Annotated in this window: 35 protein-coding genes and 3 pseudogenes; 28 read left to right on the top strand and 10 right to left on the bottom strand. The window is 68.6% G+C overall.

The genetic code is table 11. The annotated features are described in order from the left end of the window. Positions 1-106 precede the first annotated feature (106 nt). Together G6048_RS22515 and ppgK are read left to right on the top strand one after the other, a co-directional pair. Entirely contained in the window at positions 107-1,111 is a 1,005-nt protein-coding gene (locus tag G6048_RS22515; RefSeq protein ID WP_165341392.1) for a 4-hydroxy-3-methylbut-2-enyl diphosphate reductase, read from the top strand. Between the two features lie 54 nt (positions 1,112-1,165). Then, a complete protein-coding gene (gene ppgK, locus G6048_RS22510) occupies positions 1,166-1,912 on the top strand; it encodes a polyphosphate--glucose phosphotransferase (RefSeq protein ID WP_165341391.1) in 747 nt (248 codons plus the stop codon). A gap of 150 nt (positions 1,913-2,062) precedes the next feature. Here ppgK and G6048_RS22505 read toward each other — a convergent pair whose 3' ends face one another. After that, positions 2,063-2,521, bottom strand: a complete 459-nt coding sequence (locus tag G6048_RS22505) for a DUF6542 domain-containing protein (RefSeq protein WP_206341984.1) — start codon at positions 2,519-2,521, stop codon at positions 2,063-2,065. Between the two features lie 352 nt (positions 2,522-2,873). Here G6048_RS22505 and ychF point away from each other — a divergent pair, with 352 nt between their 5' ends. The 6 genes from ychF to G6048_RS22475 all read left to right on the top strand — a co-directional run bounded on the left by ychF (position 2,874) and on the right by G6048_RS22475 (position 13,169). Then, positions 2,874-3,962, top strand: coding sequence for a redox-regulated ATPase YchF (ychF, locus tag G6048_RS22500; RefSeq protein ID WP_165341389.1), 1,089 nt, complete (start codon positions 2,874-2,876; stop codon positions 3,960-3,962). Positions 3,963-4,250: 288 nt separating this feature from the next. Beyond that, positions 4,251-5,996, top strand: a complete 1,746-nt coding sequence (locus tag G6048_RS22495; RefSeq protein ID WP_165341388.1) for a type I restriction-modification system subunit M — start codon at positions 4,251-4,253, stop codon at positions 5,994-5,996. Then, positions 5,993-7,288 carry a restriction endonuclease subunit S gene (locus G6048_RS22490; RefSeq protein WP_165341387.1) on the top strand — a complete coding sequence of 432 codons (1,296 nt, stop codon included), beginning with the start codon at positions 5,993-5,995 and terminating at the stop codon, positions 7,286-7,288. The genes G6048_RS22495 and G6048_RS22490 overlap by 4 nt, the downstream gene beginning before the upstream one ends. Continuing rightward, positions 7,288-10,860, top strand: coding sequence for a type I restriction endonuclease subunit R (locus tag G6048_RS22485; protein ID WP_235990187.1), 3,573 nt, complete (start codon positions 7,288-7,290; stop codon positions 10,858-10,860). Before G6048_RS22490 ends, G6048_RS22485 begins: the two co-directional genes overlap by 1 nt. 3 nt (positions 10,861-10,863) lie before the next feature. After that, a complete protein-coding gene (locus tag G6048_RS22480) occupies positions 10,864-12,144 on the top strand; it encodes a CHAT domain-containing protein (RefSeq protein WP_165341386.1) in 1,281 nt (426 codons plus the stop codon). Then, positions 12,141-13,169, top strand: coding sequence for a hypothetical protein (locus G6048_RS22475; protein WP_328826671.1), 1,029 nt, complete (start codon positions 12,141-12,143; stop codon positions 13,167-13,169). The genes G6048_RS22480 and G6048_RS22475 overlap by 4 nt, the downstream gene beginning before the upstream one ends. Before the next feature lie 212 nt (positions 13,170-13,381). Here G6048_RS22475 and G6048_RS22470 read toward each other — a convergent pair whose 3' ends face one another. From G6048_RS22470 to G6048_RS22460, 3 genes are all read right to left on the bottom strand, one after another. After that, positions 13,382-13,789, bottom strand: coding sequence for a PIN domain-containing protein (locus G6048_RS22470; protein WP_165341385.1), 408 nt, complete (start codon positions 13,787-13,789; stop codon positions 13,382-13,384). Continuing rightward, complete coding sequence (locus G6048_RS22465) at positions 13,786-14,061, bottom strand: hypothetical protein (protein ID WP_057610003.1); 276 nt, start codon at positions 14,059-14,061, stop codon at positions 13,786-13,788. Before G6048_RS22465 ends, G6048_RS22470 begins: the two co-directional genes overlap by 4 nt. 348 nt (positions 14,062-14,409) lie before the next feature. Then, positions 14,410-15,345, bottom strand: a complete 936-nt coding sequence (locus G6048_RS22460) for a class I SAM-dependent methyltransferase (RefSeq protein ID WP_165341384.1) — start codon at positions 15,343-15,345, stop codon at positions 14,410-14,412. A 362-nt stretch (positions 15,346-15,707) separates the two neighbouring features. On the opposite strand from G6048_RS22460, the gene G6048_RS22455 reads away from it, so the two are divergent. Both G6048_RS22455 and G6048_RS22450 read left to right on the top strand, forming a co-directional pair. After that, a complete protein-coding gene (locus G6048_RS22455; RefSeq protein WP_328826667.1) occupies positions 15,708-18,272 on the top strand; it encodes a protein kinase domain-containing protein in 2,565 nt (854 codons plus the stop codon). A gap of 48 nt (positions 18,273-18,320) precedes the next feature. After that, on the top strand, positions 18,321-19,010 hold the full coding sequence (locus G6048_RS22450) for an endonuclease/exonuclease/phosphatase family protein (protein WP_165341382.1): 690 nt from the start codon (positions 18,321-18,323) through the stop codon (positions 19,008-19,010). Positions 19,011-19,075: 65 nt separating this feature from the next. On the opposite strand, the gene G6048_RS22445 is transcribed toward G6048_RS22450, so the two are convergent. Then, complete coding sequence (locus G6048_RS22445; RefSeq protein WP_165341381.1) at positions 19,076-20,428, bottom strand: MFS transporter; 1,353 nt, start codon at positions 20,426-20,428, stop codon at positions 19,076-19,078. 609 nt (positions 20,429-21,037) lie between these two features. Here G6048_RS22445 and G6048_RS22440 point away from each other — a divergent pair. The 10 genes from G6048_RS22440 (at position 21,038) to G6048_RS22395 (ending at position 30,593) form a co-directional block, all read left to right on the top strand. Next, positions 21,038-21,910, top strand: a complete 873-nt coding sequence (locus G6048_RS22440) for a 2-amino-3,7-dideoxy-D-threo-hept-6-ulosonate synthase (RefSeq protein WP_165341396.1) — start codon at positions 21,038-21,040, stop codon at positions 21,908-21,910. Beyond that, positions 21,907-23,139 (top strand): 3-dehydroquinate synthase II family protein, encoded by a 1,233-nt coding sequence (locus tag G6048_RS22435; RefSeq protein WP_165341380.1) that lies wholly within the window; start codon positions 21,907-21,909, stop codon positions 23,137-23,139. Before G6048_RS22440 ends, G6048_RS22435 begins: the two co-directional genes overlap by 4 nt. Continuing rightward, on the top strand, positions 23,139-24,548 hold the full coding sequence (locus G6048_RS22430) for a class I adenylate-forming enzyme family protein (protein WP_165341379.1): 1,410 nt from the start codon (positions 23,139-23,141) through the stop codon (positions 24,546-24,548). The genes G6048_RS22435 and G6048_RS22430 overlap by 1 nt, the downstream gene beginning before the upstream one ends. A gap of 146 nt (positions 24,549-24,694) precedes the next feature. Beyond that, entirely contained in the window at positions 24,695-24,970 is a 276-nt protein-coding gene (locus tag G6048_RS22425) for an acyl carrier protein (protein WP_235990185.1), read from the top strand. After that, the gene (locus G6048_RS22420) at positions 24,967-25,278 is read left to right on the top strand and encodes an acyl carrier protein (RefSeq protein ID WP_165341377.1); all 312 of its coding nucleotides are present in this window, start codon (positions 24,967-24,969) and stop codon (positions 25,276-25,278) included. The genes G6048_RS22425 and G6048_RS22420 overlap by 4 nt, the downstream gene beginning before the upstream one ends. Further along, positions 25,268-26,515, top strand: coding sequence for a beta-ketoacyl-[acyl-carrier-protein] synthase family protein (locus G6048_RS22415; RefSeq protein ID WP_165341376.1), 1,248 nt, complete (start codon positions 25,268-25,270; stop codon positions 26,513-26,515). The genes G6048_RS22420 and G6048_RS22415 overlap by 11 nt, the downstream gene beginning before the upstream one ends. Beyond that, positions 26,512-27,381: a hypothetical protein gene (locus tag G6048_RS22410; RefSeq protein ID WP_235990183.1), complete on the top strand. Its 870-nt coding sequence runs from the start codon at positions 26,512-26,514 to the stop codon at positions 27,379-27,381. Before G6048_RS22415 ends, G6048_RS22410 begins: the two co-directional genes overlap by 4 nt. A gap of 18 nt (positions 27,382-27,399) precedes the next feature. Further along, entirely contained in the window at positions 27,400-29,106 is a 1,707-nt protein-coding gene (locus G6048_RS22405) for a class I adenylate-forming enzyme family protein (RefSeq protein WP_165341375.1), read from the top strand. Next, positions 29,103-29,663: a hypothetical protein gene (locus tag G6048_RS22400; RefSeq protein WP_165341374.1), complete on the top strand. Its 561-nt coding sequence runs from the start codon at positions 29,103-29,105 to the stop codon at positions 29,661-29,663. The genes G6048_RS22405 and G6048_RS22400 overlap by 4 nt, the downstream gene beginning before the upstream one ends. Before the next feature lie 3 nt (positions 29,664-29,666). After that, positions 29,667-30,593 (top strand): NAD-dependent epimerase/dehydratase family protein, encoded by a 927-nt coding sequence (locus tag G6048_RS22395; RefSeq protein WP_165341373.1) that lies wholly within the window; start codon positions 29,667-29,669, stop codon positions 30,591-30,593. 14 nt (positions 30,594-30,607) lie between these two features. Here G6048_RS22395 and G6048_RS22390 read toward each other — a convergent pair whose 3' ends face one another. After that, positions 30,608-31,585 (bottom strand): helix-turn-helix transcriptional regulator, encoded by a 978-nt coding sequence (locus G6048_RS22390; protein ID WP_165341372.1) that lies wholly within the window; start codon positions 31,583-31,585, stop codon positions 30,608-30,610. A 157-nt stretch (positions 31,586-31,742) separates the two neighbouring features. Here G6048_RS22390 and G6048_RS22385 point away from each other — a divergent pair, with 157 nt between their 5' ends. The 5 genes from G6048_RS22385 to G6048_RS22365 all read left to right on the top strand — a co-directional run bounded on the left by G6048_RS22385 (position 31,743) and on the right by G6048_RS22365 (position 36,635). Then, complete coding sequence (locus G6048_RS22385; protein ID WP_165341394.1) at positions 31,743-32,138, top strand: RidA family protein; 396 nt, start codon at positions 31,743-31,745, stop codon at positions 32,136-32,138. 224 nt (positions 32,139-32,362) lie between these two features. Continuing rightward, positions 32,363-33,358, top strand: a complete 996-nt coding sequence (locus tag G6048_RS22380; protein WP_165341371.1) for an ABC transporter ATP-binding protein — start codon at positions 32,363-32,365, stop codon at positions 33,356-33,358. Between the two features lie 170 nt (positions 33,359-33,528). Next, positions 33,529-34,257 (top strand): ABC transporter permease, encoded by a 729-nt coding sequence (locus tag G6048_RS22375; protein WP_235990182.1) that lies wholly within the window; start codon positions 33,529-33,531, stop codon positions 34,255-34,257. A gap of 159 nt (positions 34,258-34,416) precedes the next feature. Then, the gene (locus G6048_RS22370; protein ID WP_165341370.1) at positions 34,417-35,121 is read left to right on the top strand and encodes a response regulator transcription factor; all 705 of its coding nucleotides are present in this window, start codon (positions 34,417-34,419) and stop codon (positions 35,119-35,121) included. Continuing rightward, entirely contained in the window at positions 35,118-36,635 is a 1,518-nt protein-coding gene (locus G6048_RS22365; protein WP_165341369.1) for a sensor histidine kinase, read from the top strand. Before G6048_RS22370 ends, G6048_RS22365 begins: the two co-directional genes overlap by 4 nt. A 40-nt stretch (positions 36,636-36,675) precedes the next feature. On the opposite strand, the gene G6048_RS22360 is transcribed toward G6048_RS22365, so the two are convergent. The 4 genes and pseudogenes from G6048_RS22360 to G6048_RS22345 all read right to left on the bottom strand — a co-directional run. Further along, positions 36,676-37,335 (bottom strand): response regulator, encoded by a 660-nt coding sequence (locus G6048_RS22360; RefSeq protein WP_165341368.1) that lies wholly within the window; start codon positions 37,333-37,335, stop codon positions 36,676-36,678. Beyond that, complete coding sequence (locus G6048_RS22355; protein WP_165341367.1) at positions 37,332-38,498, bottom strand: sensor histidine kinase; 1,167 nt, start codon at positions 38,496-38,498, stop codon at positions 37,332-37,334. Before G6048_RS22355 ends, G6048_RS22360 begins: the two co-directional genes overlap by 4 nt. Further along, on the bottom strand, positions 38,495-39,331 hold the full coding sequence (locus G6048_RS22350) for a CPBP family intramembrane glutamic endopeptidase (protein ID WP_165341366.1): 837 nt from the start codon (positions 39,329-39,331) through the stop codon (positions 38,495-38,497). Before G6048_RS22350 ends, G6048_RS22355 begins: the two co-directional genes overlap by 4 nt. A 231-nt stretch (positions 39,332-39,562) precedes the next feature. Then, positions 39,563-39,691: pseudogene (locus G6048_RS22345) on the bottom strand (type II toxin-antitoxin system RelE/ParE family toxin); the annotation flags it as partial. Positions 39,692-39,881: 190 nt separating this feature from the next. Between G6048_RS22345 and G6048_RS22340 the strand changes: the two are divergent. The 3 genes and pseudogenes from G6048_RS22340 to G6048_RS49725 form a co-directional block, all read left to right on the top strand. Beyond that, positions 39,882-42,068 (top strand): DEAD/DEAH box helicase, encoded by a 2,187-nt coding sequence (locus tag G6048_RS22340; RefSeq protein ID WP_165341365.1) that lies wholly within the window; start codon positions 39,882-39,884, stop codon positions 42,066-42,068. 268 nt (positions 42,069-42,336) lie between these two features. After that, positions 42,337-42,669 (top strand): annotated as a pseudogene (locus G6048_RS22335) (protease inhibitor I9 family protein); the annotation flags it as partial. 5 nt (positions 42,670-42,674) lie between these two features. Next, positions 42,675-42,761: pseudogene (locus G6048_RS49725) on the top strand (SAM-dependent methyltransferase); the annotation flags it as partial.

Genomic DNA, 42,761 nt, shown 5'->3' with positions numbered 1-42,761 from the left:
GGCCATGGGGGTGCGCGTTCACGCCCCGGGGGTGGGGACTCTGGCCTTCTGTGCGCTCCCGGCTGTCCACAGTGCGATCTTCGGGGTGCCGGGCGCGGCCCTTACGATGGTTGGCATGACTGCTTCTACTGGCCGCCGTGTCCTGCTTGCCGCCCCCAGGGGCTACTGCGCGGGTGTGGACCGCGCCGTGATCGCCGTCGAGAAGGCCCTGGAGCAGTACGGGGCCCCTATCTATGTCCGCCACGAAATCGTCCACAACAAGTACGTCGTGCAGACCCTGGAGAAGAAGGGTGCGATTTTCGTCGAGCAGACGGCGGAGGTCCCCGAAGGGTCGATCGTCATGTTCTCGGCGCATGGCGTCGCGCCCGTCGTTCATGACGAGGCTGCCGAGGGCAAGCTCGCCACCATTGACGCGACCTGCCCGCTGGTCACGAAGGTCCACAAGGAAGCCGTCCGGTTCGCCCAGGACGATTTCGACATCCTGCTGATCGGTCACGAGGGGCACGAGGAGGTCATCGGTACGTCCGGGGAGGCGCCCGACCACATCACGCTCGTCGACGGTCCGGAGGACGTCGCGAACGTCGAGGTCCGTGACCCCTCCAAGGTTGTCTGGCTCTCCCAGACCACGCTCTCCGTGGACGAGACCATGGAGACGGTCGATGCCCTCAAGGAGAAGTTCCCGCAGCTCATCGCCCCGCCGAGCGATGACATCTGCTACGCCACGCAGAACCGTCAGCTCGCCGTGAAGCAGATGGGCGCCGATTCCGACCTGGTCATCGTGGTCGGCTCGCGCAACTCCTCCAACTCCAAGCGCCTCGTGGAGGTCGCCAAGCTCGCGGGCGCGCGTGAGGCGTACCTCGTGGACTTCGCGGACGAGATCGACGAGGCCTGGCTGGAGGGCGTCACGACGGTCGGCGTCACCTCGGGAGCGTCCGTGCCGGAGGTGCTGGTCGAGCAGGTCCTGGAGTTCCTCGCCGGCCGCGGCTTCGAGGACGTCGAGATCGTCAAGGCCGCCGAGGAATCCATCACCTTCTCGCTGCCCAAGGAACTGCGCCGCGATCTGCGCGCGGAGGCTGCGGACCTGGTGGCGGAGCGCACGGCCGAGAAGTAGCCGGAAGGTACGGCCGGGAAGTGACTGTCAGTCGTACGTCGTAACGTGGTGCCCATGCAGATCTTCGGCGTGGACATCGGTGGATCAGGGATCAAGGGCGCTCCCGTGGACCTGGACCTGGGAGACCTCGCGGCCGAGCGCCACAAGGTGCTCACTCCGCACCCCTCGACCCCCGACGCGGTGGCCGACGGGGTGAAGGAGGTCGTCGGCCACTTCGGCTGGACGGGGCCGGTCGGGGTCACGTTCCCGGGCGTGGTCACCGGCGGTGCCACCATCCGTACGGCCGCCAATGTGGACAAGGGCTGGGTGGACGTCGACGGGCGTGAGTTGTTGAGCGAGCGGCTCGGCGGGCTCCCGGTGACGATCCTGAACGACGCGGATGCGGCGGGCGTGGCCGAGATGCGGTTCGGCGCGGGGCGTGACCGTCAGGGCACGGTCATCGTCCTCACCTTCGGTACGGGCATAGGCAGCGCGCTCTTCGTAGAGGGCGCCCTCGTGCCGAACACGGAGCTGGGCCACCTCGAACTGCACGGCCACGACGCCGAGAAGCACGCCTCCACCAAGGCCAAGGACGACCACGAGCTGAGCTGGGGTGACTGGGCCGGGCGCGTCCAGAAGTATCTCGCGCATGTGGAGATGCTCTTCTCGCCCGAGCTCTTCATCATCGGGGGCGGGGTCAGCCGCAAGTCGCACAAGTTCCTGCCGCTGATCGAGGGCATCAAGGCGGAAATCGTCCCGGCGCAGTTGCAGAACAACGCGGGGATCGTGGGGGCGGCCATGCGGGCGGCCAAGGCGGGGTAGCGGTCGGGGCCCCTCCGGCTCGTACGACGGTGGCGGTCCGGCTTGTACGACGGTGGCGGGTCCGTCTCGTACGACTCTGGAGTGGTTCGTAGGAGATGGCGGGCGGGTCGGGCTGTTGCAGGAGACGGGGTGTCGGACCTCGGACTCGCCTCAGGTCGTGCGGCGTCGCGGCTGAGTCTGGGCCGGGCGTCTCTTCTGGGCCGGAGGCCGCGGGGGCTGGGCTGGCGCTCGGCGCTGTGCAGGCCGCCGGCTCATCATGCGTACCTTGCGGACCGTCACGATGAGGCCGGCGATCAGCGTGCCGCCGTACAACCAGCCCGCGTGCATCGCGAGGGCGGTGAACAGGCCCATCAGCCCGTCCCAGAACCCTCCGTCGCTGTCGGCGATGGGCAGCAGCCCGAAGGCGAACGCGATGGGCACGGCGATCGGCGCGGTGACGAGGTCGGCCCGGCGCACCCAGATCGCGGTCAGCGCGCAGACCGGCAGGAACAGCACCCCGTAGACGAGGAGGGACGACCCGAACAGCAGCCGGTCGAGAAGGGCGAGCGCGAACATCGACGCGAGGCAGAACAGACCGCTGCCGAGTCCGGTGAGCCTCGGGTTCGGCATTCTGCGCACCGCCCGCACCAGCGGGGACACGGGCAGCGGCTCCCGGTAAACGCCGGGCCGGACCTGCTGGGGCGTACGGGCTCCGCCGCGCGCGGCCTGCGGTGGAACGGGCGGGCCGCTTCGCGGTCGTGCGGGAGGCCGGGGCTGGGGCCAGGGCTGGAGGGGACGCGTCCTGTGTTGCTCCACTGGTCCAACTTAGGTCGGTTTATCTGTCGAATGGCTGCCGGGACACGCGTTTTGATCGACCTTGGCCAAGCGTTCGATACGTCGCCGGTCCGGGGCGCCGCACGCCGTAGACTGGTGGATCGGTCCGCCCGGGTCCCCTCCAATCTCAGTTACGGGAAGTCGCAACGTGTCGCTCACGATCGGAATCGTCGGTCTGCCGAATGTCGGCAAGTCGACCCTGTTCAACGCCCTGACCAAGAACGACGTGCTGGCGGCCAACTACCCGTTCGCCACGATCGAGCCGAACGTCGGCGTGGTCGGCGTCCCCGACACCCGGCTGGCGAAGCTGGCCGAGATCTTCGGTTCGCAGAAGGTCCTCCCCGCCACCGTCGACTTCGTCGACATCGCGGGCATCGTGCGCGGCGCGAGCGAGGGCGAGGGGCTGGGGAACAAGTTCCTGGCGAACATCCGTGAGTCCGACGCGATCTGCCAGGTCATCCGTGCCTTCAGGGACGAGGACGTCGTACACGTCGACGGCAAGATCTCGCCGAAGGACGACATCGAGACGATCAACACCGAGCTGATCCTCGCGGACCTGCAGACCATCGAGAAGGTCCTGCCGCGCCTCCAGAAGGAGTCACGGATCAAGAAGGACGTAGCGCCGAAGGTGGCCGCGGTCGAGGCGGCCAAGGAGATCCTGGACGCCGGTCAGACCCTGTTCGCCGCGGGTATCAAGCAGGACTCGGACCAAGAGTCCCTCCTCCACGACCTGCACCTGCTCACCGTCAAGCCGTTCCTGTACGTCTTCAATGTCGACGAGGACGAACTGACCGACGAGACCTTCAAGGCCGAGCAGCGCGCCCTGGTCGCCCCCGGCGAGGCGATCTTCCTGAACGCCAAGCTGGAGGCGGACCTCGCCGAACTCGACGACGAGGACGCCCTGGAGCTCCTCCAGTCCGTCGGCGCCGAGGAACCCGGCCTCGCCACACTCGCCCGAGTCGGCTTCAACACCCTCGGCCTCCAGACCTACCTCACGGCCGGCCCCAAGGAATCCCGCGCCTGGACCATCAAGAAGGGCGCCACGGCCCCCGAGGCCGCCGGAGTCATCCACACCGACTTCCAGAAGGGCTTCATCAAGGCGGAGATCATCTCCTTCGAGGACCTGGTGGAGACGGGTTCGGTCGCCGAGGCGCGCGCCAAGGGGAAGGCGCGGATGGAGGGCAAGGAGTATGTGATGCGGGATGGGGATGTGGTGGAGTTCCGCTTCAACGTGTAGCGGCTGACGTATCACCACGTTACTGATCTGGCAAACATGCAGGTCAGAGAGGGGCCGACTCTTCAGGGTCGGGCCCTTGGTTTTTCCCGTGCTGGGATGGTGCTGGGATAGCTGACCCCTCGTCACCTGTCGTCATCCCTGGTCATCCGTACCGTGCTGGGATTGTGCTGGGACGTGGATGCGGCGCCGGTGCTGGGTTCTGCTCTGGTGAGTGGCCGAACCGTGGGACGGCGACTGCTGGCTCTGGCAAAGTGATCGCCACTGCTAGACGATTCTCGTGAGGAACTTGTGAGCGCGCTCGGTAGCTTCATCTGGTCTATCGCTGACCAACTTCGGGGCCCCTATCGCCCCAACCAGTACGGGACAGTGGTCCTCCCGTTCACGATCCTGCGGCGACTCGACTGCATCCTTGAGCCCGATCAGGCGACGGTGCGAGAGCTGGCAGCGAAGTTCGAGAACCCGAACCGGCTCAAGGTCGAGGTTAAGAAGGCCACGGGCCGGACCTTCTACAACACCTCCAACTACTCGTTCGCGAACTTGCTGGCCGACGCGGACGGGCTGGCGGACAACCTGGCCGACTACATCGACCGGTTCTCCGGCGACGTGGACGTGTTCGAGTACTTCGACTTCAAGAAGGAGATCCTGGCTCTGGAGAAAGCCGGGCTCCTACGCGAGATCGTCAAGTCCTTCGGCAAGGTCGACCTCCACCCTGATGTGGTGTCGAACTCCGACATGGGCGACGCCTTCGAATACATCATCCGCAAATTCAACGAGGCAGCGAACGAGACCTCCGGCGACCACTACACGCCGCGCGACGCGATCCGGCTGCTGGTCGACCTGCTCTTCGCGGAGAAGGACGTCGACCTCACCGAGGGCGGCATCATCCGATCGCTGTACGACCCCACCGCCGGCACAGGCGGCATGCTCTCCCTGGCCGAGGAGCACCTGCTCGCCGAGAATCCCGGCGCGAAGCTCGGCCTGTACGGCCAGGAGTACAACCCGCAGTCGTACGCCATCTGCAAGTCCGACCTGCTCGCCAAGGGCCACTACGCGACCAACATCGCCTTCGGTAACACGCTCACTGACGACGCCTTCAAGGGCCGCCAGTTCGACTACTGCATGTCCAACCCGCCCTACGGCGTGGACTGGAAGCAGTACGCCAAGGCGGTCAAGGAGGAGCGAGACTCCGCCGGCCCCTACGGCCGCTTCGCGCCGGGCCTCCCCGCGACTTCCGACGGGCAGATGCTCTTCCTGCTTCACCTAGCCCACAAGATGCGCGCACCCGAGGACGGCGGCGGCCGCGTCGGCATCGTCATGAACGGCTCTCCGCTCTTCAACGGCGGAGCTGAATCCGGCCCTTCCAACATCCGCCGGTGGCTGCTGGAGAACGACCTGGTCGAGGCGATCGTGGCCCTGCCGACCAACATGTTCTTCAACACCGGCATCGCCACCTACATCTGGATTCTGGACAACACCAAGCACGCCGACCGCCAGGGCAAGGTGCAGCTGATCGACGGCACGTCGTTCTGGACCAAGATGCGCAAGAACCTCGGTGCCAAGGGACGCGAGATCAGTGACGCTGACCGCGCCGAGGTCCTGCGGCTGTACGACGACTTCGAGGACGCCGATCCCGAGCTCTCCAAGGTGCTGCGCAACGACGAGTTCGGCTACTGGACGGTCACCGTCGAGCGCCCCCTGCTGGACGAGGGCGGGAACCCTGTCGTCAACCGCAAGGGCGAACCGAAGTCCGATTCGAAGAAGCGCGACACGGAGAACGTGCCCTTCACTTACGGCGGCTCGACCGCCGGTGCGGCGGCGGAGCGCGAAGTCATCCAGGCGTACTTCGATGCGGAGGTGAAGCCGCACGTTCCCGACGCTTGGATCGACTGGGCCAAGACCAAGACGGGTTACGAGATCCCCTTCACGCGGCACTTTTACAAGTACGTTCCGCCTCGTCCGCTCGCGGAGATCGACGCCGATCTGGAGAAGCAGGTTGCCAAGATCCTCGATCTGCTGCGGGAGGTTGAGGGATGACACAAGCCCAGTTTGATCTTGAGCAGGCTTGGGCTGGCAGCGTCCCATCCCGCTGGCGCTGGAGCAGAAACAAAGAACTCCTGGCAGAGTCGTTGTCTGTTTCGCCCGAAGGCACAGAAGAACTTCTCAGCGTGTCGCATCTGACCGGGATCACCCCGAGGTCAGAGAAGAACGTGACGATGACTACAGCGGAGAGCCTCGATGGCTACCGCCTCGTGGACGCGGGCGATCTCGTCATCAACACGATGTGGGCGTGGATGGGGGCGCTCGGCGTCTCGAAGCAGGCTGGCATCGTGAGCCCCGCGTACGGTGTGTACAGGCCGCGTCCGCACGCACCCTTCTATCCTGGGTTTTACGACTACCTCTACCGATCGACCCCGTACGTGATGGAGATGACTCGCCTCTCCCGCGGCATCTGGTCGTCGCGCCTTCGGATCTACCCCGACGTCTTCCTCAGCATGGCGATCCCAGTGCCGCCGCTGGAAGAACAGAGGGCCATCGCCGACTACCTCGATCGTGAGACGGCCCGCATCGACACGTTCATTGAGGAGCAACAGCGGCTGATCGAGATGCTCCGCGAGCGGCGGTTTGCGCTCCGTGTCAGCGTCGCCTTGCATGGAACGGCTCAGACCGAAGAAGTCGAGAGCCCTCTTCCCTGGGCAACGAAACTGCCAGCACACTGGCGCGTTGTCCCGCTCACCTCAGTCGCTGAACTTGAAAGCGGACATACACCGAGCCGCTCGCGCGAGGACTGGTGGCAGGACTGTTATATCCCGTGGGTAAGCCTCCACGATGTTGGGATGATGCGGGGCGTCAAGTACCTGCACGACACGGCTCAGCGCATCAGTGATGCCGGGATCGCCAACAGCTCCGCCCGCCTTCTCCCGGCACGGACTGTCGTCCTCTCCCGAGACGCGACTGTCGGGCGTACGGCGATCATGGGTGTTCCGATGGCGACGTCGCAACACTTCGCGGCATGGGTATGCGGACCAGATCTGGACCCGGAGTACCTCTGGGTCTTGTTTGAAGATGCGATGCAACCCTTCTTCGACTCGTTCCAGAACGGATCAACCATCCGAACCATCGGTATGGGAGATCTCAAAGCCTTCCGCATCCCGCTTCCACCGCTCGACGAGCAGCGCCGTATCGTCGAATACCTGGACGAGGAGACCTCGAAAATCGACATGCTCATCGAAGAGGCCGCACGGTTCATCGAACTCTCAAAGGAACGCCGATCGGCACTGATCACGGCGGCCGTGACAGGACAGATCGACGTACGAGAGACGGCGTGATGGCCGACCACAATGAGGCCGTCTTCGAGAAGGAGATCTGCGAGTACCTCGAGGCGCGCGGCTGGCTGTACTCGGTGAACGACCACGACGGCGGCGAGTACGACCGTGAGCGGGCGTTGTTCCCGTCGGATCTGTTCGAGTGGCTGAAGGACACGCAGAAACCGGCGTACGAGAAGGCGCTGAAGGCAGCGGGGTCACAGGCGAAGTTCCTCGACGTGCTGACCGCGGCGCTGGACAAGCCGCTGGAGCACGGCGGTGGGACGCTGAATATTCTCCGCAACGGGGTGCAGTACATCGGTGGCGGCCGGTTGAAGATGGCCCAGTTCCGCCCCGAAACCTCGCTCAACGCGACCACCGTGTCGCATTACGAGTCGATGCGGGTGCGGGTGGTGCGCCAGGTGCACTTCTCGACCGCCGACCAGCGCACCATCGATCTGGTGTTCTTCGTCAACGGGCTCCCAGTGGCCACGGTGGAGCTGAAGACCGACTTCACCCAGTCGCTGGACGAGGCGATCAACCAGTACAAGCACGACCGCAACCCGCTGACGAACGGGCGCCCGGAGCCGCTGCTGTCGTTCGGTCACCGGGCGCTGGTGCACTTCGCGGTCTCCAACGGCCTAGCGGCCATGACCACGAAGCTGGAGGGGGACAAGACCCACTTCCTGCCGTTCAACATCGGCTTCGAAAGTGGTGCCGGCAACCCGCCTGGCGTGGACGACGGGTCGGCGACGGCGTACCTATGGGAACGCGTCTGGGAGAAGCACGCGTGGCTGAACGTCATCGGGCGGCTGATGATCGTGCAGACCAAGGAGGAGTGGGACGTCACCACCGGCACCTCGGTGCGGCGTACGAGCATGCTCTTCCCGCGCTTCCACCAGTGGGAGGCCGTTACGAGCATCGTCGCCGCAGTGAAGGAGGAGGGTGTCGGACACCGGTACTTGATCGAGCACTCGGCCGGGTCAGGAAAGACGAACACCATCGCCTGGACCGCCCACGGGCTGGCCCGACTGCATGATGCCGACGACAAGAAGGTCTTCGACTCCGTCATCGTGGTCGTGGACCGTACCGTGCTCGACTCCCAGCTGCAGGATGCGATCCGGCAGATCGACGGGAACAAGAAGATTGTCGCGACGATCAGTCCCGAGGACGTCCGCAAGGCCGGCGCGAAGTCGAAGTCGGGTCTGCTGGCGCAGGCGTTGAAGAGCGGCGAGCTCATCATCGCGGTGACAGTGCAGACCTTCCCGCACGCGCTGGAAGAGATCCGGACCGACGCCAGCCTGAAGGGCAAGCGATTCGCCGTGATCGCTGATGAGGCGCATTCCTCTCAGTCGGGGCAGATCTCCTCGAAGCTGAAGCAGGTACTGACGGCCGAGGAGCTCAAGGAGATCGAGGAGGGCGGGGATGTCGATGTGGAGTCGGTGCTGGCCTCGGAGATGACCGAGCGGGCCGAATCGGAGAACATCTCCTACTTTGCGTTCACCGCGACGCCGAAGAACAAGACCCTCGAACTATTCGGCCGCAAGGGCCCCGACGGCAAGCCGGGCGAGTTCCACCTGTACTCGATGAAGCAGGCGATCGAGGAGGGATACATCCTCGACGTCCTCAAGGGCTACCAGTCCTACGACACCGCGTTGCAGATCGCCGGCAAGGCCGAGGCCGGTGACGGAGGCGAGGTCGAGGAGGCCGCCGCCCGCAAGGGGCTGATGAGGTGGGTTCAGCTCCACCCGACGAACGTCAGCCAGAAGGTGCAGATCGTCGTCGAGCACTTCCACGCCAACGTCGCCTACCTCCTCGAAGGCAAGGCGAAGGCCATGGTGGTGACCGACTCCCGCAAGTCCGCGGTGAAGTACAAGCTGGCGATAGACGCCTACATCGCTAAGCGCCGCGCCGAGGACGCCTCGTACAACTACCGCACCCTGGTCGCCTTTTCGGGCGGGGTGACGATGCCCGAGGACGAGACCTGGCACAGCGACTGGGGTCCGCAGCCGTCGAAGGATGACGAGTTCACCGAGGCCAATATGAACCCCGGCGCCGGGGCTGATCTGGCGGCTGCGTTCAAGGGCGACACGTACAAGATCATGCTGGTCGCCAACAAGTTCCAGACTGGCTTTGACCAGCCCTTGCTTTCGGCGATGTACGTCGACAAGAAGCTGTCGGGCGTCACCGCGGTGCAGACGCTTTCGCGCCTCAACCGCACCCACCGCACCGCTGGTGGGGAGCAGAAGCGCAAGACGTTCGTCATCGACTTCGCCAACAAGCCCGAGGACATCAGGACGGCCTTCGAGCCGTACTTCAAGAACGCGACTCTGGAGACTGAGACCGACCCGTATGTCGTCGTCCACCTGGCCAACAAGCTTGCCCAGGCCGGGATCTACACCGAGGACGACGTCCGGAAGGTCGCCGCACTGTGGGTGACACGGAAGGGCAACAACGCTCTCTCGGCAGCGATCAGCCCGGCGCAGCACGACTTCCGCCGCCGCTACGCGCGGGCGATCGAGGAGGAAGACAAGGTAAAGCTCCAGGAGCTCGATCTGTTCCGAAAGGACGTCTCCACCTACGTACGGCTCTACGACTTCATGTCCCAGATCGTCGACTATGGCGATCCCTACATGGAGATGCTCTCGATCTTCCTGCGCCTGCTGGAGAAGGTGATTGCCGAGTCCGCTTGGGCAGCCGACGTGGACCTCTCTGACGTGGTGCTAGTCGGGGTCAAGCACAACAAGGCGATCCCCGTCGACATCTCACTCGTGGGCGACGGACAGCTGAAGGGCATCAGCGCCGCCGGTACGGGTGAGAAGAAGGATCCGAAGTACGTCGCGCTTCAGGTCGTCATAGACAAGATGAACGACCTCTTCGGCGCCGAAACGTTCGCTGCCTCCCAGATCAGGGAGTTCGTACAGGGCCTCGTGCAGCTGCTGCTCGCCGACCCGAACTTGGTCCAGCAGACCAAGGTGAATTCCAAGAAGCAGTTCCTGGAGTCACAGGACTTCCAAGCGGCAGTCACGGAGGCAGTCGCAGACAACCAGGACGCCCACAACACGATGGCTGACTACTTCTTCACCGACGGGCCGGCCATCAACGCGATCATCGTGGCCCTCGCGGATGCCTTCTACGAAGCAGCGGTCGAGTCCTATGCAGCCGCCGGTAGCGTGGTTGCGATTGACGTGCCACCTCCGGCGCTTTCGGCACCGCCACGCTGCCGAGCGCATCTGACGCTCTTGGACGACAACCCCAGTGTGGGGACTCCAGTACACGTGACACTGAAGCTGGTCGCTGAGTCCCAGCACCCCTGGGCCCGCCCGGGTGAGCGGCCCGCGCTGGACATCGTGGCCGTGCCGTTGAGCGGCGCGGAGGTTGCACCAGCCACGATGGCGTACCACCCTGGAGACGCCGAATCCGAGCAGTTCCGCTTCACGGCCCTGGAGCCCGGTACACACCGGATCCGGTTCACCCTGGTGCATCAGGACACAGGCACCGTCTTGCAGCAGGTGGAGGCCGACCTGCCCATCATGGAGACGAAGCCCAGCGGCTCGGGGATTAGACAGCCGCGGCCACGCACGGGGAGGGCCTGACTGATGCCCCGTGAATTGACCACCCGCATTGTTCAGGACCCCAGCGACGGCTTCCGCTTCTTGCCGCACCTGACGACGGAGGCTCCCGACCTTCGCGTCAGCTTCGACGTCCTCGGTGGAGGTCGGATCCGGGCGCGGATGTCAGGATCGGCCGTTCCGGCACTCCACGGCACCGAGCATAAGGTTGACCTGCATGCCCGGCCCGATGAGGTCCATGGGGCGGCGGCCCGGCTCCGTGCCCGATGGAAATCGGAGTTCGTTGATTTCCAGCCGGTCGACGACCTGGGTCGGTCTCTACAGGGTCGACGGCGCCCGTACGCAACGTCCGCAGACCTCAGTGCCGAACCTGAGGAGGAGCTGCGCCAGATAGTGGCCGATCTGGCTCGCAGCGGGGAATCACTGCTCTTTGGCACTCTGCTGCGTGGTGACGACGAACCGACCAAGATGTTCCGTACCTCCCTGCGTTCGGCCTTGTCCCAGGAGGGGCTGCGGGTACGGTTCGACTCTGATCTACATCTGCCCTGGCCAATGCTGTGCACAACCGAAGATTTCACCGTGCCTGCAACCTTGGAGGTTCTCTTCACTCGTTTCCTCGGCCATCGGCACCAGATCGAGCACACCGGTGATGCCTACGCGTGGATCGGTCCGCCCGGAGCAGCCCACGAGCGGCCCTCGGTCAGTCTGAACCACGACGTCCGCGTGGGCAGCGCGACCCGTGCGGATGAAGTCGCGAAGGCACTGGCGGCGGGCACGGAGTACACCGTGCGAACGACCTATGAGGAACTAGTCCGCGATCTGGGGAAGCCCGAGCTGGACGAGCAGTTGATGTACTTCTGGTGCCACGGAGAGTTCGTCGGCAACGTTCCCGAACCCCCGACCCTGGTCATCAGGCTCGCTGACGGCACCCCCTTCGACGGCTACACCGTACGTGAGCTAAGGGCAAACTACCGGCACGGTTGTTTCCGACCGTTTGTCCTACTAAACGCCTGCCACACTGGAGTCTCCGCGGCGAGTGCGGACCGAGCGTTCCTTGGGAGCATGCTCATCGAGCACGGCGCGCAGGGCGTGCTCGGGCCGCAGATCGCGATGCCGCAGGCGTTTGCCGCCGAGTACGCGCTCGAGTTCGTCACCCGCTACTTGCGCGGGGCGGCGAGCGCTGGCCAGATCACTCATGAGTTGGCCCGGGACTTCGCCGCCCGATACCGGAATCCCCTGGGGTTCGCCTACGGTCTGCACTGCGGCATGGATGCTCGCCTGGATCGGACAAGTGGAGGCGAGGCGTGAGCCGTGTCGGCACGGTGGAGGTCGTTGACCTGGATGCGACGGGCTGGCTGCTCGACGCTGACACGGGTGAGCCTGTACCCGAGGCCTGGCTGCGCCATTACTTCGAGGAGCGTCTCGCCCCGCCTGTCTGGGCGACGGACATACTCGTCTATGTCCACGGTTGGCAGACCTCACCCGACTCCGCCTACCGCACCGCCGAGCGACTGTTGGCTCTGATGCACGGCGTTCTTGTGGCAGCCCCGGCCCGGTATCCGACCCTAGCGGCCAAGGGCTTCAGCCCATGGTGTGTCGTCGTGCGCTGGCCATCCTCCAGCCTGGTCACCCCCACCGGCTACCGCAGGATCCGGGACCGGGCGCACGCGATGGGCGCACGCGACGGAGGAGGCCACGCCGCCCACATCCTGGGCCGGCTCCTCGGCTATCTGGACGCCGAGCGCGCCGACCCTGGAGCAGCGCCTGTGCTCGCCAACCGAGACGGTCAGTACCTCCACCTCGTCGGGCACTCATTCGGCTGTCGCTTCCTGTGCGAGGCGGTCCAATGGTCGGCAGACGCCCGCCTCGATGACACACTCGGCTGGAGCGTGACGGACCACTCGCCATCCCGCCCGTTCACCGCCGACAGCATGCTGCTATTCCAGATGGCCGCACGCCGGGACGCGTTCCTCTCGCTCTTTCCGAACATCCTGCCGAGCGAGGCGCATGACGGCGCTCCGCTGAGGGGGCCTGTCGTCGCCACTTACTCCCGTCACGACCGGGCGACAGGGTTCTGGCACCTGCGGGCCGAGCAGCAACCCGGCATCGGGCACTCCGGAATTGGTCCGGCCCCCGCGCCCATGTTCACCACAACCCTGTTGCCACTCGACGAGCGGTATCCGCACTCCGCGCTCGACCACCGTTTCGTCAACGTCGACGCCTCCGACGTGTATGTTCGCGGGCGCCACCTCAATCCGGCAGGTGCCCATTCCGATCACGTGCGCGCTGAGTCGGCACACCTGCTACTCACCCTCGCGGACTACTCGCGCTGAGGAGACGGTCCAAGGTCCCCAACGCCAGAGGACTGCACCCTCGCGCAACTCGTGTACGCCGCCACCGCTCATCCGCTATGTCTCGCGCAGCCGACCGTGGCACCGCTCACTCAACCTTGCCCCTCCCGGGCCCTTCAAAATGACTCCACGGGGTTCGTTGGGCCCAGCGCGGGGTCGGCGAGACAGCAATGCAAGCTGAGTGAACGCCAAGGTCAGACATCCTTGATCTGTACTCCGTCGCCGCACAGTTTCGACCAGTCGTCGCGGTCCGAGGTCATTACGAGGACAGGTGCCGGGGAGCGGAGCGCCATCGCGGCTACGAGGGCGTCGATGGCGTACTTGTGGCCGTGCAGGCCGCCGGCGTCGCTCAGGAGCTGCACCGCAGTGAAACTGTCCGCCTGGGTGACGTCTTGGACTTGAAGGCGGGAGAGCACCCAGCGCAGCCGGGCGGTATCTGTCTTCCCGTAGACGGCCTCCACCACGGTCAGGGCCGATACGAGGACGGGCACGCCCACGCGCCGAGCGGCCTCGATCCGGGTGATCATCTGGCGGTCGTTGCGCAACAGCAGCGACAGCGCCTGGGAGTCGAGCACCAGGGACCTGGCCGCGGGCTCCTTCATGCGGCGCTGTCGTTCGACGCGTAGGGCGCCGGAGCGTCACCGAACAGTTCGCTCTGCGCGGCCTGGATCTCGGCCTCGCTCAGCGGCTCGTGCTCGGCTTCGTAGGCGGCCACGATCTCGGCGAGGCCATCCATGGCGAGCTGATGCCGGACCGCTGCCGTCACATACGCGGACACGCCGCGCTTGCCGGTACGTGTGCGCAGAGCACCGAGAAGTTCCGAGGGCATCGAGACGGAGATGTTCTCCGTGCCGCCGGGGCGGGGTGGCTTCATGGCCGCAAGTCTAGTACAGAAACTATTACAGCGTCTTGAGCGCTGCGCGGCCTGTATCCGGGCGGGCGTTGACGCGTATCTTGACGCTTCTGGATCTTCTTGTACTTTGCAGTGAATCCCGTGCTGGGATGGTGCTGGGATGCGCCCGCATAACCGCAGGTCAGAGTAGTTGTGGTGGAGTTCCGTTTCAACGTCTAGTTTCGTGCCGAAGTCGCCCCTTGGTCTGCATTTGGGCAGGTCAAGGGGCAATTCGCTGCCCGGACCCTGCGTGCCCGGCCCCGGCCGCCGCGTAACCGGCCGGCGACGGCCGGGACCGCGTGCTGCTCGGAAGTCACACGGCGACCCTCGTCAGCCCGAGGCGTCCTGGCTCTTCGCGCTCGCGCGCAGATAGCCCGAGTTTGCCACCTGACCGAGGAAGGTCAGCCGGGTGTCCGTGGCCATGTGCTTGTCGTAGGCCTCTTTGATGCCGGGCCACTTGGGGTGCCCGAAGTCGTCGAGTACGACGATGCCTCCGGGCGCGACGATCTGCTCGGCCCACGCCAGATCAGCGAGGACGCCGGGGGCGGAGTGGTCGCCGTCGATGATGATCACTCCGTAGGAGCGGTCGGAGAGCAGGGCGCGCACCTCGGGGTCCTCGGAGAAGCCCTGCTGGATGCGGGCTGCGGCTCCGGCCGTGCCCGCCAGAGCCAGGTTGGTGCGCACCGCGGGCCCGCGCACGGGTGTGCCCGTGGGGTCGCCTCGCTCGGTGGTGCCGGGCTGGAGCTGCAGGCCGGCGAGCGGGTCGACGATCGTCAGGCTCGGGTCGCGGCCCGCGCGCTCCATCATCCGGATCAGGGCCGCGCCGAACATTCCGTACAGGGTGCCGATCTCCAGGATCTCGTCGTTCGGCGGGTCGAGCAGCGGTACGGCGGCGAGCTTGCCGCAGATGTTCATGGTGCCGCCGGCGATCCGGCCGACTCCGAGCGCCTCCAGGGCGATGAGCAACCGGAACGCCTGGGCGATATTGCGCTCCGCGCCGTCGCTGTCCCCGGTCATCAGCGCCAACTCGTCGATGGCGCGCTTGAGATGGACCTCGGCGGGGAGTCGCGACACTCCGCGCCCTGTTGAGTTGAACAGCAGCTCGAGGGGCTGTTGGCGCCGACGCAGTGCCGCCAGCTCGCGCTGCAGTTCCCCGTCGGTGTCCCTGATGGCGCGGCGGATCCGGCGGTCGATGCGCTGATCGATGAGGTCGGCGATCGGACGCAGAGTGCGCCTGGCGGCCCTGGTGGTGAGTAACCCTCGCATGGCTCTGCATCCCTCACAGGTAGGGGAGAAGTACCGCGTACATGTGGGGGGACAGAAGGTGTGCACGCCTTCCCCGTACGTCGGTGGAGACGGGCGGCACAGTGGGAGCGCTTGCAGGACAGTAGAACGTAAAACGTCCGCAGATCAAGCACAGCGAACAACGGCGTCCAGGCCAGGAAAAGCGGGAATGATCCTCGGGCTACAAGAGGGTTACCGCATCACGTCGGCAGGGTGGAATCCCCGTCCAGGGCGGCGATTTCTTGAGCACGGCGTGAGCAGGCCGGTGGCCGAGCAGATCACTGCGGCGCAGCGCGAGACGATGGGCCGGGTCGTGCTGCCACGCCGGTCGCGGGGTCGCACTCGTGCGTGCGTACAGGTGTACTGAGTGGGTACGAACACGCATATACAGGGCTCTGATTGGCCATCGCGCCCACGCTCGCACGAGTTCGCGCACGTGGGGGCCAGGGGGTGGCGCTCGCTCTGTTGACGTTGCGGATTTTCCGCACAGGGGGACGGGGGACGTCGTGCGGGGACGGCTGGTGAGTGGGCGGTATCGGCTTCTGGAGAGGCTGGGCGCGGGTGGCATGGGGGAGGTCTGGCGGGCCCGGGACGAGGACTTGGGCCGGGAGGTCGCCCTCAAGGTCTTCTCTCCGCCGGAGGACAGCGACGCCGAGGAACGCGCGGAGCTGCTCGGCCGTTTTCGACGGGAGGCGCGCGCCGCGGCGGGGCTGGACAGCCCCCACATCGTTACCGTCCACGACCACGGTACGGACGGGGACACCCCATACCTGATCATGGAACTGGTTGTCGGCCGTTCCCTGGAACAGGTGCTGCGTGCCGAGGGCCGGGTTCCGTTGCGGCAGGCCCTCGACTGGGCCGGACAGATCTGTCGTGCTCTGGCCCTCGCACACGCGGCGGGAATCGTCCACCGCGACATCAAGCCCGCCAATGTCATGGTGCGTGCCGACGGCACGGCTGTCGTCCTCGACTTCGGCATAGCGGGATTGCTGGAGGCCGCAGAGGCGGTGTCCGGGTCGGCCCGGCTGACCCGGCCGGGCCAGCTGCCCGTGGGCAGCGTGCTGTACATGGCCCCGGAGCGGTTCCGGCAGGAGCCCAGCGACGGGCGCACCGACCTGTACGGCCTGGGCTGCGTGCTGTACGAACTCCTGGTCGGCAGGCCCCCGTTCACCGGCCCGGCCGCCGGGGTGATGTACAACCACCTGCACGACCAGCCACTGCTCCCCAGCCGGGCCCGCGCCGAACTGTCCACCACTGTCGACACGCTGATCCTGGACCTGATGGCCAAGGAGCCGGACCAGCGCCCCGGCGACGCGCAGCAGGCGCGGGTGCGTATCGAGGCCCTGCGCGCCGCACAGGACGTGCACGAGGAGTCCGTGCCGGAGTCGCAGTCCCCGCCCGCATCCGCTCCGGATCCAAATCCGCAGCGCGGCACCGGACAGACTCCGGCGTCGGTCGGGCCCTCCCGGCCCGCGACCCTCTCCACGCTCGCCGCGGAAGCTGCCACGGAGCCGAAGCCCCTCGGCCCGCAGCCGCAGCCGGAGCGAGAGGCGGGAACGGAACCTAGCGCCCGGAGGGAAACGACCCCGGCATCCGCAAAGCTCGTGGCGGCGGGCCTCGGAATGGCCCTGTTGATCTCCCTGGGCGCGGTGGCTGTGCGCACCGATTACTTCAGCTCGGGCTCCCAGAGTGCGCCCCCAAAGCCGGCCGAAGAGGTCCGGGAGCCGAGCGTGGAGGGCACAGAGCCGACCGCGGAGGGCATAGAGCCGACCGCGGAGGGCGCAGAGCCGACTGAAGAGGCTGTGGCACCTGTCCCGAAGGCTCCGGACCGATACCTCATCGCCCTCGTCGGCGACGCGAAGGCAATGAACCCCATGGTCAAGGTCGTTGAGAACGTACTCGCATCGAGGAAGAAATCGTTCCGCATCGATAAACCGGTCAAGGTGGTTGCCATCGAACCCGGCACCGGAAAATGGGACGAGGTGGAGGAGGATCCCGGCCTGATCGCGGTGATCGGAGACACGTACGCCGAGAAGCCACCGGGGGCACGGCTGCTCCCCGATTCGGTCAATCACCTCATCGCATTCGACACCTGCGGCTTTCGCGATGGCTCCACCGACTATGCGGCTGGCCGTAGCTCCTCGCTGGCCTGGCCCGACACCGCTCCGTTCCCGCTCCACGCGTCGGAGTCGGCACTCGCCAAGGCACTCGCGTCCTACCTCGGAGACGTCCGTACCGTTCGGTCCGTGGCGCTCATGATCATGAACAAGGCCAGCACGTTCGGGCCGGAACTCCGCTCTGCCCTCCAGGAGAAAGGTGTGCGAGTCGCCGTTACTCATATGACGGAGTTCTACGAGGATGCCGACGCGAATATCGGCCGCATCAAGAACTCCGGTGCGGAAGCCCTGTTGTTCGAGACCTTCGACTACGACAAGGTCAGATTCGGCGAGCCCGCCGCCCAGTGGCGGCTTGCGGCGGAGTTCGACGGGCCGGTTCTCGTCCCCGACCTGCCGGAGATCTCCTGCGGACAGACCGATAAGAAACGGGCACCCGGCCCGACGGGGCTGCTGCGCTACCGCACCGTCTCCGACGACGGTTCCGCATACGCGGCCTCGCTCCCCGCGCAACGGGGAGCGGCGGAGATTCACGACGCAGCGGTGGTCCTGGCTGAAGCACTGACCGACCCGGGTATCGAGCGCGGCGCTGGTGGCACCACCGGAAACATCCGCGAACGTCTTGGCGAGGTCATACGGAACAACGACGAAGTGACGGGCCTTCTCGGCCGGTACACCTTTGCCGGCGACCCGTACGCCAAATCCCTCCGTACCAACGCTCCTGCCTGGATCGACCGCTACAACGGCAAGCGGTGGGAAGAACTGGCGACCATCACCCAGCCCAACAGCGGCTGAACTCCATGGCTTCCGCGTACGGGGCCGAGCGGTCCGGGTGCCGACGTCGTGTGCCTGCAGGAGACGTGGAGTGCGCATGATGGATGCCAGGCCGACGAGTTGGCGGCGTCACTTGGTCTCCACGCGGTCTTCGGTCGGAGCCGGATGCCACGGCCACCATCAGATGACTCCGAGCATGTCCTCCTTGGCCTGGCGGTGCTCGGGCGGTGGCCAGTCCTCAGGCACCGGCTGCACCTCCTGCCCGACGGGCCCGATGGCAGCACACCGGAACTCGGTGAACCCTCGGTCGCACTCGTGGCCACCTTCGACCACCCGGCCGGCCCGTTGCACGTCGTGACCGCCTGCCCCGACTGGGAGGCCGAACGTGCTGGTGCCCGGCTCGCCCAGAACCGCGCCCTGGCCGCACTCCTCACCGATCCGGCTCTCGACGGACCGCTGCCGGTCATCCTTGCCGCCGACCTCAACTCGCGGCCCGGCACACCGGAGTTCCAGCCCCTGGCCCAGGCTCTCGTCGATGCCTGGGCCACCACACATCCCGGCGAGCCCGGTTACACCTTCACAACGGACAACCGGTTCGTCGGCCCCGACGAGTGGCTGGCCGATGGACGGATCGATCACATCCTCGCCCGCTTCGGAACCCCCGGCCGTCCCCTCGCCTTCCGGGCCTCGGCGCTGGCCGGCACCGGCGACCTGGCCCCATCAGATCACTACGCTGTGGTAGCCGATCTTGACAGGTGACTACGGCACCCGCATAGCGCTCGAACCTCGTACCGGGAGTGGCGGGCCGGCAGGGCTATGAACCCTCAGGAATCGAAGGCGTCGTCCCGAGTCTCCGGCAGGGCGAGCAGACACGCGAGGCTCAGCAGGCATAGCCCGCCTGTGTAGAAGCCCAGTACGAGCGGGGAGTCCCACTGGCTGTTCAGCCAGGTGGCGATGCTTGGGGCGAAGCCGCCGCCCAGGGTGTTGGCGAGGATGAAGGTGGCGGAGGCTCCGGTGTAGCGCAGGCGGGCGGGGAAGAGTTCGGCGAGGAAGGCCGCCATGGGGGAGAACATCAGCGCCAGCAGCATGAGGCCGAGGGCGTAGGCGCCGGTGATCAGCAGGGCGTTTCGTGAGCTCAGCGAGGCGTACATCGGTACGGCCCACAGCACGCTGCCGATGGCTCCGGTGAGCATCACGGGGCGGCGGCCTATCCGGTCGGCCAGTCTGGCGGCCGGGAGGGTGAGGGCGATTCCGGCCGCCGCGCCGATGCTCGCTGCGGTCAGCATGGTGTTCCGGGAGATGCCGAGTGCCTGAGGCGCGTACGACAGGCTGTAGACGATCGTCAGGTAGTAGACGGCCGAGCCGCCGATCGCCGCGCCCGTGCCGAGCAGCAGCCGGCCGGGGTGCTGCTTGAGAAGCGTACCGAGCGGGAAACGGGACGCAGGTGCGGGTGCCGTAGGGCCGGCCGCCGAGCTGAAGACAGGTGACTCGGAGACCCTCGACCGCACCCACAGGCCGATCACGAAGAGCACGAAGCTGAGCAGGAACGGGATCCGCCAGGCGCCGTCCGCGAAGCCGTCCTGGCCCGCGATGTTGAGGGTGGGCAGGATGACGGCGGTGGAGAGGAGGAAGCCGAGCGAGGGGCCGACGTTCGGGATGGCCGCGTACAGCGCTCGGCGTCCGGGTGGCGCGTGCTCCGCGGCGAGCAGTACCGCCCCGCCCCACTCACCGCCCATGCTCACGCCCTGCAGCAGACGGAGCGTCACCAGCAGTACGGGAGCGAGGAGTCCGGCGCTCTCGTACGTCGGCAGCAGTCCGACGCCGACCGTCGCCACACCCATCAGCAGCAGCGAGATGACCAGGGCCTGTCGGCGGCCCAGTCGGTCACCGATCGTCCCGAACAGTACGACGCCGAGGGGGCGGGAGAGGAAGGCCGCGGCGAAGGTGAGGAACGCGGCCAGGGAAGAAGCGGTGGCATTGCCGGAGGGGAAGAAGGCGGGGCCGAGGACGAGCGCGGCGGCGGTGCCGTACACGGCGAAGTCGTAGTACTCGATCGTCGTGCCGATCAGGCTCGCGACGGCGACCCGTGGAGCCTCGCCCTTCGCTGCCGCCGGTGGTGCCCCGGCCGGTCTGGAGCCGGCGGTCTCGGGAACGGTCTTCGACGTTGAATCGGGCATGGGGAGTTCACTTCCGGTACGCCCGGAGCGAGCGAACGGTCCGGGTTCCAGGTGGGGGGGGACGGCCTCGCATGCAACACGAACCGGAGTGCGCCTGTCACCCTAATCCCGGGAATTCAATTCCAACAAGATGCCGCCTCGTCCGATTTACCGAACAAGGCCGCCGTGATCCACGCCGGATCCGCGCGACATCCACGAAAGAAAAGCAGCCATTGACACGTGGCATCGACGGATAAGGCCTCGACACGGCGGGAGCAGGGGCAGGCCGCGTCAGTGTGCATACAGCACACCGCGCCCACCTTCTGTCCCTTTACCGCACAAACCGCCACAAACACCACACCTCGGCGTCGTCAACCCCCTCATTCCTGTCAATTCTCTGTCAATATTCATGCGGTCAACGGTATAGAAATTTGTCAGTGGTCACACCTTGCCAACCGGCGATCACCCGTGAATGCTTACGCGGGACCAAACTTGAAAGTTCTACGACCATCATTTTTCGGACACCGGGGACCCAAACGGGATGATGCTGTCCGCCATTCCGAAGTGTTCAATCGAAACCGCTGCCGGACCTTTTCCATGCAGCCTTTGGGCTGGGAAGGTGCATTATCCATGCTGAAAGCTGGCAAGCCATTGCGTCTACGCAGACTGTCGTTGGCCGGTGATAACCGGTATCTGTTCGTCCCGCTCGACCACAGCGTTTCGGACGGCCCGCTCGTCCCCGCCGGCCAATGGGACGATCTGTTGCGGGCGCTGGTCGACGGCGGGGCCGACGGGATCATCGTCCACAAGGGGCGGGTCCGGGCCCTCGCACCGGAGATCCTCAAGAGCTGCGCGCTCGTGGTGCACCTGAGCGCCAGTACCGCCTGCGCCGCCGATGTCGATGCCAAGGTGCTGGTCGGCGACGTCGAGGAGGCGCTGCGGCTCGGCGCGGACGCGGTCAGCGTCCATGTGAACATCGGCTCGGATACCGAAGGTCAGCAGCTCGCGGACCTGGGGGCGGTGGCCCGCTCCTGCGATGACTGGGGCATGCCGCTGATCGCGATGATCTACCCCCGGGGTCCCCGGATCGAGAACCCGCGTGATCCCGCCCTTCTCGCCCATCTGGTCAATGTCGCCGCGGACTTGGGTGCCGACATGGTGAAGACCTCGGTCGCCCTGCCGCTCGACCGGATGGCCGAGGTGGTGGCCCACAGCCCCATCCCCGTCCTGGCGGCGGGAGGGCCGCCGGACGGCTCCGACCTCATCGAGTACGGCACGGCGGTGATGGCCTCCGGCTGTCAGGGGCTGGCCGTCGGCCGGCGGATCTTTTCGGCCCCCTCACCCGCTTCTCTGGTGGCCGGGCTCGCCGCGGTCGTGCACGGCCGTGGCGGTGCGGGCAGCACGCCGGGTGACAACGGGCAGGCGACGCGTCCAGACGGAACGACAAACGGGGGCATGGGCATGACTCACTACTCGACGACGATCGTGGCAGGTGTCGCATGAGGTTCGCGTGGATCGATCTCCGTGAAGTTCCACGGCCGCAGCTCCAGGCGGTGGTGGACGCGGCCGTCCACACCCGGATGGCCGGAGTGCTGGCCACCGATGCCGAGCTGCTTGGGACGCTGCCACCGACCATCACCCGGGTGCTGGTCTCCGCGGGGCCGGCCACTGCGGCCGCGAAGAAGCCGGGCGACAAGAACGGCAAGGAGGTGCAGGGCACCGGGGGCACGAAGGGCGCCGAGGGCGCCAAAGAGGCGAAGTCCTCGGCCGCCGACGCCACCTCCCCGGCCGGAGCCGGAATCGACGTCCTGCTGCGGCAGTTCAGCACTCAGGGCGAGCTGGACGCGGTCGCCGCGGAGCACCGTGCCAGTGCCGCCGAGGGTGCGACCGTCGCCGGCTTCGTCGACGTACGGGACGACCGCACCCTGCAGCTGTCCTGCGCGGGCGCCATGGCGCTGCCGTACACCGTCATCCACTTCGCCGACCCGACCAAGATCCCGCTGGAGATCGTGCTCGCCGCGGCCGAGCCCGCCGAGGGCAAGCTGGTGACCGTCGTCGACGACCTGGAGGAAGCCGGGATCGTCTTCGACGTCCTTGAGCGCGGCTCGGACGGCGTCCTCTTCTCGCCACGCAGCGCCGACGAGGTGTTCGCGCTGGCACGGCTGCTGGAGGCCACCACACCCCAGCTGGAGCTGTCCACGCTCACCGTGGAGAGCATCCGGCACGTCGGGCTCGGTGACCGGGTCTGCGTGGACACCTGCTCACATTTCGATGAGGACGAGGGCATCCTCGTCGGCTCGTACTCCTCCGGGTTCGTGCTCTGCTGCAGCGAGACCCATCCGCTGCCGTACATGCCGACCAGGCCGTTCCGGGTCAACGCCGGTGCCCTGCACTCGTACACGCTGGGGCCCGACAACCGCACCAGCTACCTGAGCGAGGTCGGCTCCGGGATGGCCCTGCTGGCGGTCGGCGCCGACGGTCGGACGCGGCGGGTCGTGGTCGGCCGGGCCAAGCTCGAATCCCGGCCGCTGCTTGAGATCCGCACCCATGCCGAGAACGGACAGCTGGTCAGTCTGACGGTGCAGGACGACTGGCACGTACGGGTGCTCGGCCCGGGCGGGAAGGTCCTCAACGTCACCGAGCTGCAGACCGGTGACGAACTGCTCGGCTATCTGGCCCGGGACCAGCGCCATGTGGGCCTGCCCATCGGCGAGTTCTGCAAGGAGGTCTGATGGGCGAGCTCGTGGACCCCGTGGATGACGTGGACGACGAGATGGGCCCTTTCATCCAGCGGCTGTTCGACGCGCGGGACGACGGCCTGCCGTATCTGACGCACCAGCAGGAAACCGTCACCCGGGCCGAGTTGCGGGAACGGGTCGGCAAGCAGGCCGCGGTGTTCGCCGGATACGGCATCGGCCCGGGCAGCACCGTGGGCCTGCGGACACCGCCCAGCTTCACCCAGGCCGAGGTGCTGCTCGCGCTGTGGCGGCTGGGCGCCCAGGTGCTGCTCTTCGACTTCCGGCTGAAACCGGCCGAGGTGGAGGCGCTCTGCGCGACCTGCCGGCCGCAGTTCATGGTCAGCGCCGGGGTCAACGTCCGGGCGACGTTCGGTTTCCGGCCCGACTACGAGGTCGTCACCGAGTGCCACGGCACCGGCCGGGCGGCCACCACCGGACACCGGCTGGTTCAGTTCAGCTCGGGCTCCACCGGGCGGCCGAAGGTGATCGGCAGGACCGCGCGTTCGCTCGCCGCCGAGGTGGAACGGTTCGCCGCGATCCCCGGGATGCCGGGGGAGGGTGACCGGCTGCTGCTGCTCAGTTCGACCGCGCACAGCTTCGGTCTGATCGCCGGTCTGCTGCACTCGCTGGCTGCCGGTGTCTCCGTGGTCTTCGCGCCCCGGGTCTCGGCGCGCGACATCCTGCGCACCGCGGTGGACCAGCGGATCTCCGCCCTGTTCGGGGTGCCGATGCACTACGAACTGCTCGCCGCCGCCATCGATCCTCCCGAACTGCCCGACCTACGGGTCGCGGTGTCGGGCGGCGAGCTGATGCCTCCGGCGGTCGCGGCACGGTTCGCCGAACGGTACGGCGTGCCCGTCGGCGAGTCTTACGGGACCACGGAGACCGGAGTGGTCGCCATGGACGCCGGCGGTGCGTTGCGGCCTTCGGTCGGGCGGGCCGCGCCGGGGGTGGTGGTGCGGGAGCACAACGGCGAGCTGGATGTCGCCCTTGAGGAGTCGCCGTACCTCTTCGACTCGGGCGGCAGCCAGTATGAGGACGGGTGGCTGCACACGCGGGACCGGGCCACGGTGGACGGCACCGGAGAGGTCCGGGTGCACGGGCGCGCCGACTCCCTCGTCGTGATCGGCGGGCTCAAGGTGGACCTCACCGAGGTCGAGAACGTGCTGGGTGACCATCCGGAGGTTGAGCAGGCGGTCCTGGTCCACGAGGGCATGACCGAGGCGTTCGTTGCTGTGGCCGCCGGTCATGAGCCCCCTTCCGGTGAAGAGCTGCTGCGCTGGTGTCGGGAGCGGCTGGCCGACTACAAGCTGCCGCGGGTGATACGGGTCTTGGAGGCGCTGCCTCGTACGTCCAACGGGAAGCTGGTGCGCAACGCGGCCGCGCTTCGCTCCGCTGGGTGAGTTGGGGTGTTGCCGGTTGTTTGTTGTCTGCGGGGTCACAGCCCCGCGCCCCTGACGGGGCACGCCCCCTGGCGCCCGCATGAAGGGCGCGCACCCTTCTGGGCGCTCAACTCACTTACCTGAACCGTTCAATGGAGATTCTGATCATGAGTACCTCAACCTTGGAAGACGAGATCCGTGAGTTCGTCCTGACCTCCGTCATCGACGAGATGAACATCCTGACCAGCCGCGACGGCATCACGGACGAGAGCCCGGTGACCGTCGGCGGGCTGGATGTGGACTCGCTGAGCCTCATCGAGCTCACGCTGCGGCTTGAGTCGCGGTTCGGTGTGGAGATCCCGGACACCGATATCGAATCCCTGGCCTCCCTGACCCTCGGCGGACTCGTCGCCGAGGTCGTCCGGCGCGGTGCGAAGGCATGAGCGCGGGAGCCACGGCGAACGACGCGGACTCCTCGCTGGCCGCCATCACCACCGACACCGTCCGGGAGCTGCTGTCGGACCGCAAGATCTTCCCCGGGTTGCCCGACGACCTCGGCGAGGACGCCGAACTGGTCCTGGACTCCCTTGGGTTGGTGTGGCTGCTGCATGTGGTGGAGGAGCGCTATGGCCTGGTCGTGGAGCCCACCGACGAGGACATCGCCGGGCTGACCTCGCTCCGGCGGCTCACCGCGTTTCTGCGCGCCGCGCAGATGGACGGGGCGGAGGAAGGCGGTCGCGATGAGCGGTGAGGTGACGGTGACCGGATTCGGCGTACGCACCGCGTTCGGTACGGGTACTGAGGCCCTCCGGCGCGGGGTCTTCGCGGGAGTCCCCTCGTTCCAGCCCACCACACGGTTCGACACCGGCCCGTACCGTACGCCGATGGCGGCCGCCGCCCCGGACGGACCCGACGCGGTCGAGGACTGGGCGCTGCGGCACGCGCTCGCCCAGTGCGGCGCGGAAGCCCTCGACATGGCCGGCCTGCGCCCGGGCACGGAGGCGGCGGTCCTGCTCGGCATCGCCGGGGACCACACCAGCGTCACGCGGTACTGGCGAGCCGCGGCCGACTCCCCGTCCCCAACGCCCTTGCCGGACAGCTCGGGCGACCCAGACGGCCCGGGCGGTGCGGGCGGATCGTACGGATCTGACGGCACAACGGGCCGTAACGCGGACGCCGTCCCCGCCCACCTCGCCGAGTTGCTGGCCGGAGGCCTCGGGCTCACCGGGCCTCGGCTCACCTTCACCAATGCCTGTGTCGCCTCCGCCGCCGCCATCATCCACGCGTGCCGGCTGATCTCCTCCGGACGGATCGACACGGCGGTCTGCGCGGGCGGATACCTGGTGGAGGAGGAGACCTTCGGCAAGTTCGACTCCGGCCGGGCGCTGTCCCGCGACGGCATGGTGCGTCCGTTCAGTGCCGACCGCAGTGGGCTGCTCCTTGGCGACGGCGTGGCGGCCGTCGCGCTGGAGTCCGCCGAGCACGCCCGGCGTCGCGGTGCCCGGCCGCTGACGACCATCGCGGGCTGGGGTGCGGCCACCGACGCCCACCACATCGCCCAGCCGCACCCGGAGGGAGTCGGTCTGGCCCGTGCGGCGCGGCAGGCGCTGCGGCTCGCCGGGGACCCGGACGGCGCGTCCCTCGACTATGTCAACGCCCATGGCACCGGCACCAAGTACAACGACGGTGCCGAGACCCGAGGACTGCGGGCCGCCTTCCCGGAGCGCGCCGAGTCGATACCGGTCAGCTCCACCAAGAGCACCACCGGCCATCTCCTGGAGGCGGCGGGCGTCGTGGAGTTCGTGATCACGATGCTGGCCCTGATGGACGGCGTACTGCCGCCGACCGCCGGATACGGCCGGCCGGACCCGGAGTGCGACCTGGACTACGTGCCGAACCAGCCACGCCAGGCCGACCCGCGCCGGGCCCTCACCATCAACGCCGCCTTCGGGGGCGCCAACACCGCACTCGTCCTGGAGCGGCCGTGACGACCGAGAAGAGGGAACAGAGGGAACAGAGGGAACAGAGGGAACAGAGGGAACAGGCCGAGAAGACCGTACTCCGTTCGCCCCTCGGCATCCTCGCGACCGCCACCGCGACCCACGGCACCGGGCGGTCCGAGCCCGACGAGGCTACCGGGGCCCACGCAGACATCCCGCTGCCGCGACTCCCCGGCTTCGTGGAGTCGGCCTTCAGCCCGCTGGCGTTCGAGGTCAGCAGGCAGTGCCTCACCGAACAGCCCGGCGACGGCGCCCGTACCGCCGTGGTGCTGGCCACCTTGATGGGGGACACCACCACCGCGGACCTGGCCAGCCAGCGGATGGTGTCCGGGCGGGTCCACAACCCGCTGCTGTTCATGCAGGCCACCGCCAATGCCGTACTGGGCTATACGAGCCAGGAGTTCGGGATCACCGGGCAGACGTTCAGCCTCTCCACCCTCGACGACCCGGTGGCCGAACTGCTGGCCATGGCCGATCTGCTGCTGGAGGACCCGGAGCTGGACCGGGTCCTGGTGCTGGGCGTGGAGCTGGGCGGCAGCGAGCGTCTGGCCGTCATGTATCAGGTACTGGCCGCCGACAGCGGTCGCCCGGTCCCGGTCCCGGACCTGCCCGAGACCGCCGGCCTGGCGGCGGCGGTGCTGCTCGGCCGTCCCGGAGGCGAGGCACCGGTGTCGGTCCGGTCGGCCGAGGCGTACGACGCCGACGGCGCGGGGGCGGGCGGGCATCCCGGAAGCATTCAGGGCCTGTTCGACCTGGCCGCCGCCCACCGGCGACTGCTGCGGGACGGCGGCAGCCACCTGCTGGTGACTGAGCCGCGGTCGCCGGCATTCATCCTCACCGCCGCCACCGAGTAGGGAACGAGACGGAGAACCATGCTCATCAGTAGGCAGGAGCGGGCACGGATCTGCTCCGACACCGAACTCGGCGCCGGCAACGTGCTGCACCGCCTGAAGGCGTACGACCGCCCGCTCGACGAGCCCGTGCTGCGGACGGACGGCAGCTGGCAGGCGCCGGACGGCAGCCGCCCCGACGTACTGACCCTGCGTCAGCTCTGCGAGGCCGTCGAGACGTATGCCGGCTGGTACGCCGCACACGGCGTGCGGCCCCGCGACCCGGTCGCCGTGCACTCCTACTCCAGTGCCGAGAACGCCGTGAACTACCTGGCCCTGACGTCCCTCGGCGCGATCCCGTCGCTCGTCAACGGCAATCTGCGCCCCGAGATCGCCCGCGAGTACGTGCGCCGTCAGGGTGCGGTGGGCGCGTTCACGGACACCGAGCACCACCGCGTGCTGTCGGGCCCGGAGTCGGGGCTCGGCTTCTGCGTGACCGCCGACGGCATAGGGCCGGAGTTCCGCGAGCGGCTGCCGACGTCGTACCCGTACCGGCACGACCCCACCGACCCGGTGATCATCTCGCACTCCTCCGGGACCACCGGCATGCCCAAGGGGGTGCCGCACAGCCACCGGACGCTGATGTACTCGCAGGTGCACCGGCTGCGCTACTCCACCGGAGCCGACATGGCGCGCACCCTGGTGGCGCTCCCGGGCCCGCACAACGCCTCCATCGCGACCCTGCTGTACTGCCTGCTGCTGCGCGCGGACATCAAGCTGCTCTCCAGCCAGCGCGGCACCGAAGTGCTCGACGCCATCGAGGAGTTCCGGCCGAGCACGGTGCTGGCCTTCGCCGGAACCTTCGGTGAGATGGCCGGGGAGGACCTGGCGGCCCGTGACCTGTCCAGCGTCGAGGTGTGGTTCAACACCGGCGACGCGGCGCACGAGGCGCACATCCGGGCCCTGGTGCGGCACGGCGTTCGCGAGGAGATCAGCAGGGACGGCGGGGTTCTGCGCCGCAGGCGGGTCGAGGGCTCCGTCTTCATCGACGGGCTCGGCTCCTCCGAAGTCGGCCACTCGCTCTTCCACAACCGGCACACCAAGGACACCTCCGCGTACTCGCGCTGCATCGGCAAGCCGTTCAGCTTCGCCGAGGCCGCCGTGCTCGCCGAGGACGGCGCCCCGCTGCCGCCCGGGGAGATCGGCCGCCTCGGGCTGAAGTCGCCGACGCTCACGCCCGGTTACTGGAACGACTCGCTGACCTGGAACCGGATGCGGCTGGGCGGCTACTGGCTGCCCGGGGACCTCGCCTACCAGGACGAGGAGGGCAACTTCTACCACCTGGACAGGGCGACCGACGCCATCCGGACCCGCGCCGGAATCCTGTTCAGCACCCGCACCGAGGAGCTGCTGCTGCGGGAGCTGCCCGAGCTGGCCGACTGCACCGTCGTCGGGGTCGCCCCGGAGGGCGTACGGGCGGACTGGGACGGCGATGGAGAGGCCCAGGCCTACGCGCTGCTCCAGCTCACGCACGACGGCGCCGACGACAACGACGGCAATGACGGCAGTGACAGGAACGAGGCGTGGACCGAGCGGGTCAACGCGGTCCTGTCGGGCGCCGGCTTCCCCCCGGTGACCCGGGCTGTGCCGATGAAGCCCGAGGACGTGGCCAAGGGCGCCACCGGCAAGGTCCTCAAACGCGTGATGCGCGACCGCTTCGCCGCCAAGGAACTTACGGAGCACGCATGAGTACGGAAACGGGTGCCGGCGAAGTCAACCACCGCGCCCGGGCATCGGAGGCGTACCGGCTCTGGTGGCAGCACGACGCCAACTGGTACCAGGGCGTGGCCGAGCGGTTCGGGCAGCAGGCCGCGAACGAGATCAACGCCGAGGCGATGCGCAAGGTCGCCCTCAGGGTCGCGCAGCAGGTCGCCCGCCGGAGCGGCCCGCTGCCGCCCGGCAGCGGTGACAGCGGCAAGGACCTGGAGGAGCTGCGCCGCCGCTACGACGACTGCGGCGACCGCATGTTCCCGCCGGAACTGCGCAACGCGTCCACCGAGGTGGAGGGTGACGACCTGATCGTGCTCACCTTGCGGCGGAACTTCGCCATCACCATGGTGCGGATGTCCGGTTCGCTGGAGGGCTACCAGTGCCCGTGCACCGACATCCACGCGGGCTGGTCCGAGGGACTCGGCGTGACCCTGACGGAGAACCGGGCCGAGAGTTGTCTGCGGGACGGGGACAAGGCGTGCCGCCTGCTGATGCGGGTCGCCACCCCCGTCGTCCCGCCCGTTACGGAGGATTGAGCAGTGCGTGTACTCGTCACCGGGGCCACCGGTGTGATCGGACATCCGCTGGTGGGCGCGCTGCGGGCGCGAGGCCATGAGGTGAGTGCGCTGGTGCGTCAGGGGTCCCGGGCGCGGGCCCCGGAGGCGGACCAGGTCGTGGTCGCCGACGCCCTCGACCGCGAGGCCGTGTTGTCGGCGGTGTCGGAAGCCCGGCCCGAGGTGGTCGTCCACCAGATGACGGCGCTGCGGTCGATGCATGACGACCCGCCGGGGGCCTTCGCGCTGACCCGGCGGCTGCGGACCGAGGGCACCGCTCACCTCGTCGAGGCGGCCCGTGCCGCCGGTGCGCGGCGGCTGGTCGCGCAGTCCATCGCCTTCGCCGCCGCCCCGGCTTCGGTTCCCGTCGTCGACGAGGATGCACCGTTGTACGTGGACGCCCCCGACCCCGGCTGGGCCTCCACCGTCCAGGCCGTCGCCGAACTGGAGCGGCTGGTCCTGGGCAGCGGCCCGGACCTCGCGGGTGTGGTGCTGCGGTACGGCTCGCTGTACGGGCCCCGGACCGCGTACGCACGGAACGGCGGGACCGCGCAGGCGGTGCTGGCCGGGCGGTTCCCGTTGCCCCGGGACGGTGCCGGGATCATGTCGTTCCTGCATGTGGAGGACGCCGTGGGGGCGACGGTGGCGGCCATCGAGTCGGACGTCACCGGGGTGTTCCACGTGACGGACGACGACCCGGCCCCGGCCGCGCAATGGCTCCCGCACTACGCCCGCACGCTGGCCGGCCCGTCCCCTCGTACGATCCCGGCGGAGCTCGCACCCCGGATGCTCGGCTGGTACATGACCCATCAACTCACCGCGGCGCACGGCGCGTCCAACGACCGGGCCCGTACGGCGCTGGGCTGGAAGCCGCAGCGGCCCAGCTGGCGCGACGGGTTGGGCAAGGAGTAACCGAGCCGCCCCTCTCAGGACGAGGCCCCGTAGCGGGTGGCGACCGCGGCGGCCCGGTCGCGTAGGGAAGTGCGCAACGACTGTGGGGACAAGGCTTCCGCGTCCATGCTGAGCTGCCACAGCGCCCATTCCGCGTGGCGGGAATCCTGGAAGGTCACCTCCAGTCGCAGCCAGCCGTCCGCGTCGGGTTCCTCGGCGCGGACGGCCAGCGCGGTGTCCAGCAGTTCCTCCCGCCGCGTCGGGTTCACCCGTACCAGCACGGTGATGTGGTCGCCGCCGGAGAGGAACTGCGCGGAGCGTTCCCGCCAGATCCGGTCAAGATCGACCCGGTTCGGTCGCTGTGCCGGTTCGGGGAGTTCCTCGGCGGCCAGCACCCGAGACAGCCGGTAGGTGCGGTCCTCGCCGGATCGCGTCGCCAGCAAGTAGGCCCGGTCGCGCACGGTGACCAGGCCGATCGGGTCCACCGTCCGCCACTGTGGTGTCTGGCCTGTAGCCGCGTAGTGGATGCGCAGCTTGTGTCCGGCGAGCACCGCGCGCCGTACCTCGATCATCGTGGTGTCGGGTACCTCCTCGGTGGCCAGCCGACGTGAGAGCAGGTCGGTCTCCGGGTCTACGAGGAATCGCTGGGCCGCGTCGCTCGCGGTGGCCCGGTGGCTCTCGGGCAGTGCGTCGAGCACCTTCCGCATGGCCGAGGCGAGCGCCGAGCCGAGGCCGAACACCACCTCGCCGCGCGCCCATCCGGCGGTCAGCAAGGCGGCGAGGGCCTCGTCGTGGTTCAGACCGGTGAGCTCGGTCCGGAAACCGGGCGACAACGCGAAACCGCCGTGCCGGCCGCGTTCGGCGTAGACCGGGACGCCGGCGGTGGACAGCGCCTCGATGTCGCGCAGCACGGTGCGGGTGGATACCTCCAGTTCACGGGCCAGCGTGTTGGCGGTCAGGCGACCGCGCTGACGCAGCAGCAGGACCAGGGAGACCAACCGGTCGGCGCGCATGCCAGGACTTTATCGAAATACGTGACTAAGGATGTCGTGTTTTGTTGCGATGCTCGTTCGCACGACGTCGAAGCCGGCGGCTACCGAGCCGATGGTCGTACGTACGCACTCCCCCCACGAATCGAAGCGAAACGAATCGAATGGAGCTGACGTGGCAGTGGAACGAACGGCGGTCAACCCGGTGACGTGGTCCGTGGAGATGGGCTTCAACCAGGGCGAGGTCGTCTCCGGGCACACCCGCACCCTGCACATCTCGGGGCAGACCGCGATGAGCGACGACGGCAAGCCCCAGCATGACGGCGACATGGCGGCACAGTTGGCGCTGAGCATCGACAACCTGGAGGCCGTGCTCGCCGAGGCCGGCATGTCTCTCGCGAACCTCGTCCGGCTCAACGTCTACACGACCGACGTCGATCTCCTTTTCCAGCACTACGGCGTGCTGACAGCGCGGTTGGGCGCCGCCGCGGTGGCGCCGCCCGGCACGTTGCTCGGGGTGACGCGGCTGGCGATCCCGTCCCTGATGGTCGAACTCGAGGGGACCGCCGTCGCGTGATGCGACCTCCGTCAACAGCCCTTCCGGGCCGCCGCTTTCTGTGAGTTCTGTGTGAGTCTTCGGCGGGACGGACGCCGTGGCGTGGTGTTTTCCGGCGGGTGTGGCGCTCGGTTCCCATGGAGCGTTCACACTCGTGCAGGCCGGGCCCAGGTCGGTGGGTGAGGGTGCGGTGGTGCGTGCGGTGATCGCGCGCACCACCGCACACCATCGGTTCTGGAGGCTTGATGATCGACGTTCGCGGGCTGACCAAACGGTACGGCGACGTCCTCGCCGTGGACGGGCTGACCTTCGCCGTCCGCCCGGGAGAGGTGACCGGATTCCTGGGCCCCAATGGGGCGGGGAAATCGACGACGTTACGCATGATCCTGGGCCTGGACGCGGCCAACTCCGGCACCGCCACCGTGAACGGGCGGCCGTATGCCGAGCAGCCCGCGCCGTTGAAAGCGGTCGGGGCTCTGCTGGACCCGGGAGCGGTGCTGCCGAGCCGCACCGCGTACCACCATCTGCTGGGGCTCGCGGCCGGCAACGGCATCCCGCGCGGCCGGGTGGACGACGTACTCGCGGAAGTCGGCCTGGAGAACGTGGGCCGGCGCAGGGCCGGGACGTTCTCGCTCGGGATGCGGCAGCGGCTCGGGATCGCCGCGGCCTTGCTGGGCGATCCGCCGGTGCTGGTCTTCGACGAGCCTCTCAACGGTCTCGACCCGGAAGGCATCGTCTGGATCCGTTCGCTCATGCGGCGGATGGCCGCCGAAGGCCGGGCCGTACTGATGTCGAGCCACCTGATGAGCGAAATGGAACTGACCGCGGACCATCTCATCGTCATCGGACGCGGCCGTCTGATCGCGGACATGACGATGAAGGCGTTCATCGAAGCGCACTCCGACCGCGAGGTCCTGGTGCGCAGCCCTCAGATCACCGAGCTGCGCCGGATGCTGGCCACGGCCGTGAACGTACGCACGGATGGTCCGGACGGGCTGCTGGTGACCGGTCTGGAGCCGGCTGAGATCGGGGCGCTGGCCGCGGCCGGTGATGTGGAGCTGCATGAACTGACAGCACGTCAAGTGTCCTTGGAGCAGGCGTTCATGGACCTGACGCGGGACGCGCAGGAATTCCGGACGGAGAGGGCGGAGACGGCGGAGACGCCGGAGAAGGCGGAGAAGGCGGAGAGGCTGGAGTCGGCGGAGAAGCCGGACAAGGCGGAGACAGAGGCGGGCCGATGAGCCGGATGGCCACGCGGGCCCGAGTGAGGGTCACGCGCACTCAGCTGAGGGCACGGGGCGGCGCGCCGGCGAGATGGCGACGGCCGCGCCGTTCATCCGCGGCCCCGAAGCCGACGGGCCGGGCGTCGTTCCGGCACTGTCTGCACGCCGAGTGGATCAAGATTCGTACGATGCGGTCGACGCTGTACGTGGTGCTGGGCACCCTCGCGTTCTGTGTGGGCCTCGCCGCGCTGAACGGCACGTCCGCCGGGACCGAGTACGCGGACATGACGGCCGCGGATCAGGCCACCTTCGACCCCCTGGCCGTCAGTCTGCGCGGCTACCTGCTGGCGCAGATCGCGCTCGGTCTCCTCGGCGGTCTGGTGATCACCGCCGAGTACGGTGCCCGCACCATCGTCGGCACACTGACGTCCGTACCCCACCGAGGCCGGGTGCTGGCGGCCAAGGCTGTGGTGCTGGTGGGGGTGGTGTTGCCGGTCGGGCTGCTGGTGTCGCTCGCCGGGTTTCTCGTCGGGCAGGCGTCGCTGGCCGGGGCGGACGCCCCGCACCTGGGGCTGTCGGAGGGGCTGGCGCAGCGCGGCATCTGGGGCGGCGGCCTGTACCTGGCACTGGCCGCGCTGTTCGGACTGGCGATCGGCACCGTGATCCGCAGTACGACCGCGACGGTGACGACGCTGTTCGGCGTGATGCTCATCGTGCAGGCATTCGCACCGGCACTGCCCGGAGCGGTCGGTGACTGGGTGTCGAAGTACTGGCCGCCCATTGCCGGAGGCCAGATCATCACCGGCTACCGTGATCCGGCGCTGCTGGATCCCTGGGCCGGGTTCACGGTCATGGCGGGGTGTGTGGCCGTCCTGCTGACGGTGGCGTTCGTCGTCTTCCGCAAGCGCGACGCGTAAGCGCTCCGCTGGGCGAACGGTGATGCTGTATCGACGTGCGGCTCCGCCGCGGGCGCAGGCCGGTGGGGCTGCACCGGACTCCCACCAAGGCCGCTTAGGGGCGCTTAGGGGCCAGTAGTCGGGGAGATTGGGCTGGACGATCGGTCGGGGACGGGACGTATGACGACATCGCAACGGCTGCTGCTGGTGGAGGACGAGCCGACGCTGCGTGAGCTGTTGTCGGCGAGCCTGCGGCTTGCCGGATTCGACGTGGTGTCGGCCGCGACCGGCGCGCAGGCGCTGGACGCGGTGCGGGAGCAGCGCCCCGACCTGATCGTCCTGGACGTGATGCTGCCGGATGTCGACGGGTTCGAGGTCGTACGCCGGCTGCGTGAACGGCATCCCGCTCCGGGCGCAGGCCACCCGCCGGTGCTGTTCCTCACCGCGCGCGACGCGGCCGAGGACCGGATCAGCGGGCTCAGGGCCGGCGGGGACGACTACGTCACCAAGCCGTTCAACCTCGAGGAACTCATCCTGCGTATCCAGGCCGTGTTACGCCGCACCAGCGGCCGCCACCCGGACGGCCGGCTGATCGTCGGCGACCTGGAACTGGACCCCGACAGCCACCAGGTGACGCAGGGCGGGCAGCCCGTGCAACTGTCCCCGACCGAGTTCAGCCTCCTGCGGGTGCTGATGGAGAACGCCGGACAGGTGCTCTCGAAGCCCCAACTCCTCGAACTGGTCTGGCACTACGACTTCGGCGGCGACGACAGCATCGTCGCCTCCTACATCAGCTACCTGCGCCGCAAGATCGACGCGGGCGAGCCGAAGCTGATCCACACGGTGCGTGGCACCGGCTACGTACTGCGCAGGCCCCGGCCGTGAGGGCGTGGCCGTTACGCGGCCGGGGCGGGCGGCTCTCGCTGCGCGGCCGGCTGGTGATCATCTCCCTGCTGCTGCTCGTGGTGGCCCTGCTCGGCAGCAATGCCCTGCTCGTCGCCCTGCTGCAGCGCAGCCTGGTGCAGCAGTTGGACGACCGGCTGTACACCGCGGCCACGGTGGCGGCGCGTCTGCCGGACGTGCCGGATCTGTCCGAGGCACCGGGCGATACGGCGCCACAGGTGCGTGACACCGTGGAACGCGAACTGACGGGAGACGTCCACCTGGCCTACCTCGACCCTGACGGGCACGTACGGCGAATCCTTCGGCCGGCCAACGGCAGCGCACCCGAGCTGCCGACGCTCGATGCGACGGCGGTCGACGCACGCGGCGGACAGCCCTTCGAGGCTCCGGCCGAGAACGGCGGCGCCCCCTGGCGAGTGATCGCTGCACCCTTGGGTGCGCCGGATGGGGAGCGGCAGAGGCAACGGGGGGCCGCCCAGGGCGGGAGCGTGGTCGTCGCCGGATCACTGGCCCAGGTCGACGCTACGATCCGTCAACTCGGCGTCCGGGTACTGGTGATCGACTCGCTGGTGCTCGCGCTGCTCGGCGTGGTCGGCTGGTTCGCCGTACGCGCCGGGCTGCGTCCGCTGCGCCGGATCGAGACGACCGCCGCGGCCATCGCGGGCGGCGACCTCTCCAGTCGCGTCCCGACGCCGGCCTCGACCCGAACCGAGCTGGGCCGCCTGTCCGCCGCCCTCAACGGCATGCTGGACCGGATCGAGGAAGGCGACGCCGCACGGGCCGCCACCGCCGAACGCATGCGCCGCTTCACCGCGGACGCCAGCCATGAACTCCGTACGCCCCTCTTCGGCATCAAGGGCTTCACCGAGCTGTACCGCATGGGCGGCATGCCCGAACGCACGGACGTCGACGCCGCGATGAGCCGTATCGAGCGCGAGTCCGCCCGGCTCGTCCGGCTGGTCGAGGACCTGCTGCTGCTCGCCCGCCTCGACGAGGACGCCGCCGCTGCGGATCTGCCCCTCCGGCTCACCCCCATGGACCTGCGCACCCTGGCCGCCGACGCCCTGCACGACCTGCGGGCGCTCGACCCCGGGCGCCCGGTCTCCCTCACCGGCCCGGGCGGCGGCCCGCCCGGCGGCGCACCGGTCCTCGGCGACGAGGCGCGACTGCGCCAGGTGACCTCCAACCTCGTCGGCAACGCCATCGCGCACACCCCGCCCGGCACACCGGTACGGATCGGCGTCGGCACTCAAGACGGCCTGGCGGTCCTGGAGTTGTCCGACGAAGGCCCCGGCATGTCGCCCGAACAGGCCGCCCGCGCATTCGACCGCTTCTACCGCGCGGACACCGCCCGAGGCCGAGCAGAGGGAGGCGGCGCGGGCCTCGGCCTCGCGATCGTCGACTCTCTGGTGACGGCCCACCACGGCCGGGTGGAGATCCACACGACCCCAGGCGCGGGCGCCACCTTCCGCATCCTGCTGCCGCTGCATCCCTAGCGGGACGGCGATCTCGTGGCGCTGGTGAAGCCGGGGCGGTTCAGGTGACCAGGCCTTGGCGGTAGGCGTAGACGACGGCTTGGACGCGGTCGCGGAGGTCGAGTTTGGTGAGGATGCGCGAGACGAAGGTCTTGACGGTCTCCGGGCTGATCACGAGGGCTGCGGCGATCTCGCTGTTGGAGAGGCCGTCCGCGATGAGGCGCAGGACCTCCAGCTCGCGGGGAGTGAGCGGGATGTCGTGCGAGGTGCCCTCGGCGGGCCGGATGCGGGCGGCGTACCTGCCCACGAGCCGGCGTGTCACCTCGGGGTCGAGCAGTGCCGCGCCCGTGCCCACGGTCCGGATCCCGTGGAGCAGTTGGGCGGGTGGTGCGTCCTTGAGCAGGAATCCGCTGGCCCCTGCGCGCAGCGCCTCGTAGACGTACTCGTCCAGGTTGAACGTGGTCACCACGAGCACCTTGACGGGGTGCGGCACCCCGGCACCGGCCAGCAGGCGGGTGGCCTCGATGCCGTCGAGTACCGGCATGCGTACGTCCATCACCACGACGTCCGGGTGTACTCGGCCGGCGAGGTCGACCGCGGCCTGCCCGTCTCCGCACTCGCCGGCCACCTCGAGGTCGGGCTGAGCGTCGATGATCGTCACCAGCCCGGTGCGGACCAGCACCTGGTCGTCACAGACCAGGACCCGGATCGGCGCGGTCACGACGGGCTCCCCGCAGGTATACGCGCCTGTACGACGAAGCCACCGGCCGTCTGCCGGCCGGCGCTGAAGTCGCCACCCAGGACGTCGACCCGTTCGCGGAGACCGGCGAGGCCCCGCCCGCTGCCGCCGGGGGAGGCGGCCTGCGAGCCGGAACCGTCCGTACTGACCTCCACGGTGATCTCCCTTTCGCCGTGGCGCACCTGGACCGAAGTGCGGCTGCCGTGAGCGTATTTGAGGGCGTTGGTCAGGGCCTCCTGCACGACCCGGTAGGCCACGAGTTCGGCGCTGCCGGTCGACTCCGGCGGCGTGCCCTCCTCGGTGAACTCCACCGGCTGCCCGGCCCGGCGCGTCTGCTCCACGAGGGTGAGCAGTCGGCCGACGGCCGGCGTCCTGGCCTCGCTGCCGTGGTCGGTGCCGTGGTCGGGGTTGAGCAGGTCGAGCAGGTGCCGCAGGTCGGTGATGGCCCGTCGGCCGGTGTCGGTGACGGTGGTCAGGGTCTGGTCGAGGCGATCGGGCGCGGCGGTCAGGTAGCGCGCCGCCTCGGCCTGCACGACCATCGCCGTCACGTGATGGGTCACGACGTCGTGGAGCTCGCGGGCGATGCGGGTGCGTTCGGCGGTGCGGGTGTCCTCGGCGATCCGGAGGCGGCGTTCGGCCTCCGCGACCCGCGTGGAGCGCAGCCATGACCCGATCCCCCAAGCGAGGACCAGCGCCAGGTAGAACATCACGAACCCGCTCAGCGGCTCGCCCGAACCGAGCCGGGAGAGCGCGACCGCCAGCAGCACATACGCCACGGAGAAGAGAAGCGCGGTGGTACGCCGGTGCCGTTCCAGATGGGCCCCCACGCTCAGCAGCGCGATGGGCAGCGCGGTGCCCGCGAGCGAGTGGTAGCCGCGGAGCTGGTCGACGGCGAAGCCGAGCGACACCAGGGCGAGACAGACGACCGGCCACCGCCGGCGCACGGCGAGCGGGAGGCATTCGAGGGCGATCGCCACGACGGCCAGCGCGTCGAAGGGACGGGCCGGCACGCCGCCGAGCTGCGTCCCGCGGGTGTAGAACGCCGGCAGGAGCGATGCGGCGAGGCACAGTACTCCGAGCAGGAGATCCCGGACCGTGACGTCGGACCGGCGCCACCAGTCCGGGGCCCGTCGAAGGCTGATCATCGGGGGAGTTTATCGGTGGCGTCGATCCGCTCGGCGCGCCGACGGCGGGGCACCACATGGCCACGCCGGTAGGCCAGCCACATGAACACGACCGTCGCCAGTACGCAGAACAGCACCGAGTACACACTTCCCTCCGGGCCGAAGTCGCCGCCGGTGAGCAGCACCGGGCCCGAGGTCGCGGAGTCCAGCAGACCCTGAGGGGTGTCATTGCCCGAGACCTCGGTGCTGAAGATGCCGGCCGCGGCGAAGTTCCAGCCGAAGTGCAGGCCGATCGGCACCCACAGCTTGCGGGTGGCGACGTACGCGGCGGTCAGCATGCCGCCGGCCTCGATGGCGATAGCGATGGCGCCCCACAGGTTGGCGTTCGGGTTGAGCAGGTGCGACAGGCCGAACAGCGCACCGGTCAGCACCAGCGCGATCCAGGTGCCGGTGCGTTCTTCGGTGATCCGGAACAGGACGCCGCGGAAGATGAGTTCCTCCGTCACCGCGGCGGCGGCCATGAAGCCGAACAGCCCCACCGCGCCCGTCACCGAGCCCAGGCCGTCGACCTCGTAGTACCCGGAGGTGAAGAGGTTCACCATGACGGCCCCGAACAGGGCGACGCCGATCAGCGTTCCACGGCCCATCGCGGCCGTGGACCCCTCCAGGGCCACCTCCGTGGACGGGCGGCGCTCGGTCCGCCGTACCACCCACCCATAGACGAGCACCGCCAGCACGGCCGTCGGGACACCGACGGCCAGCTGGAGCCACGGGTTGTCCTCCACCGCGGCCAGCCCCTGACCGCCGAGGAAAGCGACCGCCGCGACGGCCACCAGTTGCCAGACCAGCCTCATCAGAACTCCTACGCCAGATCCGCGACGGAGTGCCGCGGGCTGCGCAGAAACCTATGGATTCGGGGGCCCGGAATCGTCACCACTCGGTGGACACCTGCGCGTAGCTCTCACGGGGGACAGACCCCACGGACCGGACTGCATCCGGCCGTCAATGGATACATGCGCGGCACCGCACCTCGATCGGCGGCTGCCGCAGGCCGGCCGGCGTCCTGCGGACGGCGTGCGGCGGCGTCAGGTGTCGTGAACCGTGGAGCGATGTCCGACGTGGACGATCCACACCACCAGTTCTCCGTTGTCGATGGTGTAGACGACCCGGTAGTCCCTCACTCGCAGGCGGCGGCGATCAGGTTGGGACACGAGGGTGTACACAACGGCGGCACTCGTGGGATGGCCGCGCCCAGCCCGGGGGATGGTGGTCCGTCGCGGACGTACCACCGCCTCCAAGACCAGCCCGCCACTGTCAGTCCCCCATGGAAAGATGTGCCTCCACCGCGGCAGACAGCACACAAGCGGTACAGAAGCGGCACAAGTACGGGGCAAGAGGGGCGGCATGGCAGTCGGTGAGGGGGCGGACGGCGGCCCCGTGTTCGCGCCCTTGGGGCGAAAAGCACGCCACGTGCTGGCGCGAGGTGAGCGGCTCCATCAGGACGCGCGGGCCGTGCTCGACGATCACCGGCGGGCCGTCGATGAGATCCGTGCCGCGCTGGCGCCGATCCAGGCCGAGCTTGTGGTCGAGGAGTTGGCGGGGATTCCCGTTTCGCGGCTTAAGGACGCCACCGAGGGGCGGTTGCGAATCGCGGCTCTGGAGGCGGCCGGGGTCGGGTCCGTGCGCGAGGTGTACGAGGCGAGCCGGTTCGAGCTGCGGCAGATTCCGGGGGTGGGGGCGCAGACCGCCGATCAGGCGCTCGCCGCGGCGCGGCAGATCGCCCGGGCGGTCGAGGAGACCGTGTCCGTACGGATCGATGTCGATCACCCGGAGCCCCGCACCACCGCCCTCGTGATCGCGCTCCGGCGGCTCGTCGAGGCCGGCCCCGAGCTGCGCCGCGCCGTGGACGCCGCCGAGCGACTCGACCGGAAGCTGAAGGTGCTGCTTCCGGCGGCCCGGCCCGCCGGCGGGCGGCTGCGGATGGTGCTGTCCAGGAAGGCCCGGCGGGAGAGCGCGCTCGTCGCGGTCGCGGAACTGCATGAGCTGACGGCCGATTCCAGGGACGTACGACTGCTGCTGGCGCAGGCCTCCACCGATCTGCTGCGCGAGTCCGCCTCCGAGGCCGAGGCGTGGGTCGACTTCGAGCTGCGTTCCACGGAGTACTACAGCCTGCTCGCCGAAGTCGCCGGCAGCGCTCCCGACGTGGCGGCCGCCGAGGGCTTCCTGCCGGCGGAGGTGGCCGAGCGGGTGCATGCGCTGGGGCTCGACGACACCCACCGCCGGGTCTCGCTGCGCGGCTACCAGTCCTTCGGCGCACGGTTCGCACTCGCACAGCGCCGGGTGGTGCTCGGCGACGAGATGGGCCTCGGCAAGACGGTCCAGGCCATCGCCGTACTCGCGCACCTGGCGGCGCAAGGCCACAGCCACTTCCTGGTGGTCTGCCCGGCGAGCGTACTGATCAACTGGACCCGCGAGATCCGCTCGCGCAGCACCCTGCGGGCGGTGCCCGTGCACGGCCCCGAGCGTCGGCACGCGTACGCGGAGTGGCGTGAGCGCGGAGGCGTCGCGGTCACCACCTTCGACGTGCTGCACAGCCTGCCCGCGCCGGACAGAGCGACCGCACCCCCGGCCGCACTCGTCGTCGACGAGGCCCACTACGTGAAGAACCCCGACGCCCGCCGCTCCCGCGCGGTCGCCGCCTGGACCGACCGATGCGAACGGGTCCTGTTCCTCACCGGGACGCCGATGGAGAACCGCGTCCAAGAGTTCCGTACGCTCGTCCGCTACCTCCAGCCCGAGCTGGTGCCCCAGATCCAGGGCGGCGACGCGGTCGCGGGCCCGCACACCTTCCGCAAGTCCGTCGCCCCCGCCTATCTGCGCCGCAACCAGCAGGACGTACTCACCGAACTGCCCGCGCTGCTCCAGGTCGACGAGTGGGAGGAGTTCAGCGCCGCCGACCAGGAGGCATACCGCGACGCGGTCGCCGCCGGGAACTTCATGGCGATGCGCAGAGCCGCGTATGCGAACGCCGAGAAGTCCGCGAAGCTGCAACGCCTGCGCGAGCTGGTGGCCGAGGCGGCCGAGAACGGGCTCAAGGTGGTCGTGTTCTCGTACTTCCGGGACGTGCTCGGTGTGGTCCAACAGGCCGTGGGTGAAGGCGCGTTGGGACCGCTGGCCGGTGGCGTACCGGCCGCTCGCCGGCAACAGCTGGTCGACGAGTTCACGGCCGCCTCCGGCCACGCCGTGCTGCTCTGCCAGATCGAAGCCGGCGGCGTCGGCCTCAACCTCCAGGCGGCGTCCGTGGTGATCCTGTGCGAGCCGCAGGTCAAGCCCACCCTGGAGCACCAGGCCGTGGCCCGCGCCCACCGTATGGGCCAGGTCCGCCCGGTCCAGGTGCACCGCCTCCTCGCCACGGACAGCGTCGACGACCGCCTGCTGCGCATCCTGGAGAACAAGACCCGCCTCTTCGACGCGTACGCCCGCCGCAGCGACGTCGCCGAGGCGACCCCGGACGCCGTCGACGTCTCGGACGGCACCCTCGCCCGCCGCATAGTGGAGGAGGAACAGCAGCGGCTGGCCGCGGTCACATGAGCCGCGCATGAGTCGCCACATGAGCCGCCGACAAACGCGGTTTATGACGTTGTGTCATGACTGGCATATGGCGCCAGTGTTACGTCTGTGCAGGGCCCTTGTGCAATTCCTGTGGAGGCCTCAATCTTTCGGCTGACGCACAGGGTTGTCACCGAACTTGGCATGACCCTGTCTTCTTTTGTGTGCCCGCACCAGCCCGCACCACCTGCGTGTGCTCCACCGGCACCACCCCCCACCAGCGCGCCACCTATTGAGGAGGATCCCTCAGATGGCAGTGATGCGTCATGCCCGCCGAAGACTTGCCGGAATCGCCACCGGAATCAGCGCGACGGCCCTCGTCGCCGGCCTCGTCACCGCTCTCCCCGCCCAGGCCGCAGCGGCCCCCGTGGGCCCCGTCCAGTACGCGGGCGCACCCGGGACGATCGCGAACAGCTACATCGTGACCCTCGACGCGGACGCCGCGAAGGCCGGTTCCGCCGAGGGCAGGGCACTCGCCAAGGAGTACGGCGCGACGATCGAGCGTACGTACAAGAAGGCGCTGAACGGTTACGCCGTCGAGGCCACCGAGGCCGAGGCGAAGAGGTTCGCCGCCGACCCGGCACGGCCATGCGGGTACGCAACGCGGTGTGGCGCCCCCCGTTCGTCATGTACTACCGCGCCTTCCGCCTCAGCGACGTACGCCGCGAACTGATC

The organism is Streptomyces ureilyticus (genome assembly GCF_011045025.1).
Lineage (GTDB): Bacteria > Actinomycetota > Actinomycetes > Streptomycetales > Streptomycetaceae > Streptomyces > Streptomyces ureilyticus.
The sequence above is the reverse complement of the archived record's forward strand: the minus strand, read 5'-3'. Positions and strand labels throughout refer to the sequence as shown.

What these genes read in the sequence shown, in the direction of transcription:
- G6048_RS22515 (WP_165341392.1), top strand. Translation starts at nt 107, where the DNA reads ATGGTTGGCATGACTGCTTCTACTGGCCGCCGTGTCCTGCTTGCCGCC.
- ppgK (WP_165341391.1), top strand. Translation starts at nt 1,166, where the DNA reads ATGCAGATCTTCGGCGTGGACATCGGTGGATCAGGGATCAAGGGCGCT.
- G6048_RS22505 (WP_206341984.1), bottom strand. Translation starts at nt 2,521, where the DNA reads ATGCCGAACCCGAGGCTCACCGGACTCGGCAGCGGTCTGTTCTGCCTC.
- G6048_RS22490 (WP_165341387.1), top strand. Translation starts at nt 5,993, where the DNA reads ATGACACAAGCCCAGTTTGATCTTGAGCAGGCTTGGGCTGGCAGCGTC.
- G6048_RS22485 (WP_235990187.1), top strand. Translation starts at nt 7,288, where the DNA reads ATGGCCGACCACAATGAGGCCGTCTTCGAGAAGGAGATCTGCGAGTAC.
- G6048_RS22480 (WP_165341386.1), top strand. Translation starts at nt 10,864, where the DNA reads ATGCCCCGTGAATTGACCACCCGCATTGTTCAGGACCCCAGCGACGGC.
- G6048_RS22470 (WP_165341385.1), bottom strand. Translation starts at nt 13,789, where the DNA reads ATGAAGGAGCCCGCGGCCAGGTCCCTGGTGCTCGACTCCCAGGCGCTG.
- G6048_RS22465 (WP_057610003.1), bottom strand. Translation starts at nt 14,061, where the DNA reads ATGAAGCCACCCCGCCCCGGCGGCACGGAGAACATCTCCGTCTCGATG.
- G6048_RS22460 (WP_165341384.1), bottom strand. Translation starts at nt 15,345, where the DNA reads ATGCGAGGGTTACTCACCACCAGGGCCGCCAGGCGCACTCTGCGTCCG.
- G6048_RS22445 (WP_165341381.1), bottom strand. Translation starts at nt 20,428, where the DNA reads ATGCCCGATTCAACGTCGAAGACCGTTCCCGAGACCGCCGGCTCCAGA.
- G6048_RS22440 (WP_165341396.1), top strand. Translation starts at nt 21,038, where the DNA reads ATGCTGAAAGCTGGCAAGCCATTGCGTCTACGCAGACTGTCGTTGGCC.
- G6048_RS22435 (WP_165341380.1), top strand. Translation starts at nt 21,907, where the DNA reads ATGAGGTTCGCGTGGATCGATCTCCGTGAAGTTCCACGGCCGCAGCTC.
- G6048_RS22430 (WP_165341379.1), top strand. Translation starts at nt 23,139, where the DNA reads ATGGGCGAGCTCGTGGACCCCGTGGATGACGTGGACGACGAGATGGGC.
- G6048_RS22425 (WP_235990185.1), top strand. Translation starts at nt 24,695, where the DNA reads ATGAGTACCTCAACCTTGGAAGACGAGATCCGTGAGTTCGTCCTGACC.
- G6048_RS22420 (WP_165341377.1), top strand. Translation starts at nt 24,967, where the DNA reads ATGAGCGCGGGAGCCACGGCGAACGACGCGGACTCCTCGCTGGCCGCC.
- G6048_RS22415 (WP_165341376.1), top strand. Translation starts at nt 25,268, where the DNA reads ATGAGCGGTGAGGTGACGGTGACCGGATTCGGCGTACGCACCGCGTTC.
- G6048_RS22405 (WP_165341375.1), top strand. Translation starts at nt 27,400, where the DNA reads ATGCTCATCAGTAGGCAGGAGCGGGCACGGATCTGCTCCGACACCGAA.
- G6048_RS22400 (WP_165341374.1), top strand. Translation starts at nt 29,103, where the DNA reads ATGAGTACGGAAACGGGTGCCGGCGAAGTCAACCACCGCGCCCGGGCA.
- G6048_RS22390 (WP_165341372.1), bottom strand. Translation starts at nt 31,585, where the DNA reads ATGCGCGCCGACCGGTTGGTCTCCCTGGTCCTGCTGCTGCGTCAGCGC.
- G6048_RS22380 (WP_165341371.1), top strand. Translation starts at nt 32,363, where the DNA reads ATGATCGACGTTCGCGGGCTGACCAAACGGTACGGCGACGTCCTCGCC.
- G6048_RS22375 (WP_235990182.1), top strand. Translation starts at nt 33,529, where the DNA reads ATGCGGTCGACGCTGTACGTGGTGCTGGGCACCCTCGCGTTCTGTGTG.
- G6048_RS22370 (WP_165341370.1), top strand. Translation starts at nt 34,417, where the DNA reads ATGACGACATCGCAACGGCTGCTGCTGGTGGAGGACGAGCCGACGCTG.
- G6048_RS22355 (WP_165341367.1), bottom strand. Translation starts at nt 38,498, where the DNA reads ATGATCAGCCTTCGACGGGCCCCGGACTGGTGGCGCCGGTCCGACGTC.
- G6048_RS22350 (WP_165341366.1), bottom strand. Translation starts at nt 39,331, where the DNA reads ATGAGGCTGGTCTGGCAACTGGTGGCCGTCGCGGCGGTCGCTTTCCTC.
- G6048_RS22340 (WP_165341365.1), top strand. Translation starts at nt 39,882, where the DNA reads ATGGCAGTCGGTGAGGGGGCGGACGGCGGCCCCGTGTTCGCGCCCTTG.